Here is a 57,671-nt window from a genome sequence, read left to right on the forward strand (position 1 = left end):
CATGTGGCTAATCAACTTTCTTTAGCTTCAGAAAATTTTAAACGAGTAAGCTCATTATAAGTAGTCAGTCTTCTGGGAAACCCTCAGAAGACTGATTTTTTGTATGTATTTGAAGTTAAGGATATTACTTTTCCTCTTTTTTCGTAAAGATTTTTTAAATACATTATTGCAAAAAAAAAACAAACAAAGTATACTAGTCATCGTGAACTTCTTGAAATTTGGAATCTATATCTACTTAAAGGGTTAGGACCTCTTTGGACTAACTTTCCCCCGTGGTAGTTATAATCCAAAAAATTAGGGAAATTCAGTTACTGTAGTAAAAATGGTTAAAGGGGGAAATTTGAATATGGAAACTATGGGTCGTCACGTTATTTCTGAGTTATGGGGTTGTAATTTTGAAAAGTTAAATGATATGGAGCAAATTGAGCAAATTTTTGCAGATGCGGCATTAAAATCTGGTGCTGAAATTCGCGAGGTTGCTTTTCACAAATTTGCACCACAAGGTGTGAGTGGAGTGGTTATTATCTCTGAATCACATTTAACTATTCACAGCTTTCCTGAACATGGCTATGCTAGTATTGATGTGTATACTTGTGGAGACATGGATCCTAATATTGCTGCAGACTATATCGCTGAAGCATTAGGTGCTCAAACTCGTGAGAACATCGAAATTCCTCGTGGAATGGGTCCTGTTCAAGTTAAACAAGCAAAAGCGAAAGTACTATAATCGTAGCTTACTAAACTTATGAAATTCGAGAGGTGTATATTATACACCTCTTTTTAATTTCTCTTTTATCGAAACATTAACATTACCAGTCCTTTTAGGTTAAAATATATGTACATACATCTTTCGATTTGGAGGAATAATTATGTCATTTGTAAAACAGGTGTTTAGACAATTTAATAGGCAATGTGAAACAAAAGAAAACCATGTTGAGGAAGAGCTTAGAACGAGATATTATCGAGTTAATCTCCAATCTTTGTTCCAATCTGTTAAAGAGATCCTTGATAATGATCAGCATGCAAAAGTGGTAAGTGATTCGATTGAACACGGGGAAATTGCAGTTGAAATCAATCGTGGAAAGAAAATGTTTGCCATTATTACGATTATAACGGTTAAGCCTTATGAGACGGCTGTAGATATCAATGTATCCACTGAGCAAACGGTGCTATTGGGAGCATACCCAAGCTTAAAAGCAGAAATCACTCGTATTTATCAAGAGTTAGATAAGAAGCACCCGTATATTGGTGTTGGAAAACACGCAGGAGAGTAGAATTGCTTGTACTACAAATGAAGTTTTAATAAGATAGTGTTAGATTCAGCAGAATCCATTCTGTTTCGGAGTTGATGTTATGAAATGTCCTGCATGTCAAAATAATCATACTCGTGTTCTCGATTCAAGACCTGTCGATGAAAATAGATCGATTCGCAGAAGAAGAGAGTGTGAGAAATGTTCCTTTCGTTTTACAACGTTTGAGAAGGTAGAGGAAATTCCTTTGATTGTGGTAAAGAAGGAAGGAACTAGAGAAGAATTTAGCCGTGATAAGATTCTACGTGGTCTGATTAAAGCTTGTGAAAAAAGACCTGTTGCTTTGCCTGAATTAGAAAAAATAACGTCCGATATAGAAAAAGAACTTCGCAGTCATGGAGTATCGGAAATAAAGAGTGAAGCAGTTGGAGAAATGGTTATGGATCGTTTAGCAAAATTAGATGAGGTTGCTTATGTAAGATTTGCCTCTGTATATAGACAATTTAAAGATATTAACGTCTTTATTGAAGAATTAAAGGAATTAATCAAAAAGGATTAGTAAGGTAGTTTGTTTTTAAGAGAGGAAATGAAGCCTATGGCTCAGCATTGGCAGGAAATGCTACCAGTGGATCGCTATGAGGTGGCCTCCAATGGTTTGTTATTTGACTATGATCGAAAGGTGCTAACACTTTTATATCAGCCATTGATTGGTCCGATGGCATACAGTCTCTATATGACCCTTTGGTCGCAAATAGATGAGAATCGCTTATCATCTGATGGTAGTTCACATCATGCACTGATGAACGTGATGGATAGTAATTTAAAACAAATATACGATGCCCGTCTAAAGTTAGAAGGAATTGGCCTTCTTTCCACGTATGTGCGAACAGAGGAAGGGCTTCGATCATTTGTATATGAAATAAAGCCGCCTTTAACACCTAGTCAGTTTTTTCTAGATGGCATGCTTAACGTGTATTTGTATCGAAAAGTAGGTAAAAATCAATTTTTAAAACTTAAAAGGTTTTTTAGTGATGAACAAGTTTTAGAAAAAGAAAATGGGTACGAGAATGTTACAAGGTCGTTTCAAGAAGTATTTGACTCTGCTGTTCCAGGTAACCCTACCTCACATCTAGTAGATGACCTGAAACTTGAAGAGCAACGTGTTTACTTTGATCGAGTGAATCCTGCGACAATTAAGGTAGATGAAGCACATTTTGATTTTGACCTGCTTTTTGCAGGGCTTTCAGAAGTACTTGTTCCTAAACGAGCGATTAATAAAAAGGTGCGAGAAGCCATTGCGAAACTATCCTTCCTCTATGGGATTGATCCAATCCAAATGAAAAACATTGTAATTGGTGCAGTTGATGAATCAAGTGAGATTCAGATTGATGAACTTAGAAAATCCGCTAGAGATTGGTATCAGCTTAACTTTTCTGACCAACTCCCGTTATTAATAGATAAAATACAACCACTTCCACATGTTACAACAACGGTGGAGCCTAAAACTCAAGAAGAGAAATTGGTTCAATACCTTGAGAAAACGTCTCCTCGACAATTGTTAATTGATATATCTGGTGGGGGCGAACCATCAAAAAGTGATTTGCAAATTGTTGAAGAGGTCATGTTCCAGCAAAAGCTTCTTCCTGGCGTGGTGAACGTGCTCATTCAGTACGTATTATTAAAAACAGATATGAAGTTAACGAAGGCTTATGTGGACAAAATTGCCTCACACTGGGCGCGTAAAAGGGTTCAGACGGTGTCTGAAGCAATGGAACTTGCTAAAAAAGAACATCGACAATACTTAGACTGGGCTGAGGGGAAACAAACAGCAAACCAATCTTCAAAGACTAGCACTAGGAAAAAGGCCATAAGAACAGAAAGCTTGCCAGATTGGTTTGATAAAAATGACAATGAAGACCAAGTTGATAAGAAATCCTCAGATAATGAAGAGATGGAAGAGAAAAAACGTGCTTTACAGGAAAAATTAAAAAGGTTTAAGAGCTAGGAGGTGAGTGTTTGGAACGAATCAATGAAACATTAAAAAAACTTGCAGCTAATCCAAGCTTTCAAGAACGCTACGAACGACAAAAGAGACAAGTGATGCAGCACCCTGACATTAGGGAGTTTATAACAAAGCACAGTGATTTTCTAACGAGCTCAATCATTGAAAGAAATTTGGCCAAGCTTTATGAATATTCGACTCAATGTACGGAATGTACGGAATGTCCGAGTCTTGAGAGTTGTAAAAATATCATGCAGGGCTACCAGCCAGAATTAGTTCTTGTCCGTGGGGCGATTGAGATCCATTATGATCGGTGTCCAAGGAAGGTCATGTCTGACGAGAGAAGAAAAAGTGAGAAGTTAATTCAAAGTATGTATATGCCAAAGGAAATACTGAAGGCTAGTTTTTCAGAAATTGACACGGAGGGTGATTATGCGGGGCGATTAGAAGCCATTGATCTAGCCGCAGATTTCATTCTTAATTATCATCCTGACACGATGCAAAAAGGGCTTTATCTATATGGGAAATTCGGTGTAGGAAAATCTTATTTACTGGGTGCCATTGCAAACGACCTAGCTAAGAAAAAAGTTCCCTCGATGATCGTGTATTTTCCAGAACTGATTAGAGAATTGAAGAGCTCCATCGGTGACTCTACACTGAATGAAAAGATCGAAAAAGTGAAGAGAGTACCGGTGTTAATGATTGATGACATAGGTGCCGAGACGATGTCAAGCTGGGCAAGGGATGAAGTGTTAGGAACGATTCTTCAATTCCGTATGCTTGAAAACCTGCCTACTTTCTTTACCTCTAACTTTGACTTCGATGGGTTAGAAGTGCACTTAACGTATAGTCAACGTGGAGAAGAAGAGAAGATGAAAGCAAGAAGGCTTCTAGAAAGAATTAGATACTTAGCCCATCCTGTCCAAGTGGATGGTCCAAATAGAAGGAAATAGGTAAAATATAAGAGCCAACGGAAAAAGTCCGCTGGCTCTTATTCTATTTTGACCAAGTTCCCCATATACATGAAAGCAGAGACTGTGAAAACGAACATGCAGCCGCATGGGCCTTTCAAGCGTTGATTTCACCAAAAGGGGGGATTTGGTTGTTTGAGATCATTTTCCAAAATAAAGAGGATGCGAAAAGATTTCACCAATTGCTAAAGAAACACGCACAATCCTCACTCCATTTGAATCATGAGACTCTTCTTATCGAAGATAAACATATAGTAAAATGCGATGGAAAACTGGAAGAAGTGGTTGTGAAAAAAGCATTTGGGCAGTTTATTCAAGAAATTAAATTAGTGGATTGGTCTCGAGAAATCTTAATAGATCATTTTTGTTATGATGATGAACATGAGCAGGAACAAATACTAGATATCATTACTGCCATTGTTGACGGAAACAGAAGGGAGCTCTTATCGTTTGTAGATGTGAATGCATTAAATAATTTGGTAGAATCGGCAATTAATGAATTATTCTCACAGCGTTTGTCTTTCTCGTTTGACTCTTTCCTGCGCTTTCGATTGCGTTCCATAACGACTCTCATAGAGAGAGTGGTCGAGGTTGCGATTGACGAGTATAAACTTGAGCAAGAGTACCAAATTTTTGTTCATACCCTAAGAGAATTTTTATCTGGAAGAAGTTCAATCAAGAAAGTGATTCATTTAATGGTGTCTGATTCGATAACCTTTTTTGATGAGAAATTCTTTGAATTAAAAAGAAAAGAAATTCTGCAGCTAATCGATCGGAAACTACTTTCCAATCACCCGGTCTATATTGATAGTCTCACAATTGCACCATTGCTATCGATTGCACCACAAGAGATTTATTTGTATACCGACGAACCAGAGCAGCCCTTGGTTCGAACGATCTGTAATCTTTTTGAGGAAAGGGTAGTCGTAGCAGCGATGAACATATTTCATGATCGTAAAAGAAAATTAGCACTTGCTGCTGATGAGAATTTCTAGATAGATACTTGCTTTTCCCTCATGAACAAACTATAATACGTACATAATAAGGTACAACTTCATGATACAAATGTTAAGATGAGGATATGAGCGTTTATATACGGTTATCAGAGAGGGAAGGCGTTGGCTGGAAACTTCCTAACACGATTGAACAGCTTACCACCTCTAAACATCAGCCTTGAACAATTAATTAAGTATGGGCTGACGGATAAAGTCCGTTATCTATTTATCTAAAGTCATTTTGATGGTTTATCAAGGTGAAAATTAGGGTGGAACCACGTGTTGTTTATAAACTCGTCCCTTTCCGAGGGACGAGTTTTTTTATTTTTATTTTATTTTTAGGAGGAAAATGGTTATGTCAAATGTTGTAAAATTAACGTTCCCAGACGGTGCAGTGAAGGAGTTTCCGTTTGGAACAACAACAGAAGATGTTGCTGCCTCCATTAGCCCAGGGCTTAAAAAGAAGGCATTGGCTGGAAAAGTAGATGGCCAATTGTACGATCTTAGACGTCCGATTGAGCAAGATGGAGCAATCGAAATTGTCACTCAGGATAGTGCAGATGCACTTGAAATCCTTAGACATAGTAGCGCCCACTTAATGGCACAAGCGATCAAGCGCCTTTACAAAAATGTAAAACTTGGTGTGGGTCCAGTTATTGAAGGTGGATTTTACTATGATGTAGATATTGAGGAATCATTAACACCAGAAGATCTTCCGTTAATTGAAAAAGAAATGAAAAAAATTATTAACGAAAACATTGAGATTGTTCGAAAAGAAGTTAGTCGTGACGAGGCTGTTCAACTCTACAAGGAGATTGGTGATGAATACAAGCTTGAGCTGATTGAAGCCATCCCTGCAGGAGAAACAGTGACTATTTATGAGCAAGGGGATTTCTTTGACTTATGTCGTGGAGTGCATGTCCCATCGACAGGGAAATTGAAGGAATTTAAGCTTCTTAGTATCGCTGGTGCCTACTGGAGAGGAGATAGCGATAATAAAATGCTTCAACGTATATACGGAACAGCATTCTTCAAGAAAGAAGACTTGGCTGAACATCTCCGTCTACTGGAAGAAGCAAAAGAGCGTGATCATAGAAAAATAGGTAAAGAATTAAATTTATTCATGAACTCGCAAAAAGTGGGACAAGGCCTTCCAATGTGGCTACCAAAGGGTGCGACGATTCGCCGTATTATAGAGAGATATATCGTCGATAAGGAGTCAAGACTTGGTTACGATCACGTGTACACACCTGTGATGGGAAGCGTTGATTTATATAAAACATCAGGGCACTGGGATCATTATCAAGAAGACATGTTCCCGGTTATGGAAATGGATAATGAGCAACTCGTTTTACGTCCTATGAACTGTCCGCATCATATGATGATCTATAAGCATGGTATTCATAGTTATCGAGAGCTTCCAATTCGTATTGCCGAGCTAGGAACAATGCACCGCTATGAAATGTCTGGAGCACTTTCTGGTCTTCAACGTGTCCGTGGAATGACATTAAACGATGCGCATATTTTTGTACGTCCTGATCAAATCAAGGATGAATTTAAGCGAGTAGTAGGATTGGTATTAGAAGTTTACAAAGACTTTAATATCAATGATTACTCCTTCCGCCTATCGTACCGTGATCCTGAAGATAAAGAAAAGTATTTTGATGATGATCAAATGTGGGAAAAGGCTCAAAGCATGTTAAAAGAAGCAATGGATGACTTAGGGCTAAATTATTTTGAGGCAGAGGGTGAAGCGGCTTTTTATGGTCCAAAGCTTGATGTTCAAGTAAAGACAGCTCTTGGGAAGGAAGAAACGCTTTCTACTGTCCAGTTAGACTTCTTATTACCAGAACGCTTTGATTTAAGCTATGTGGGTGAGGATGGGAAACAACATCGCCCTGTAGTTATCCACCGTGGTGTCGTTTCAACAATGGAGCGTTTTGTTGCGTTCTTGATTGAAGAATACAAAGGAGCTTTCCCTACTTGGTTAGCACCTGTTCAGGTTCAAGTGATTCCAGTATCGCCTGATGTTCATTTTGACTACGCAAAGCAAGTGCAAGAACTTCTTCAGGCAGAAGGGATTCGTGTCGAAATCGATGATCGTAATGAGAAAATTGGTTACAAGATACGTGAAGCGCAAATGCAAAAAACTCCTTATATGCTAGTCGTTGGTGACAATGAAGTAGCAGAAAAGGCAGTGAATGTACGTAAATATGGAGAGCAAAAATCAGAGGTTGTTTCCTTCGAAAAGTTTGTTGAAGAATTAAAGATAGAGGTAAAACGTTAAGTTTTTCTCAGAAGAGGATGTCTGATCATCCTCTTTATGTTTATTTTTTTGAAAAAGTATTGCCACAAACGTATATTTTTGATACAATTCATTTCGTTGTGATAAGAAAAGTGTTTCGTTGACATGAATTATTTATTGTGATATAGTTGCTAAGGTAAATTGAATACGAGTTTGAGATAAAGAAGAAGCACCCGCTTCTCACCTGATTGACGCCAAAGCGCAGTTGGCAGGTTTTACGAAAAGGCTTATTACCGTATGGGTATCGTAAAGTGTGGGTGTGTTCATCCGCACTTTTTTTATTTTTCTTATGAAAATGAAATCTTCTTGACCCAAACGTTGTATTCGCATTAAACCTTGGAGGTGTCCAGCTATTAGCAAAGACATGTTGTTGAACGAGGGTATTCGTGCCCGCGAATTACGTCTAATTGATCAAAATGGCGAACAACTAGGCATTAAATCAAAAATCGAAGCACTTGAGATTGCTACGCGTGTAAATCTTGACGTTGTTCTTGTTGCACCAAACGCGAAACCACCAGTAGCACGTATTATGGACTACGGTAAGTTTAAGTTTGAACAGCAGAAGAAAGAAAAAGAAGCACGTAAAAATCAAAAAATTATCAACATCAAAGAAGTTCGACTTAGCCCAACCATTGATGAGCATGACTTTAATACAAAGTTACGTAATGCGATTAAATTCTTGGAAAAAGGCGATAAAGTAAAAGCATCGATTCGATTTAAAGGTCGTGCAATTACACATAAAGAGATCGGACAACGTGTTTTAGTCCGCTTTGCAGAAGCTTGTAAAGAAGTTGCAACAGTGGAATCTCATCCAAAAATGGATGGCAGAAGCATGTTTATGACATTAGCACCTAAAAACGACAAGTAATGAGGAGGAATCCCTAATGCCAAAAATGAAAACTCACCGCGGCGCAGCAAAGCGTTTCAAGAGAACAGGATCTGGTAAACTGAAGCGTTCACACGCATACAGAAGCCATTTATTCGCTAACAAATCTACAAAGGCAAAGCGTAAGCTTCGCAAAGGAACTCTAGTTTCTTCAGGCGATTACAAGCGCATCCGTAACTTACTAGTAAATCTTAAGTAATTGCAAATTAGGAGGGAAAACATATGCCACGTGTTAAAGGCGGTACAGTAACTCGCAGACGTCGTAAAAAAGTTATTAAATTAGCAAAAGGTTATTATGGTTCAAAACATACATTATATAAAGTAGCTAACCAACAGGTTATGAAATCTCTAATGTATGCATTCCGTGATCGTCGCCAAAAGAAGCGTGACTTCCGTAAGCTTTGGATCACTCGTATCAATGCAGCAGCTCGTATGAACGGTCTTTCTTATAGCCGTTTAATGCACGGATTAAGCGTTGCAGGTATCGAAGTAAACCGTAAAATGCTTGCTGAACTTGCAGTAAGCGACGAAAAAGCATTTGCAGAATTAGCTGCAGCTGCTAAGCAAAGCCTAGCAAAATAATTGACTTATTAGTCTATAGAAGCCATTCTCTTACTAGAGGGTGGCTTTTTTAATTTCTTAAAGGAGGTATAATATGCTTACATATATTTGGATATATTTATTGGTGATAAATATTATCAGTTGTTCGTTGATGTATGCAGATAAACAAAAAGCTAAGAAAAATGAATATCGAATTAGAGAAGCAACACTTTGGCAAATCGCCTTTTTGGGAGGAGCGTTAGGAGCCTTTATCGGTATGAGGTCCTTTCGTCATAAAACGAAGCATCCTAGTTTTAAATGGGGATTGCCGTTTTTGACTGTTCTTCAAATCGGTCTATTGCTTTACTATGTATGAAAATAAGGGAATAGTTGTCATAGAAATGGTCCTTCCTCGATAAGCTTTAATAGACATCAAGAAACTGCTTAAGGGGTGGTCATATGGATGAGGAGTTAGCGTTACTGCTTGTCATGTTTCAGGCTGGTGGAGTTTTCACCCCGATTATATTCATCTTGTTCCATTCGTTACGACAGTTTTTATTCATTCCTGTCGTCATCATTTGTATTGCTGGTGGAATTCTTTTTGGAACAGTCGCAGGTACGATATACTCGCTTATTGGATTAATGATTAGCAGCCTATTGTTTTTTGCTCTCGTTTCAAAATTTCCACGAACACAAGAAAAACTGTCTTCCATTCGAAAAAAATGGTTTGGAGAATATCGAAATCTAACAGTCAGTCAGATTTCGATTTTACGTCTTGTCCCTTTTGTCCACTACCAATTATTAAATTTTTGTTTAATGGAAAGACACCGTGGCTTTAAAGAGTATTCAAAGGCAGCTTTTATTACGAATCTTCCATTGGCTTTCTTTTACACTGTTTTTGGTCAATTTATTAGCCAATTCACTCCAACGATGATTGTTATTATTTTGTTTTCTTTATCGATTCTTGTTTATGTACTAAGAGAGAAGATGACAATTATTAAGTGGAGAGATTTTTTTAAGGAGACAAAGCTCGAAAAGCATGGTTAAAAATAAACGTTCAAGGGATGTTCCCTTGAACGTTTATTTTTTCATAAATTCATGAATGGGACTTTTCCAGTCAATTTTTGCATTCGGATAAAAGACAGCTACTTCCATTTCAATATAACGGAAATCTTCCTTTGACAAACCATTTAGCGCAGAGGTACTATGTGGCCAAATGAATATAGAAACAACCTCAAAGGTGTTCTCGGTTGTGCCTAAGTATTTTTCACCTTCAAATAGAACCCCTTTATAGGTTAAGAGAAAATTCTTACGAACGTTTTTTATATCATCAAGTAAAAAGAATTGCTTTTGCTCGTGAGCTAACTCCAATTTTCGCTTTGGGTTTAAAACAAATTTGAAGGCGCTGTATATTAAAAATAAGATAAATGCTATTAGGAGCATGCGTAGTAGCCAAATCATACTTAAGCCCTCCACTCTTCATTTTTCCTTATATACGTCTATATTTGAAAAAGGTTTCATAAAGTGTTGCTTTTAAGTGAATTTTTTTCTTAATTTCATTATGATTAAAGTAATATACATAGAAAAGAGTGAAATGATGGATTTACGACAGTTATTTGAGATGCAAAAAGGGTTGGATAAACATATCGCAGAAAAACACCAATTACAAACAGATAGTCTAATAAGTAGAAAGGTTCTAGCTTTATTGGTTGAGCTAGGAGAACTAGCAAACGAGACACGATGTTTTAAGTTTTGGAGTGTAAAAGGTGCTTCCCCGAAAGAAGTCATTTTAGAGGAATTTGTAGATGGAGTTCATTTTATTTTATCACTGGGACTTGATTGTGGATTTGAGCGTGATGTACAGGTAGAAGAACTAGCATTAGTAGACGAAAATGTGACACATCAGTTTTTATCCATGTATGAAACGGTTCATCGTTTTTCTGCAGAGAGGAGTATGGATGCGTATCGTAGCATGTTAAACAGTTATTTTGTTTTAGGCCAGATGCTAGGGTTCTCGTCTGAAGAAATAAAAGAAGCATATATCTCTAAAAATGAAGTAAATTATAAAAGGCAGAAGGAAGGCTACTAATGTATACTTTGTACATTTAATTTGTAGCTAGTATACTATAAACATAATACATATTAAGGGAGTCGAAATAAATGACTAAGCTTGATGATACTTTAGCGATGCTTAAGGAACTGACAGATGCCAAAGGGATTCCAGGAAATGAGCGTGAGCCAAGGGAAGTGATGAACAAGCATATTACTCCGTATGCAGATGAAGTAACAACGGATGGACTTGGAAGCTTAATTGCAAAGAAAGTGGGAGATGCGAACGGTCCGAAGGTAATGGTTGCTGGTCACTTGGATGAAGTAGGTTTTATGATCACGCAAATTGATGATAAAGGGTTCCTGCGCTTCCAAACGGTTGGTGGCTGGTGGTCTCAGGTAATGTTAGCGCAGCGAGTGACGATTGTTACCAGAAAGGGAGACGTGACAGGGGTTATCGGGTCAAAACCGCCACATATTTTATCTCCTGAAGCAAGAAAGAAACCAGTAGAAATTAAAGATATGTTTATTGATATTGGTGCATCAAGTCGTGAAGAAGCGACAGAGTGGGGAGTCCGTCCTGGTGACATGGTCGTTCCATACTTTGAGTTTACAGTGATGAACAATGAAAAGCTTTTATTAGCAAAAGCTTGGGATAATCGGATTGGGTGTGCGATTGCAATTGATGTGTTAAAGCAATTGAAGAATGAGGAACATCCAAATATTGTATACGGAGTTGGAAGTGTACAAGAAGAGGTTGGTTTACGTGGGGCACGTACTTCTGCTGCAGCAATTGAGCCTGATATTGGGTTTGGAGTAGATGTTGGGATCGCTGGGGACACTCCTGGCGTGTCGGAGAAGGAAGCTCAAAGTAAAATGGGCAAAGGCCCACAAATCATTCTGTATGACGCAAGTATGGTGTCTCACAAAGGATTAAGGGATTTAGTAACGGATACTGCGGATGAACTTGGAATTCCATATCAATTCGATGCAATCGCTGGCGGTGGCACGGATGCGGGGTCCATCCATATTTCTCATAAAGGAGCCCCTTCCTTAGCCATTACAATTGCTACTCGCTACATCCATTCACATGCAGCGATGCTGCACCGTGATGACTACGAGAACGCAGTAAAACTAATCGTTGAAGTCATCAAACGTCTAGATCGTGAAACAGTAGACCGCATCACCCTCGAATAGAGACCAAACAAAGACAGCATGCTCAGGCATGCTGTCTTTGTTTGGTCAATGGGGCTACGAGTGTCCACCACAGACGGACAAAACTACCTAAACTGTCCACGGACGGTGTCTGTCACCTTCCGTGGACAAATTAAAGAATTTGTCCACGAGCGGTGACAGACACCCTATTTTAGGCCGGATTCTAGGGTTTTGAGCATTTCGTTTTTTTCTTGGTCGGATGCATTGTTCCAGATGACTTCAAAAAGTACTCCTAAACCTGGAAGCATTTTTTCTTCGCCGTTTTGAATGGCGTCCACGATTGTGTCGCGTAGTTCATCTTGTGTATTTCCAGATACATTATGAATAACTGCATTTCTTAAGTTAAGATTCATTTTTACCCACTCCTTCTTCATTTTCTTTAATATGTTTTCTATTTTTGTTATTATTATGTACTTAAGTTACGCTATAATAAGAAAACCCGAGAAAAAAGGAAAGAAGGGGTTTTACCTTGAAGCATATTCACTCGAGTAGTAACCCGAAGGTGAAGCAATGGAAGAAACTATTAACAAAAAAGGAAAGAGATAAAACAGGCCTATTTTTAGTTGAAGGGTTTCATTTAGTAGAGGAAGCACTAAAAGCAGGTCGTATTGAAGAAATCATTGTACAAGAAAATATGGATCTTCCTTCAAGTTTTGATTACGGATCAACACCGATTGTCTCTGTGCCTGCTGACATCATTAAGCAATTGGCTGAAACAGATACACCACAAGGCATTTTTGCTGTTTGTTATCAAGAAAAGCCATCACGCATAGAAGGAACATCTTATCTTTTAATTGATGCTGTCCAAGACCCTGGAAATTTAGGAACGATGATTCGTACGGCGGATGCTGCTGGCGTGGACGTTGTGGTAATTGGCAATGGAAGCGTGGATATATATAATTCCAAAGTGCTTAGATCTGCCCAAGGGAGCCATTTTCATCTTCCTGTTATTAAAGGTGAAATCTCCACTTGGACAAGCGATCTTCTTGACCGAGGGATTCCTGTTTATGGAACAGCATTAGAGAATGCTGAACCGTTCCACCACATACAATCAACGGGATCATACGCCTTAATCGTAGGAAATGAAGGGAACGGGGTAAGTAAAGAGCTATTAAGTAAAACGACAGCTAATCTATATATTCCGATTCATGGAAAAAGCGAGTCATTAAATGTTGCAGTAGCAACAGGAATTTTGTTATATTACTTACGTGGATAAAATAGACATACTGCCTCCTGAAAATGGGTTTGAAATAAGTAGGAAAGTATACTATAATAAACAGCAAAAATTACATATTAAAAAACGATGACGGAGAAAAGTAGTTTGCTACCATCTATGTTAGGGAGAAAATGCCTTAGACTGAAAGCATTTTTATAGAAAAAGTAAACGAAGTTCACCTCCCGAGTTGGCATCGGGACCATTTCTTAATGAAGTGTAAAGATGCACCGGTTTAAAGCCGTTATCAGCAATGAAGTGAATGTAGGGAGATAGAATGCCTACATTAATTAAGGGTGGTACCGCGAATAATGAAACCTCGTCCCTTTCAGGGAAGAGGTTTTTTATTTTGTCTAAAAATCATAAGGAGGAAAGAACATGGAGCAACGCTTAGTAGAGCTTCAGCAAGAAGCGCTTGAAGGAATAAAGAAAGCGACTGATTTAAAAGAAATAAATGATATTCGTGTATCTTATCTAGGGAAAAAAGGTCCCATTACTGAGGTACTAAAAGGGATGGGGAAGCTTTCTGCTGAGGAACGTCCTAAAATGGGTGCGTTAGCGAACGAGGTAAGAGACGTTATTGCAAAAGCAATTGAAGAAAAACAAGCGGTTATGGAAGAAGAAGAGGTGGCTAAAAAGCTTGCTTCCGAAACAATTGATGTAACACTTCCAGGAAGACCAGTAAAAACAGGTAACCATCATCCATTAACAAGAATCATTGAAGAAATCGAAGACCTCTTTATTGGTATGGGCTACACAATTGCAGAAGGCCCTGAAGTTGAAAGTGATTACTATAACTTTGAGGCATTAAACTTACCAAAAGGTCATCCAGCTCGTGATATGCAAGATTCCTTTTATATTACGGAAGAAATCCTTCTTCGTACACATACATCACCCATGCAAGCAAGAACGATGGAAAAGAAAGAAGGAAAGGGTCCAATTAGAATTATCTGCCCAGGAAAAGTTTATAGACGTGATAATGACGACGCAACGCATTCTCACCAATTCATGCAGATCGAGGGTCTTGTGGTAGGAGAAAATATTCAAATGAGTGACCTGAAAGGGACACTAGATGTTTTTGCGAAAAAAATGTTTGGGGAAGACCGTGAAATTCGCTTACGTCCTAGCTTCTTCCCATTCACAGAACCTTCTGTTGAAATGGATATTTCTTGTAAAATTTGTAACGGAAAAGGTTGTAGTGTTTGTAAAGGAACGGGTTGGATTGAAATTCTTGGAGCCGGAATGGTGCATCCAAACGTACTTGAAATGGCTGGCTATGATTCGAAAAAATATACAGGCTTTGCATTCGGAATGGGGCCAGAAAGAATTGCCATGCTAAAGTACGGCGTGGATGATATTCGTCATTACTATACAAATGATGTACGTTTCTTAAAGCAATTTTCGATACACGAATAGGAGGATAACAAGAATGTTTGTTTCTTATAAATGGCTTCAAGAGTACGTGGACCTTTCTGGTATCACAGCTCCTGAACTAGCCGATAAAATCACAAAAAGTGGAATTGAAGTGGAAGGCGTTGAGATTCTTAATGAAGGCATGAAAGGACTCGTCGTCGGTCACGTGTTAGAAAGAGAGCAGCATCCAAATGCCGATAAGCTAAATAAATGTTTAGTAGATGTTGGAGAAGGAGAACCAGTTCAAATTATCTGTGGTGCTCCGAATGTAGATAAGGGGCAGCATGTGATTGTGGCGAAGGTGGGAGCAGTTCTCCCAGGAAACTTCAAAATTAAAAAAGCAAAGCTTCGCGGCGAAGAGTCAAACGGCATGATCTGTTCCTTACAGGAACTAGGGGTTGAAAGCAAGCTTGTTGCCAAGGAATTCTCTGAAGGGATCTTCGTTTTCCCGAATGAGGTAACAGTTGGGGACGATGCACTTGAGCTGTTAAGTCGTGATGACCAAATTTTAGAACTAGGCTTAACTCCAAACCGAGCGGATTGCTTAAGCATGTTAGGCGTAGCATATGAAGTTGCCGCCATATTAGGAAAAGAAGTAAAACTGCCGAAGCCTGAAGTTTCAGCAATAAACGAGAGTGCTAGCGATTATATCTCTGTCACTGTAGATGCTCCAGAGGATAATCCACTTTACGTTGCTAAAGTAATTAAAAATGTAAAGGTTGGACCTTCTCCATTATGGATGCAAACTCGTTTGATGGCAGCTGGTGTTCGTCCTCATAATAATGTTGTCGATATAACGAATTACATTCTAATGGAATACGGTCAACCTCTTCACGCCTTTGACTATGATCGTCTTGGTTCAAAAGAGATCGTTGTTCGTCGTGCGCAACAAGGTGAAACGATCACGACGCTTGATGATGCCAAACGTACATTAACAACTGAACACCTTGTAATTACAAACGGAAAAGAGCCGGTTGCATTAGCAGGAGTTATGGGTGGGGCGAATTCTGAAGTAGAAACAGGTACGACAACCGTGTTACTAGAGTCAGCATACTTTGTTGGAGCACCTATTCGTAAAGCTTCAAAGGATCATGGTTTGCGCAGTGAAGCTAGTGCACGCTATGAAAAAGGTGTGGATCCGAATCGTGTTAGAGCTGCAGCAGAAAGAGCGGCTGAGCTATTAGCGCTGTATGCAAATGGAGAAGTATTAGAAGGATCCGTCGAGGCAGATGCGCTTAAGGTGGAGCCTGCGGTTGTGTCCATCACATTAGACAAAATCAATGGTGTGCTTGGTACCGAAATATCCATGGATGAGGTGCAAAATATCTTTGCCCGTCTACAATTTGTTACGAAGGTTGAAGGGAACGAAATTACAGTTACCGTACCTACTCGTCGAGGTGATATTACCATAGAGGAAGATTTAGTAGAAGAGGTTGGAAGAATTTACGGTTACGACTATATCCCTAAAACTCTTCCAAAGGGTGCTTCTACTCCAGGGAAATTAAGTGATTACCAGAAAAAGCGCAGAATCGTTCGTCGCTATTTAGAAAGTGCAGGATTATTTCAAGCAGTTACTTATTCTTTGACGAATGAGACAAAAGCCACTCAATTCGCGCTAGATAAGCGTGAACCTGTTAAACTTGCGATGCCGATGAGTGAAGACCGTAGCGTACTACGTCTAAGCATTTTGCCACAGTTACTAGAGGTTGTAAAATACAATTCTGCCCGTCAAAATGATAGCATCGCATTATATGAAACAGGTGCCGTGTTCCTTTCGACTGAACAAGATAAGCTTCCAGAAGAGAAAGAACATCTGGCAGCAGCGATTACTGGCTTATGGCAGCAGCACCCTTGGCAAGGGGAAAAGAAAGCTGTTGATTACTATGTTCTTAAAGGAGTGCTAGAAGGGTTACTTGCTCGCTTAGGATTAACAGGCAGAGTGGAGTTCCGTCAAGCAACCGTGGATGGAATGCATCCAGGAAGAACAGCTAACCTTCATTTAGATAATGAGAAGATTGGTTTTGTCGGACAAATTCATCCGAACGTTCAAAAAGAACTTGATTTAAAAGAAACGTATGTGTTTGAACTATCTTTAAAGGCTTTATTAGAGGCAGAAATCGCTCCATTACAATACGAATCCATTCCTCGTTACCCATCTATCACACGCGATATCGCACTGGTTGTTAACAAGGAAGTCGTTGCTGGTCAGCTTTCTGACATTATTACAAAAGCTGGTGGCAACTTATTGAGGGAAGTTTCTGTGTTTGATCTTTATGAAGGAGATCGCTTGGAAGAAGGAAAGAAATCCATTGCGTTTTCTTTAAGATATTTTGATCCAGAAAAAACACTAACTGACGAAGAAGTAACAAAGGCCCATGAAAAGGTATTAGATGCTGTGAAGGAGCAGGCTGGAGCAGTACTAAGAGGATAAAATAGAAAGGAGCATCCAACATCGGAATGCTCCTTTTCTTATTTTTTCGTGATCAGTTTCCATGCTTTTTCTGTATTTGCAAAATGCAGCTTAACAAAATGTGGAAGGCTTTCTTTTCCCTTTGCTTGAATTAATTTAGCTGCTGCTACGTCTACTTGGGCGCCTGCTCCTTTTGGAATGACAAAACCCGCTTCCTTTGAAAGGTTTTCAAAGTGCTGTACAAATGCATAACGAGCTAGAATAGAAGCTGCTGCAACAGCTAAGTGCACACTTTCTGCCTTTGTTGAGAAATACACATTTTCACGGTGGATCACTTTTTGTCCCTTAAGATACTGATAATACACTTCTTCTTTTGCGAACTGATCGATTAAAATGGCATCCGGTTTTTTCGGTGTTATTTTATTCAGTACATGTCCAATGGCTTGGTTGTGCAACAGGGCTTTTAGCTTTCCTTGTGACATACCTGACTGCTGAAGCTGATTGTATTTTTCATTGTGTAAAGTTAATAGACTATAAGGAATAACATGCTTGATTTCCTTTGCAATGGCTGAAATTTGCTCATCCTTTAGACCTTTTGAATCCTTTACGCCTAGCTCTCTTAAAAGGGGGATGTGCTCTTTACTAACATAAGCTGCCACAACTGTAATAGGTCCGAAGAAATCGCCAGTTCCTACTTCATCCGAACCAACGACAGAAAGAGACTCAAAATGCTCTGGTAGATGGCTTTTATTTGGTGAAGATTTCTGTGTCTTTTGGTTCGAAGGTTGTTCCACATTCCCCCATTTTTTTGCTTCCATTTCACAGGAGGGACCTTGAAAAAGTACTTTACCTGATTTATAGGCGGTTATGGAGCAACCAGATAGTTTGGCTGCAAACACCCCACCTGGTGGTATTTTAGGTAAAAGGCTTTGTTGGTAGTGCTCCGCCATCTTTTTTATTTGTTCCCCAGATTGTTTTAATACGACTTGACTCATTTTACACTCTCCAATAAAATACATATTTTTCCTTCATTCGTCTGATTTTGACATTCTTAACTTCCCAGCCAAATAATATTCATGTTATGATATAGTGTAGGATTCTTATGAATGGGGGCAATGCTGTGTCTGAAGCAGAAAAAAAGCGCACAACGGTTGAGATATACGGGCAACAGTATGTAATTGTAGGTAACGAAAGTGTTGAACACGTTAGATTGGTTGCCTCTTTGGTAAATAATAAAATGCGCGAAATTGGTCAGAAGAATCCCTCACTCGATAGTACCAAACTTGCAGTTCTTACAGCGGTGAATGCTGTAAATGATTATCTAAAAATAAAGGATCAACTTGAGCGCTTAGAAAATGAACTAAAGAAGTAAAGGATTGAATAAATATGCTAAATCTTGCCATTATCATTATATTATTAATAGGATTACTAGTTGGGCTTCGTAGAGGGTTTATTCTTCAATTTATTCATCTTACTGGCTTCATTATTGCATTTATTGTAGCAAAGGTCTATTATTCCGAACTTGCACCCAAATTAACCCTTTGGATTCCGTATCCAAGCTTTGGTGATGCATCAAATTTACAAATCATTTTCTCAGAAGGAAATATGGAGGATGCCTACTACCGGGGAATTGCTTTCGTTGCGATTTTCTTTGCAACTAAGATTGTGCTACAAATTATTGGAAGTATGCTAGATTTTGTTTCCAATCTACCAATTTTAAAGACTTTTAATCGTTGGGCTGGAGGAATACTTGGATTTTTAGAGGTATATTTACTTTTGTTTATCCTTTTATACATAGCAGCACTTCTACCAATTGAAGCTGTGCAATCTCCTTTATCTAGCTCTTCTTTAGCAAAGGGAATAGTTGAGAATACTCCCTATTTGTCTAATCTTGTGAAAGAGCTTTGGGGATAACTTAAACAGCATGATTAAATAAACTACTTCTCTTTTTAAGAGAAGTTTTATTTTGGTTTATTTTCAAAAACTTTTTTGGATAACAATCCGTACATAATACATAGTAGGGTTTCAAAACATACTAAATTATTGGTGAAATAGAAGTCAATCATTCATAATGGGATATAGCGAAAGTAGGTGGTTAGTGTGGCAATACAAAAAAAAGAAGTGATTCGTTTACTTGAGACGATTGCTACCTATATGGAATTAAAAGGTGAAAATACATTTAAAGTGTCTGCTTTTAGGAAAGCAGCAAATAGCCTTGAAATAAATGAGCAGGATTTATTACAAATCTCTGATTTTACGTCTATTTCAGGTATTGGCAAGGGGACAGCAGCTGTTATTACAGAATTTATCCAAGAAGGTCACTCCTCTGTACTAAAAGAGCTTCAGGAAGAAGTACCGAAGGGATTAATTCCCCTCCTACAGCTGCCTGGCCTTGGTGGGAAAAAGATTGCCAAGCTATACAAAGAACTATCAATAACGAATGTACACGAGTTAAAGCAGGCATGCGTGGACAAAAAGGTAAGAGAACTTACCGGATTTGGGGGGAAGACAGAGGAGAAAATTCTTCAATCCATTAACGATTTTGGTTCCAAGCCAGATCGACTACCGCTTGCCTATATGTTACCCGTTGCACGGAAGATCGAGCTTACTCTTTCCGAAATGGATGGAGTGATTCGCTTTTCTAGAGCAGGTAGTATTAGAAGAATGAAGGAAACGATCAAGGATTTAGACTTCATTATCTCAACGGTTGATCCTCAATTGGTCAAGGAGCAGCTACTCTCCATGGAGAAAATAAAAGAAGTTGTTTCAAAAGGAGATACAAAGGTTTCGATTATCCTTGAATTGGAGTTTGACGTTTCGATTGATTTTCGTTTAGTAAAGGATGAGGAATTTACAACAACTTTACACCATTTTACTGGTTCAAAGGACCATAATGTAAGGATGCGTCAATTAGCAAAGGAACGTGGTGAAAAAATAAGCGAATATGGTGTGGAACATATCGAAACGGGTGAAATTGTCACGTTTCATAGTGAAGAGGAGTTTTTTGCTCACTTTGGTTTGCCTTTTATTCCACCTGAAATGCGTGAGGATGGCACTGAAGTGGAACAATATACAGAAGAGCTTGAGATTATTGCTCTCGACCATATAAAAGGTGATCTACACATGCACTCGACCTGGAGCGATGGTTCGCATTCTATTGAGCAAATGGTAGAAGCATGTCGTGCAAAAGGATATGAATATATGGCCATTACTGACCACTCACAATATTTAAAAGTGGCCAATGGACTAACCGTCGAGCGCTTGCGGAAACAACGTCAAGAAATTGATGAATTGAATCAAAAATATGATGATATTACAATCTTAGCAGGTGTTGAAATGGATATTTTACCTGACGGCTCTCTGGACTATGAAGATGAAGTACTAGAACAAATGGATTTTGTTATTGCTTCTATTCATTCCTCTTTTTCACAGCCAAAGGATAAAATCATGGAACGTCTTAAAACAGCTTTGAAAAATAATCATGTACATATGATTGCACATCCCACGGGTAGAAAGATTGGAAAGCGTGATGGATATTCAGTAGATATCGAGCAATTGATTGAACTAGCAAAAGAAACAAATACTTGGCTAGAATTGAATGCGAATCCCAATCGGCTTGACCTTTCCTCAGAGCATGTACGAATGGCTCAAGAAGCAGGTGTAAAACTTTTAATTAATACGGATGCACATATGGTTGAAACATTAGCTCATATGGACACGGGAATTTCTGCAGCGAAAAAAGGATGGATTCAAAAGCAATCCGTAATTAATTCTTTGACTAAGGAAGAATTTCTTGAATTATTAAAAAGGAAAAAAGAAGACAGAAGATAGATTTTATTTTGAAATAGGAGGTACACTCCATGCAAGAACGAGTTCTAAAGGTATTGGAATTTACAAAAGTGAAAGAGCAGTTATTTGAACATGCTTCTTCAAGTTTAGGAAAAGACAAAGTAAAGGCACTTGTTCCTTCAACTGATTTCGAGGAGGTGGTGCGTAGCCAGGCTGAAACCGATGAAGCCGCAAAGGTTCTTCGATTAAAAGGCAATGTACCACTCACAGGAATTTATGATATTAGAATGCAAATAAGACGTTCCGCCATAGGTGGAGTGCTAAGTCCACTTGAACTTGTGCAAGTAGCTAGTACCATTCACGCGAGCCGGATGATGCGGCGCTTTATAGAAGATATGGTTGAACAAGGAATAGAGATTCCTATTTTAGATGAATACGCAAGTAACATCATTGTTCTCGCTGAACTAGAAGAGCCCATTCGAATGGCAATCGATGAGAGTGGAGAAGTACTTGATACGGCTAGTGAAACATTACGTTCTCTTAGAAGTCAGCTTCGGACAAAAGAAGCAAGGGTACGTGAAAGACTTGAATCAATGATTCGGTCCTCCAATGCAGCTAAAATGCTTTCAGATGCCATTATCACGATTCGAAATGACCGGTTTGTAATACCTGTTAAACAAGAATATCGTGGACATTATGGAGGCATTATTCACGATCAAAGTTCCTCAGGTCAAACCTTGTTCATTGAACCGCAAGCAATCGTGCAGTTAAATAACGATGTGCAAGCGATTCGTATCAAGGAGAAGACAGAAATAGAACGTATTTTGGTTGAATTATCTGGAAAAACAGGATTGTTTGAGAGTGAGTTAAGTACCATTGTAGGAGTATTAACAGACCTAGACTTTATGTTTGCGAAGGCAAGATATAGTAAAAGAATAAAGGGCTCTAAACCGAAAATGAATAACGAAGGAATCATTTCCTTATTTAAAGCAAGACATCCCTTGATTGCAATGGATGAAGTGGTTCCCAATGATATTTTACTCGGCAAGACTTACTCTACAATTGTTATAACTGGACCTAATACAGGGGGAAAGACGGTTACACTAAAGACCGTCGGTTTATGTACTTTAATGGCTCAGGCTGGGTTACAAATACCTGCCCTTGATGGGTCAGAAATGGCTGTCTTTGGTCAAGTGTTCGCAGATATTGGTGATGAACAGTCGATTGAGCAAAGTCTAAGTACTTTTTCTTCTCATATGGTAAATATCGTAGACATATTAAATGATGTAAGCTTTGATAGTCTTGTTCTTTTTGACGAGCTAGGTGCAGGTACTGACCCACAGGAAGGAGCTGCACTTGCTATTTCCATACTAGACTCTGTCTATAAAACAGGGGCAAGAGTGGTTGCTACCACCCATTATCCGGAATTAAAAGCTTATGGTTATAACCGGGAAGGGGTAATAAACGCAAGTGTTGAGTTTGATATTGAAACATTAAGTCCAACGTATAAGCTTCTAATTGGGGTGCCAGGACGAAGCAACGCGTTTGAAATTTCCAAACGCCTTGGGTTAAAGGAAAAAGTCATTGATATGGCACGATCACATGTTAGTTCGGAGAGTAACGAAGTCGATCAAATGATTGCAGCGCTTGAAGCAAGTAAAAAACAAGCTGAAAATGAGTTAGAAGAGGCGCATGACACATTAAGGCAGGCTGAAAAGCTTCATAAGGACCTTCAAGAAGAGATTGTCACCTATTATAAAGAAAAAGACATATTACGTGAAAAAGCTGAGCGTGAGGCACAAGCAATTATAGAAAAGGCCAAACAAGAGGCGGAAGAAGTCATTCGAGAACTCCGTCGAATGCGAATCGAGAAAAAAGCGGATGTCAAAGAACATGAATTAATTGATGCTAAAAAGAGACTAAATGAAGCCGTACCTGTTTCCGAAAAATCATTGAATAATGAAGCACGAAAACAGAAACATAAATTCCAGGTTGGTGATGAAGTAAAGGTATTAACTTTTGACCAAAAGGGACATTTAGTTGAAAGAGTATCTGAAAATGAGTGGCAGGTTCAAATAGGGATTCTAAAAATGAAGGTCCAAGAAAAGGATTTGGAGTTTATCCAATCGGAAAAACCAAAGGTACAAAAGCATGTAACAACAATACAGGGAAGAGATTCGAACGTATCCATAGAGCTAGATCTTAGAGGGGAACGGTATGAGGATGCTCTCTTTAGAGTAGAAAAATACATCGATGATGCTTTATTATCAAATTATCCAAGAGTGTCGATCATTCATGGAAAAGGCACTGGAGCATTAAGGCAGGGTGTACAAGAGTACTTGAAAAATCATCGGTCTGTGAAAAAGATTCGCTTTGGTGAGGCTGGAGAAGGCGGTTCTGGTGTGACAATCGTTGAGTTCAAGTAAGTAGGAGGAAGAGGAAGTTGAACGGTTTTTGGGAGAATGAATTTGTTCATATAGCCGCATATTGCAGTGTTGTTATTTTATGTATGATCGTATTTCTAGCTATTTTTGAACTTGTGACAAAATACCGGAATTGGGAAGAAATTCAAAATGGAAATGTTGCCGTTGCTATGGCGACCGGTGGCAAAATCTTTGGAATCGCCAATATTTTTAGGCATTCAATTGAGCAACATGACTCACTTATAACCATGATTGGTTGGGGAGTATTTGGTTTCTTTTTACTACTGGTAGCCTATTTTATTTTTGAGTTTTTAACACCAAAATTTAAAATTGATGAAGAAATTCAAAATGACAACCGAGCTGTAGGGCTCATTTCAATGGTGATATCAGTTGGATTATCGTATGTAATAGGGGCAGGCATATCTTAAAGGAGTACGTAAATGGAAAAGCTAGCAAAAATACTTCTAATCCTTTGTGGAATCTTTGTGTTTATAGGAATTTTTTATTTAGTCTTTTAAAATCGCCTTTTACAGGCGATTTTTTTTGTCGTAGGACAACTAATTACATCCATAAACATATACTAGGAGAATTTAAATTGTCACAGATAATTCACTATATTATAATTAAGGTGAGTAATCAGAAATTTTTATACAATTTCTTTATAGGAGGGATGGAGAATGAGTGAACATAGGCCGTGGCTGGCTAATTACCCAGAGGAAATACCTGCTACCTTAACGTATAAGTCGGAACCTGTTCAAACCTATTTGACGAACGCAGCAAAGGAGTTTCCTAATAAAGCGGCTATTCATTTTATGGGCAAGGAAATGAGCTATGAAACCTTACATGAACATGCCAGTAAGTTAGCTTCTTATTTACAAAAGCTCGGATTAGAAAAAGGAGACCGAGTCGCAATCATGCTTCCAAATTGCCCTCAAGCTGTTATTTCGTACTACGGAATTTTATTAGCCGGAGGAGTTGTGGTACCTACAAACCCATTGTACACAGAAAGAGAAATTGAATATCAAATGAAGGATTCTGGTGCAAAAGCCATTGTCACACTAGATATTTTATTTCCGCGTGTCAGCAAAGTATTCACACAAACTAATTTGAAACATATTATTGTAACCGCTATCAAGGATTATCTACCCTTCCCAAAAAATCTCATTTATCCATTTATCCAAAAGAAACAATATGGAATTACCGTGTCTGTTAAGCATGAAGGATGTCATCACTTATTAACAGAAATTATTAAGCAGTCCAATCAAGAGATAAAAAGCTTTTCAGTCGATTTTGACGAAGATCTTGCTATTATTCAATATACAGGTGGAACGACCGGAGCTCCTAAGGGGGTTATGCTGACTCATAAGAACCTTGTTTCAAATGCAGCGATGAGTAATGCCTGGTTATACAAATGCAAACGAGGGGAAGAAATCATTTTAGCCATTATTCCATTTTTCCACGTGTACGGCATGACTGCCATCATGATTCTTTCCGTCATGCAAGGACAAAAGATGGTCTTGCTTCCGAAGTTTGATCCAGAACAAACATTAAAAACGATCGAGAAACAAAAGCCAACTTTATTTCCAGGAGCTCCGACCATTTATATTGGTTTGTTAAATCATCCAGACCTTACTAAATATGACCTTTCTTCCATCGATTCGTGTATCTCAGGCTCCGCTCCTCTTCCAGTAGAGGTACAGGAGAAATTTGAGGAAATAACGGGTGGTAAGTTGGTGGAAGGCTATGGGCTGACAGAATCTTCACCAGTGACTCATTCCAATTTTTTATGGGATCGTCCAAGAATAAAAGGAAGTATTGGGGTGCCATGGCCAGATACAGATGCGGTCATTTTATCTTTTGAAACTGGAGAACCATTACCACCTGGTGAAATTGGTGAGATTGCTGTAAAGGGACCACAGGTCATGAAGGGATACTGGAACAAGCCTGAAGAGACCGATCAGGTGTTAAGAGATGGCTGGCTTCTTACGGGAGATTTAGGGTATATGAATGAAGAAGGCTATTTCTTTGTGGTTGACCGTAAAAAGGATATGATTATCGCGGGTGGATTTAATATTTATCCAAGAGAAATTGAAGAAGTCATGTATGAGCATCCTAGTGTACAAGAGGTTGTTGTTGCTGGAGTTCCCGACCCATATCGGGGGGAGACGGTAAAGGCATATATTGTGTTGAAGGAAAGTGCTACAACTACTGAGGAAGAGCTGAATGCTTTTGCGAGAAAACATCTTGCCTCCTATAAGGTTCCTAGAATGTATGAATTTCGATCAGAACTTCCAAAAACAGCAGTGGGGAAAATTTTGAGGAGAGCATTAGTTGAAGAAGAAAAAAAGAAAAGAGATGACGATCAACAGAAACAGGCTTAAATCTTTATAGCCGATTCGTCGGCTGTTTATTTTTGCGAAAGCAGGCTTGTACAGTCCATTTAGTTATGGCATGATAAAAGTGCAAATAATAAGTGAAATCCTTGACAGAATATCGATTACGATCTATTATAAATTTATGAATGATGGTTCATTCATAAATGCAATAACCTTCTTGAAAGGAGGGGAATGATTTGAAGAAAGACAAACCAAAGTATCGGCAGATTATTGATGCCGCTGTCATTGTAATAGCGGAAAATGGGTATCACCAAGCTCAAGTTTCAAAAATTGCCAAACAAGCTGGCGTTGCTGATGGCACCATCTATTTGTATTTTAAAAACAAAGAAGATATCCTCATTTCTCTTTTTCAAGAAAAAATGGGGGCTTTTATAGAAAAGATTGAGGAGAAGTTAGAGGGAAAGAAAAGCGCAGCAGAGAAATTATTACTTATGATCGAAATGCATTTTCGAATGCTATCAAAGGATCGTCATTTAGCTATCGTCACACAGCTAGAATTGCGACAATCAAATAAAGATCTTCGCTTAAAAATTAATGAGGTATTAAAAGGTTATTTACATGTTGTTGACAATATACTTATTGAGGGAAGAGATTCTGGTGAATTTTCACAAGATCTCGATATTCGCCTGGCGAGACAAATGATTTTTGGAACAATGGATGAAACTGTTACAACCTGGGTCATGAATGAACAAAAATATGATTTAACAGCACTTGCAGAACCGATCCAGAAACTTTTAATTAATGGGTGTGGAAAGAGATAATCATTATATACGAATAAGGGGGAGAACTTATGGGTTTTCTGCATTGGTCTCATGAAGAGTTCATTGCAACAATTAAAATTGAACGTCCTCCAGCTAATGCGTTATCATCTCAGGTGTTAAAAGAACTTTCGGATATTCTTGATGAAATTGAATTTCATCAAGAGATCCGAGTCATCGTATTGCGTGGTGAGGGAAGATTTTTCTCAGCAGGGGCAGATATTAAAGAATTTACAACCATTTCAACAGGAGAGGATTTTGGCAGTCTTTCCACTCTTGGTCAAGATTTGTTTGAACGAATGGAACGTTATCCAAAACCAATTATTGCTGTAATCCATGGGGCCGCTTTGGGCGGGGGACTTGAGCTAGCGATGGCCTGTCACTTTCGAATAGTAACTCAAAATTCAAAGCTTGGCTTACCGGAGCTTCAACTTGGATTAGTACCTGGTTTTGCGGGTTCGCAACGATTACCAAAATACGTTGGAACCGCTAAAGCAGCAGAAATGTTATTTACAAGTGATCCAATCACGGGAGTAGAAGCGGTTCAATGCGGACTAGCAAATCATGCTTTTACGGAAGAAGAGCTGTTAGGGAAATCCTATAAAATCGCAAAAAAGATTGCTAAGAAAAGTCCAATAGCACTTAGAGCAGCAATTGAACTTCTTAATTATGGAAAAACAAATGAGTTTTATTCAGGCGTTAAAAAAGAAGTTCAGCTATTTGAAAAAGTATTTCTATCTAAAGACGGACAAGAAGGAATATCAGCGTTCCTCGAAAAAAGAGAGCCAAAGTTTACAGGGGAATGACAATAAGCTCACAGCTATTGCTAAGTGGGTTTCTATTTTCGCTTAAATTTTCTTAATCTTTAGAACCAATTAAATGTTTAGATATATAGGAGGGGAACTTATGAATATCTATGTGTTGTTAAAAAGAACGTTTGATACGGAAGAGAAAATAACGATTGCTGGCGGAAAAATTAGTGAGGACGGTGCTGAATTTATCATCAATCCGTATGATGAATATGCAGTTGAAGAAGCAATCCAAGTTCGTGATGCACATGGTGGTGAAGTAACAGTTATATCTGTTGGTAGTGAAGAATCGGAGAAACAGCTTCGGACTGCTTTAGCAATGGGAGCAGATAAAGCGGTACTCGTGAATATTGAAGATGATGTTGAAGCTTCTGACCAGTATACAACTGCCAAAATCATTGCCCAATACTTAAAAGATCAAGAAGTTGATTTAATTATCGCTGGAAATGTAGCTATTGATGGTGGATCAGGTCAGGTCGGCCCACGTGTGGCAGAATTACTTGAAATCCCTTATGTAACCACTATTACCAAGCTAGAGATACAGGGGACAAAAGCGACAGTTGTTCGCGATGTTGAAGGTGATTCAGAAGTCATTGAGACCTCTCTTCCACTATTAGTAACGGCACAACAAGGATTAAACGAACCAAGATATCCTTCTTTACCTGGAATTATGAAGGCCAAGAAAAAACCGTTAGAACAGTTAGAATTAGATGATCTCGATCTTGAAGAAGACGATGTTGAGGCTAAGACGAAGACCATTGAAATTTACTTACCACCTAAAAAAGAAGCAGGTAAGGTGTTAGCAGGTGACTTGAACGATCAAGTTAAAGAGCTTGTAACTCTTCTTCATACAGAAGCAAAGGTAGTGTAATCATTCTTTTCATACGGGCGGAATTAAATTTTGCAGGAGGGGAACTTGATGGCTAGAAAAGTGTTAGTTTTAGGGGAAGTTAGAGAGGGAGCATTACGTAATGTATCTTTTGAAGCATTGTCTGCGGGAAAGACAATTGCTGAGGGTGGAGAAGTAGTTGGTGTTTTAGTAGGTGAAAGTGTAAGCGCTTTAGGACAAGAATTCATTCAACATGGAGCTAGCCGTGTGGTGGTCGTTGAACATGCAGAGCTTGCTCAATATACATCTGATGGTTTTTCGCAGGCATTAATGGCCGTAATTGAAGAAGAAAAGCCAGAGGGTCTTGTGTTTGGACATACAGCATTAGGGAAGGATCTTTCTCCAAGAATTGCTGGGAAACTGAATTCGGGGTTAATCTCCGATGCAACAGCGATTGATGTAGCAGGTGGAAATGTTGTATTTACTAGACCCATTTACTCGGGTAAAGCTTTTGAAAAGAAGATAGTGACGGATGGAGTTATTTTTGCGACCATTCGACCGAATAACATTCCTGCCCTTCAAAAGGATGAATCACTTTCAGGAGAAGTCAATTCTTTATCGGTCGACATAAAAGATCTACGTACAATTATTAAAGAGGTTGTACGAAAAGCTAGTGAGGGTGTAGACCTTTCTGAAGCAAAGGTTGTTATTGCCGGTGGACGTGGTGTGAAGAGTGAAGAAGGCTTTGAGCCTTTAAAAGAACTTGCTACCGTACTTGGAGGAGCAGTAGGAGCTTCTAGGGGTGCATGTGATGCGGAGTACTGTGATTATTCCTTACAAATTGGTCAAACAGGAAAAGTTGTGACACCAGACCTTTATATCGCTTGTGGAATTTCAGGAGCTATTCAGCATTTAGCTGGAATGTCTAACTCAAAGGTCATTGTCGCTATAAATAAAGACCCAGAAGCAAATATTTTTAAAGTGGCTGACTACGGAATTGTCGGTGATTTGTTTGAAGTGGTTCCACTATTAACAGAGGAATTTAAAAAATTAAAAATCAATGCGTAACGGGCAAAGAGCGGTTTAATAGAGCCGCTCTTTCCGTTTGCCTGCTTCTCAAAGAAAGAATATCGTTTCATAAAATGGGCAAATTACATAAGAAAACAACAGCGAGACATATTATTAGCATCGACTGAAAAACGGTGATATACTGACCTTAGTATTTTACTACTAAAAGCAATCGAGACTTATTTCTCGAAGCAATACTTAAGGAGGCATGAAAATGGCTATTTCAAATGCTACAGATCAAAACTTTTCAACAGAAACGGGTACAGGCCTAGTGCTTGCAGATTTTTGGGCTCCATGGTGCGGTCCATGTAAGATGATTGCTCCAGTTCTTCAAGAGCTTGATTCAGAAATGGGAGACAAAGTCAAAATCGTTAAAATCGATGTTGACGAAAACCAAGAAACTGCAGCAAAGTTTGGAGTAATGAGCATTCCAACACTTCTTATCATGAAAGATGGAGAAGTAATTGATAAAGTTGTCGGCTTCCAACCGAAAGAAGCTTTAGAAGAGCGCTTAAATTCTCATCTGTAAAATGCGTAAACCACTCATCTTGAGTGGTTTTTTCTTTTCCAGTGGGCTCCTACTATATATCCCCTCAAAAAAACTTTATAATACAATCAGAGTGTTTTGTAGTTGGAGGTGTACCTTTTGAATGAGATGATAAGAAATAAACTTGCCTTATTGCCTGATCAACCTGGATGTTATTTGATGAAGGATCGGCAAGGGACAATTATATATGTTGGAAAAGCGAAAGTATTGAAAAATCGTGTTCGATCGTACTTTACTGGGTCTCACGATGGAAAAACGCAAAGGCTTGTTTCTGAAATAGAGGATTTTGAATATATTGTTACATCGTCCAATATTGAAGCACTAATTCTCGAGTTAAATTTAATAAAGAAACATGATCCTAAATACAATGTGATGTTAAAGGACGATAAAACGTATCCTTTTATTAAATTAACGGCAGAAAGGCATCCACGTCTGATTACAACTCGTAAGGTGAAAAAGGACAAAGGGAAGTACTTTGGTCCGTACCCGAATGTGTCTGCTGCGAACGAAACTAAAAAGCTATTGGATCGTATTTATCCCTTAAGAAAATGCTCCACATTGCCAGATAGAGTTTGCTTATATTATCATCTTGGCCAATGTCTAGCTCCTTGTGTGAAGGAAGTAAAAGAATCGACTTACAAAGAACTTGTAGAAGAAATTACAAAGTTTTTAAACGGTGGATACCAGGACATAAAAAAAGACCTTACACTTAAGATGCAAGCTGCTGCAGAAGAGCTTGATTTCGAAAGAGCAAAGGATTTTCGCGATAAAATAGCCCATATAGAAGCAACCATGGAAAAACAGAAAATGACAACCACTGATTTTACGGATCGAGATGTTTTCGGCTATTCGGTTGATAAAGGGTGGATGTGTGTTCAAGTATTTTTTGTTCGCCAAGGTAAGCTTATTGAGAGAGACTTTTCCATGTTCCCTATTTACGGAGAGGCAGAAGAAGAATTTTTGACGTTTTTAGGTCAATTTTACGATCAATCCAGCCATTTTAAACCAAAAGAGATACTGTTACGTGATGAAGTAGACCTAGAATTGGCGGAACAACTCCTACAAACAAAGGTTTTGCAGCCTAAACGTGGACAGAAAAAGGACCTAGTTGAGTTAGCGACTAAAAATGCAAGCATTGCTCTAAAAGAAAAATTTTCACTCGTGGAGCGAGATGAAGAGAGAACGATTAAAGCAGTCGAGCAACTAGGAGAGCAGTTGGGAATTTATACTCCACATCGAATTGAAGCATTTGATAACTCAAATATCCAAGGAACTGACCCGGTTTCGGCGATGGTTGTATTTATTGACGGAAAGCCAGCTAAAAGGGAGTATCGAAAATACAAAATAAAGTCTGTTGAGGGTCCTGATGATTATGAATCGATGAGAGAAGTCACAAGACGGCGATATTCTCGTGTGCTTAAAGAAAATCTTCCACTTCCAGATTTGATTATGATAGACGGTGGAAAGGGCCATGTCGAAGCGGTAAGAGATATTTTGGAAAATGAACTTGGTTTAGATATTCCGATAACTGGACTTGTGAAAGATGATAAACATAGAACTTCACAGCTATTGTACGGAAAGCCATTAGCAGTTGTTCCGCTTGAGCGGAATAGCCAGGAATTTTATTTGCTCCAAAGAATTCAAGACGAAGTACATCGATTTGCCATCACGTTTCACAGGCAACTTCGAGGAAAAAACGTATTTCAGTCAATTTTGGATGATGTTCCGGGAATCGGCGAGAAAAGGAAGAAGCAATTATTAAAAGCCTTTGGATCAGTAAAAAAAATGAAGGAAGCTAACAAAGAGGACTTTTTATCTATTGGACTTCCACAAAATACAGTCGATTTGTTAATGAAAAAATTGCAAGAATAGCATTGTCGTCGCCAATAGGCTGTGCTATAATTAGGAAAATTTTATATTAATCACTTAATTGTTAAGTGAAGGTAGAGGTGCGAGCACCAATAGTAACAGCTTTGAGAATACTGAGATTCAATGAGAAGCTGTGAAAGGGGATGTTCGCCGAAGTGGATAGGTCTCTGAATTGCCATATCTGCTGGTCCTGTGTTGAATAAATACTGGATTGTCAAGACTATATGTCTTGGAGAGCTATCTCACTGTGTATAAGTCCGTATATATGTACGTTCATTCACGCAGCCATGAGATATCTCTCATGGCTTTTTTGTATTTTTAAAAAAGCCCATGAAAGAGATGAAATGAAAGTAGGGGTAAATATGGGATTGGTTGTCCAAAAGTTTGGTGGTACATCGGTAGGAAATGTTGATCGTATTAAGCATGTAGCCGACCGAGTAATTGAAGAAAAGATGCGTGGGAATGACGTAGTGGTCGTTGTGTCTGCTATGGGGAAAACAACAGACGAATTAGTAGGTCTAGCAAATCAAATCTCAAGTCGTCCAAATAAACGTGAAATGGATATGCTACTCACGACAGGTGAGCAAGTGACCATCTCTTTATTGTCGATGGTGTTAATAGAAAAAGGTTATGAAGCAATATCCTTTACGGGTTGGCAAGCAGGAATTGAAACAGAAGCCGTTCATGGTAATGCTAGGATTTTACACATTAATACAACTAAAATCCAAACTGAGCTACATAAAGGGAAAATAGTAGTTGTAGCCGGCTTTCAAGGAATTGCGATTGATGGAGCAGTGTCAACTCTAGGTAGAGGTGGGTCTGATACAACAGCAGTGGCATTAGCAGCCGCACTGAAAGCTGATAAGTGTGATATTTATACCGATGTTACTGGTGTATTTACAACAGATCCGCGTTATGTGAAAAAGGCAAGAAAGCTTAAGTCTGTTTCTTACGATGAAATGTTAGAGTTAGCTAACTTAGGTGCGGGAGTGTTGCATCCAAGGGCCGTTGAATATGCAAAAAATTATGCAGTCCCACTTGAAGTGCGATCAAGTATGGAGCAAGAAAATGGAACGATAATTGAGGAGGAAGTATCAATGGAACAAAGTTTAGTTGTACGAGGTGTTGCCTTTGAAGATGAAATTACGAGAGTGAGTGTTTTAGGCCTTCCAAATGGATTAACAAATCTATCAACAATTTTCACCATTTTAGCAAAAAATCATTTGAACGTTGATATTATTATTCAGAGTATGACAAATGAATCAACCACAAATTTATCTTTTTCTATTAAGAGCACAGATTTGGAAGAAACCATGGCTGTTCTACAGGCTAATAAAGATTCCTTAAAGTATGAAAGCATAGAAGCAGAGCCAAACCTTGCAAAAGTGTCGATCGTAGGTTCAGGGATGATTTCGAATCCCGGGGTTGCAGCAGAAATGTTCGAAGTGCTAGCCGCAGGAGGAATTCAGGTAAAAATGGTGAGTACCTCTGAAATTAAGGTTTCTACCGTGATAGAGGAAGCACAGATGCTGAAAGCAGTTGAAGCACTTCATGAAGCATTTGAACTGTCTGGAACGTCTGTTAAAGCATAGAATCAAGTAAGTTGAAAAAATGAGACAAACTAAAAAGCTTTCATAAAAAATATGAAAGCTTTTTACGTACTATTCAATAGAATCTTTTCTATCCCAACGTACAGTGAAGGAAACCGTAGCGAGCTTTTTCTTCGGGTGTTCATACGTTTCAGTAATTACTTGTTTTTGTTCTTCAATTTGTTGAGCCAAGAATCCTGCTTCCAATTGGAAATGACAGTTTGGATGCTCTTTAAAGCGAGTTTTAATCAAGTCACTCGATAATTCAAACTCAAGTTCATTCTTCTTTTCAGATTTAATTTGTAGTGTGCCCCAACCTGCTTGTTGGAAAAAAGTAATAATATCTTCGACCGACTGCAAAGGGTACTTTCTGGCTAAAGCCTTACCTGCCCAGTATAGTATAGAAGCTGTTTCTCTTCCAAGTATGTCTGGAAGAAGCACTTCTCTAAGTAATTCATACCCAAAGGCTGGAACAAGTGCAGGATCTGTGGCCGAAATAGGTTGTTCTAATTTCAATTCACTCAAAACATGTCCCCCCACTTTCTATTATTCTATTATATACGTTTTCCGGGGAAATACGCATGAAAACAAAAAAAACTAATTCAAAAAATTTTTACATTAATTGTTATATCAATATAAAGGAAATGGTTATAAAATGTTAATGCATAAGTGTTTGGGGTAATATCAATATATTAAAAATATTTTGTATATATAGAGCATTTTATGTATCCGTTTTCTTGACGCTCTTACATGTTGGGAGTAAAATGAACATGTCACATAATTGTAAAAATTATTGTAAAAAAAGCGGATATTATTTTAGTCAGTCCGTTTAATTTTTAAGGGGGGTAAAGTTCATGGCAGGAAACCGAGAGTTTTTTTATCGAAGATTACACTCGCTGCTTGGAGTCATTCCAGTTGGTCTATTTCTTGTGCAGCACCTTGTAGTCAATCATTTTGCAACTGGGGGGGAAGAATCATTTAACAAAGCGTCTCATTTTATGGAGAGTTTGCCGTTTCGATATGTATTAGAAACGTTTGTGATTTTCTTACCTTTGTTATTCCATGCAATTTACGGTCTTTATATTGCGTTTACAGCAAAAAACAATACGAGTAATTATGGTTTTTTCCGAAATTGGATGTTCATGCTTCAGCGTATATCCGGAGTAGTAACGCTAGTATTCGTAACATGGCATGTGTGGGAAACAAGAATTGCAGCAGCATTTGGTGCAGAGGTTAACTTTAATATGATGGAAAGCATCTTATCGAATCCATTTATGCTTTGGTTCTATATCATTGGTGTGATATCCACCACCTTCCACTTTGCAAATGGACTATGGTCTTTCTTTGTAAGTTGGGGAATTACTGTTACACCTCGTTCTCAACTTATTTCTACTTATGTTACATTAGGGGTTTTTATCGCCCTATCCATAGTTGGCGTTCGCGCTATTATCGCATTCATTTAATTTAATAGGTTCTAATTCTTATAGAAACGAACGGGATATACTTTGATATTAGTTAGGGAGTGACTCACGATGGGTAAAGGAAAGGTGATCGTAGTCGGCGGCGGTCTAGCTGGCTTAATGGCAACAATTAAAGTTGCGGAAGCAGGAAGTCCGGTCGAATTATTTTCATTAGTTCCAGTTAAACGTTCTCACTCTGTTTGTGCCCAAGGTGGTATTAACGGAGCGGTAAATACAAAAGGTGAAGGTGACTCTCCATGGGAGCACTTTGATGATACAGTATACGGCGGTGACTTCTTAGCGAACCAACCACCAGTTAAAGCAATGACAGAAGCTGCACCAGGAATTATCCATTTGCTTGATCGTATGGGCGTTATGTTCAACCGTACACCAGAAGGGCTTTTGGACTTCCGCCGTTTTGGTGGAACACAGCATCACCGTACCGCTTTTGCGGGTGCAACAACAGGCCAACAGCTTCTATACGCACTAGATGAGCAAGTACGTCGCCACGAAGTAGCTGGTTTAGTTACTAAATATGAAGGATGGGAATTTCTCGGGTCTGTTATTGACGATGAAGGGGTTTGCCGAGGAGTTGTTGCTCAGAATCTCACATCAATGGAAATTAAGTCATTTGCAGCAGACGCTGTCATTTTGGCTACAGGTGGTCCTGGGATTATCTTTGGAAAGTCAACTAACTCAGTAATTAACACGGGCTCAGCAGCGTCCATTGCATACCAACAAGGTGTCTATTATGCAAATGGAGAGTTCATTCAAATTCACCCAACTGCGATTCCTGGGGACGATAAATTGAGACTTATGAGTGAATCCGCTCGTGGAGAAGGTGGACGAGTTTGGACGTACAAGGATGGAAAGCCATGGTATTTCTTAGAAGAGAAGTATCCAGCTTACGGAAATCTTGTCCCACGTGATATCGCCACTCGTGAAATCTTTCACGTCTGTGTTGACTTGAAGCTTGGTATTAATGGGGAAAACATGGTTTATCTTGACCTTTCTCATAAGGATCCAAAGGAACTGGACATTAAGCTCGGTGGTATTATTGAAATCTATGAGAAATTTATGGGTGACGACCCACGAAAAGTTCCTATGAAGATCTTCCCAGCTGTTCACTATTCAATGGGTGGTCTTTGGGTAGATTATGATCAAATGACAAATATTCCTGGGTTATTTGCTGCTGGAGAGTGTGATTATTCTCAGCATGGAGCAAATCGCCTTGGTGCGAACTCCTTATTATCTGCTATTTATGGGGGCATGGTAGCTGGTCCGAAGGCGTTAGATTATATTAGCGGGTTAAGCAAGAACGTAGATTCTATTTCTTCCTCCGTCTTTGATCGTTATGTAAAAGAGGAAGAACAAAAGTGGAATAAGATCATGACTTTAGATGGTAATGAAAATGCTTATGTTCTTCATAAAGAGCTTGGTGAGTGGATGACAGACAATGTAACAGTTGTTCGCCACAACGATAAACTATTAAAAACAGACGAAAAAATTGTAGAGCTATTAGAGCGCTATGAAAAAATTAATATTAACGATACTGCTAAGTGGAGCAATCAAGGAGCAATCTTTACACGTCAGCTTCAAAATATGCTTCAGCTAGCAAGAGTTATTACAATTGGTGCATACAACCGTAACGAAAGCCGTGGTGCTCACTATAAACCTGAATTCCCAGAGCGTAACGATGAGGAGTTCTTAAAGACAACTATGGCTCGTTTTGTGGATGCGAAATCAGCACCACACTTCCATTATGAAGAGGTTGACACTGGTTTGATTGCTCCACGAAAGAGAGACTACTCTAAGAAGAAAGGGGATAACTAAACATGTCTGAAAAAAGAACAGTCGTTTTTAAAATTACAAGACAGGATAGTCCTGACACTGCCCCTTATGAAGAAGAATTCGAGTTAGACTATCGCCCAAATATGAATGTAATTTCCGCTTTAATGGAAATTCGTAGAAACCCTGTAAATATGCAAGGGAAACATACCACTCCAATCACTTGGGATATGAACTGTTTAGAGGAAGTTTGTGGTGCCTGTTCAATGGTGATTAATGGAAAGCCTAGACAATCATGTACGGCACTAATCGATCAATTAGAACAACCGATTCGTTTAGAGCCAATGAGAACTTTCCCTGTTGTTCGAGATCTTCAGGTTGACCGCAGTCGCATGTTTGACTCTTTAAAGAAAGTGAAAGCTTGGATTCCGATTGATGGAACTTATGATCTTGGACCTGGTCCGCGTATGCCAGAAAGAAAACGTCAATGGGCATATGAATTATCCAAATGTATGACATGTGGTGTTTGCTTAGAGGCTTGTCCGAATGTTAACAGTAAGTCAAACTTCATTGGTCCTGCTCCTCTTTCGCAAGTTCGATTATTTAATGCTCATCCTACGGGTGAGATGAATAAAGCAGAGCGTTTGGATGCAATCATGGGTGATGGTGGACTTGCGAATTGTGGAAATTCACAAAACTGTGTCCAATCTTGTCCAAAAGGTATTCCTTTAACGACTTCTATTGCAGCACTAAATAGAGATACTACGTTCCAAGCATTTAAAAATTTCTTTGGAAGCGATCAAGTATAAGAAGATTGATCTTTAACCCCTCTGTATGTCAGAGGGGTTTTCATTTGTCAAAAGAAAAGGTCACTTGTATAATTAAAGAATGAACATTCATTCATTTTTAGTGAAGCAAGGGGGATTTTATGAAAAAAGTGAGCTATATCCAAGACTTTGCTACTTGGGAACAAGGTTTCTTCTATTCTAACAAAATAAAAGTTCGCTTTTCAGAGACTGATATGTTTGGACATATGAACAATACGGTACCGTTTGCATATTTTGAAGAATCACGAATTGAATTTTTTAAACATATTGGTCTTATGCAGCATTGGGTGCAAAAAGAAAGTAGGACCATTCCAATTGTTGCTGATCTACAGTGTGATTTTCTTCATCAGGTTTTTTTTGACGATATTCTTGATATTTTTGTGAAAATCGAATCAGTTGGAAACACATCTATTGACCTTCATTACTTAGGGAAAAAACAAAACGGAGATGTATGTTTTGTAGGTAGAGGAACGATGGTGCAAATGTGTAAGCGTACCGGAAAGGGAGTTCCTTGGACTGAAGAAACGAGGGATCGATTTAGACAATCAAACAAAATTCTATCATAGTATTTTCTTAAAAATAAAAATGCTTTCTTTCAAGAATTATAGTCACTCCAATCACCTGATGCACATAAGATATGGTGACTAAATATATACCCATCCCGCTGTTCATAGCTGGCGAAGGCAAGGAGGGTTACAATACTTGAAGGAGAATGAATATACTCACAAGCCGTTACTCACCAAACGTGAAAGAGAAGTGTTCGAACTGTTGGTGCAAGACAAAACAACAAAAGAGATCGCGGGAGAACTTTTCATAAGTGAAAAAACGGTTCGTAACCACATTTCGAATGCCATGCAAAAGCTTGGTGTTAAGGGGCGATCACAAGCTGTTGTAGAGCTCCTTCGAATGGGAGAGCTAGAACTATAATTCTAGACCGGCTTTCGTAATGGAAGCCGGTTTACAATTGTACCCAAATACATTCATAAAATACATTTCTATACTTCCTTCTTGAATTTTAGTGAGAAAAAGGTGAAAATAGTTTAAAAGGCTAGATGTGATTATAATATAGTCACGATCTGAACTCTCAAATAGGGGTTGTGTATTTATGAAAGTAGAAGAAACAAAAGAGATAGAGATTTTTGCTGATATCGAAAAAGACTTGCGTTATATTGCTGGAATTATCAAGCAAAAGGGTAGAGAAATTTTAAGTAACTATACGATTACTCCCCCTCAGTTTGTTGCTCTTCAATGGTTATTCGAAGAAGGCGATATGACAATTGGTGAACTTTCAAATAAAATGTTTCTTGCATGTAGCACGACAACAGACCTTGTTGACAGAATGGAAAAAAACAAACTAGTCATGCGTGTGAAGGATCCGAATGATCGCCGTGTGGTTCGTATTCACCTTTTAGAAGAAGGGGAACGAATTATTGACGAAGTGATTAAGAAAAGACAGGTATACTTGCAGGAGGTTTTAGTAAACTTTTCTAGCGAAGAAGTGATTCTCCTGAAAAACAACTTAATGAAATTACATCAAGAAATGAAAGAAGAATGAGGCGAGATGTTTGAATCAACCGATCGGAGTTATTGACTCTGGAGTTGGCGGATTAACTGTTGCGAAGGAAATTATGCGCCAACTGCCAAATGAGCAGATCCTCTATGTAGGAGACACTGCAAGATGCCCGTACGGCCCGAGGAGCGGTGAAGAGGTAAAGAAATTCACATGGCAAATGACGAATTTCTTAGTAAATAAGGGAATTAAAATGTTAGTAATTGCATGTAACACAGCGACTGCTGTTGCCTTAGAGGAAATTCAAAATGAACTATCCATCCCAGTTATAGGTGTCATTTATCCAGGTGCAAGAACGGCTATTAAGGTAACAAAAAACCACCAAATTGGGGTCATAGGGACTATTGGAACGATTAAGAGTAATGCTTATGAGATGGCATTAAAATCCATAAATAAGAAATCTAAGGTTACTAGCCTTGCTTGTCCTAAGTTTGTTCCTCTCGTTGAAAGTGGAGAAGTGGATGGACCAATTGTCAAAAAAGTGGTAGCTGAAACGCTATCGCCGATTAAAAATAAGGGTCTTGATACATTGATTTTAGGCTGTACACACTATCCATTGCTTGAAATGATTATAAAGAAAACGATGGGCCCAACTGTGTCTGTAATCAGCTCTGGTGAAGAAACAGCCCGTGAGGTTAGTACCATTCTTTTTTACAATGGGTGGCTAACGCCAAACAGGGACGAGCCGCAGCATCAGTTTTATACGACCGGATCAAAACCTATTTTTCAACGAATTGCAACCAACTGGCTACACGCAGGTGAATTGTCTGTAGAAACCATTAAACTATCTTAAAGGAAGTCTCCATTTTTTTTGGAGGCTTTTTTTTATTTTTTTCTAGTAGTCGGTCTATTTTTTAAAAAGGCTCGTATACATGTAGTACAAACTGTCTTGGAGGGATTATGGATGTCAAAGCATAAAAGTACGACCATTGTATCAGCAGTCATTGTTTCGTCCGTTTTATTATCTGGATGTGGTTTATTAGGAGGAGAAAAAAAGGAACAAATCGATCCTCCAAAAACAGTCACATACACAGAAGATAATGGAACAGCGAAAGTAGTAGAAACGGCAGCTTCAGAAAAGAATAGCGAAGAAGTTGCAGAAAAAGGCGTTATGACCGAATTATATTTAGTAGATAAAAATGGCTATGTTGTACCGCAAACCATCGATCTACCGAAAACAGAATCCGTGGCCAAGCAGGCTGTAGAGTATCTTGTACAGAATGGCCCAGTCACAGAAATGTTACCTAATGGGTTTGCAGCCGTTATCCCGGCAGACACTGCAGTATCTGTGGATATAAAGGATAAGGTGGCAACGGTTAACTTCTCAAAAGAATTTAAGAATTATAAGCCAGAAGACGAAATGAAAATTGTCCAATCTATCACCTGGACGTTAACTCAATTCGATTCTATTAATAAAGTTAAACTAAAAATGAATGGTCATGAATTAACTGAGATGCCTGTGAATGGTCTGGCTTTATCTAAGAGTGGTTTGACAAGAGCTAGTGGGATCAACATGGATACTTCAGAAGTTGTCGATATCACCAACACGAAAGCATTAACTGTGTATTATTTAGGTGGAGAAGAGGGTTCTTACTACTATGTGCCAGTTACAAAGCGGATTAGTAATGACAAGAGCGATAATATTTCAGCAGTAGTAGAAGAACTTGCCAAAGGACCTACTTATTCTTCTAACTTGTTAAGCGAATTTGTTTCTGATGTTTCGCTAGTAGATAAGCCGGTTGTAGAGGACGGCAAGGTAACATTAAACTTTAATGAATCTATATTAAATGGTTCAGAGGAGAAAATCGTTTCTAATCATATTTTAAATACACTCGTTCTTTCGTTAACAGAACAAAAGGGAATTGAGAGTGTTGCTGTAACAGTGAATGGAAAGGCTGAACTTGTAAATGATAAAGGGGAAAAGCTTTCCGAGCCTGTGACACGCCCAGAAAATGTGAATACAGGTAGTTTTTAATAAATTGTTTTTTGATATACTATATAGTGACCAAGTTGAGGAGGCCGGTTATCCGCCTCTTCTTTATTTGGATTTCATCATTTTAAAAGTAGTCTTTCAAAGGAGGAAATATTGTGAGGACTGATGGTCGTAAGGCATCTGAGATACGCCCTATACATATTGATACTGAATATCTTATCCATCCAGAAGGGTCCGTGCTAATTACTGTTGGTGATACGAAGGTAATATGTACGGCTAGTATAGAGGAGCGCGTCCCTCCATTTATGAGAGGAGAGGGGAAAGGATGGATTACGGCTGAGTATTCCATGCTGCCAAGGGCTACACAAACAAGAAATATACGTGAGTCATCAAAAGGCAAGGTTTCGGGAAGAACCATGGAAATTCAAAGGCTGATTGGTAGAGCACTAAGAGCAGTAGTTGATCTTGAAGCAATTGGTGAAAGAACCGTATGGATTGACTGTGATGTCATTCAAGCAGACGGTGGTACTAGGACTGCTTCGATAACAGGAGCGTTTGTTGCAATGGCTCACGCACTGAATAAATTGCATAAAGATAGAAAGCTTTCAAAGTATCCAGTGGTTGATTTCCTGGCGGCTACGAGTGTTGGAATACTTGAAAACAAGGAAATTGTACTTGATCTCAACTATATCGAAGACTCTGCAGCACAAGTAGATATGAATGTTGTTATGACAGGGAATGGTGAATTTGTTGAGCTCCAAGGAACGGGTGAAGAATCAACATTCTCTTATAATGAACTACAGGATTTATTGGAAATTGCACAAAGTGGTATTACGGAGCTTTTCGAAGCACAAAAGAGCGTGTTAGGTGAAGCGGTTGTTGAGAAAATTGAGGAAGCAAGGGTTAAAAAAGGTGCAAAGAAATGAAAGAAGTAATTATTGCAACAAAGAATAGTGGAAAGGCCAAGGAATTCGTAAGGATGTTTGAGCCTCTCGGGTTTCAAGTGAAAACTCTCCTTGATTATGAGGAGATTGAGGATATAGAAGAGACCGGAACGACCTTTGAAGAGAATGCTATTATTAAGGCTGAAACAGTTTCAAAGCAATTGAATCGAGCGGTTATTGCTGATGATTCAGGACTAGTCATTGATGCACTAGACGGGAAACCGGGTGTTTACTCCGCTCGTTATGCGGGTGAACAAAAGAGTGATGAAGATAATATGGCAAAAGTGTTAAGGGAATTAAATGAAGTAGAGCCCTCAAAGCGCACGGCGCGTTTCTATTGTGCATTAGCACTTGCTGTTCCAGGTCAAGAAACAATCACAGTTCATGGTACTTGTGAGGGTTTGATTTTGGATGAGAAACGAGGGACTCATGGCTTTGGTTATGACCCTATATTTTTTGTGAAGGAAAGAAATAGAGCAATGGCAGAACTTTTACCAGAGGAAAAAAGTAAGATAAGCCATCGTGCTGTAGCATTGAGTAGTTTATCAAAGCTACTACCAGAAGTGTTTAAGGGAGAGTAGTTTAATGTCAAAGGTACTTATTGTAAGTGATAGTCATGGGTTAACGGCAGAATTAAATGAATTAAAGAATCGGCATAAAGATGTCGAAAAATTTATTCATTGTGGTGATTCAGAGCTTTCAAAAAATGATGAGGCCATTGACCAATTCGTTATAGTAAGGGGAAATTGTGATTATGAGTCGTTGTTTCATCATGATGAGGTTATTGATTTTAAGGGAACAAAAATTCTAGTGACACATGGCCATTTATATAATGTGAAATCTACATTAATGAACCTAAAATTTAAAGCAGAAGAAGTGAATGCTAAGATCGTTTGCTTTGGCCATTCTCATCTTTTAGGGATTGAAAAGATCGGTAATCGCTTGTTTATAAATCCTGGCAGCTTGCGGCTTCCAAGAGGGCGTAACGAGAGGACATATGTAGTTCTAAACTTTACAGAACAAGAAGTCGATTTTCACGTCTATGATTTTGACCAAGGAGAAATAGTACAACTTCGACAAAGCTTTCAACTTCACAAATAATCACTTTCATCATATACTATTCAAAGGAGAGGAATCTCCTTTGAATAGTGAAATAATATTTTTTATTTAAAGTGTTGACTTTTTATAATAGGCCTAATATAATAAAAAATGTCCTAAAGAAAACATGTCCCAGTAGCTCAGCCGGATAGAGCATACGCCTTCTAAGCGTACGGTCGGGAGTTCGAATCTCTCCTGGGACGCCATTTACACACCAATCAATACATATTACGCTATAGAAAGTGACCCTGTCATTTCTATAGCGTTTTTTCTATTTCTATATAATTTTAGTTACCAATATTATTTGTTAATTAGACAGTTCCTTTGTAAGGAAATGTCTTTTTTTATGTAAAGCTTTGATGTATTGAAGTGAATCTTTTGTCAGAAAATATCACAATATTTCTAACAATTGTAACTAATTTTAACATTCTATATATTGAAAAAATTTATACATAATAGTATACTTTCTTTCAAGAAGGACGGATACTCAGTCTATTTTTTCTAAGGCAATCAGGAGGTGTGTTGATGTCAGAAGTGAAATTGTTGGAGGTTAGTGGTTTAAAAACTTATTTTCACTTAGAAAATAAAGCAGTCGCAAAAGCCGTTGATGGAGTAGATTTTTATATCAGGCCTGGGGAAACCGTTGCTCTCGTTGGGGAATCAGGGAGTGGAAAGAGTATTACTTCCCTCTCCATTATGAAGTTAATTAATAAACCAGGTAAAATTGAAGATGGTCGAATTTCTTTCGGCGGTAAGGATTTAGTTGGGCTTAACGATAAACAAATGACCAATGTTCGTGGAAAAGAAATCGGTATGATCTTTCAGGAACCTATGACCGCCTTAAATCCAGTTTTTACTATTGGAAATCAAATTATTGAGACGTTGATTCGCCATAAAAAAATGACAAAAAATGAAGCGAGATTAAGAGCAATTGAACTTCTAAAGGTCGTTGGTTTTCCGCGTGCAGAGGAAACGATGAAGGAATATCCACACCAACTATCGGGTGGAATGCGTCATCGTGCTATGATTGCCATTGCTATATCTTGTGATCCGAAGCTATTAATAGCCGATGAGCCAACAACTGCTCTTGATGTTACCATTCAAGCTCAAATTTTGGACTTGATGGATGAAATGAAAAAGAAATTTAACATGGCTGTATTATTAATTACGCATGATTTAGGTGTAGTAGCTGAATATGCGGACCGAATCATGGTGATGTATGGCGGCCAAATTGTTGAAGAAACAACCATTGAAAAACTGTTTCTGACACCAAAACATCCGTATACAATGGGGTTACTTGACAGCTTGCCAAGTTTAGAGAAGGAAGTTGATCGACTTGGTGCGATTAAAGGCACAGTTCCTCCTGCACATCGCTTTCCTATTGGCTGCAGGTTCTCAGATCGCTGTCCAAAGGTGATGAGCAAATGCCGGGATATGAACCCGTCTATATATGAAACGGATGCAGAGGAAAGCCATCGCGTCCGATGTTACCTGTATGAATAAGGGGGAGTGTGAAATTGTCAGTCATCGAAACAGAAACAAGGATACATACAGATCAAGATTACATACTTCAGGCAAAAAATATTAAGAAGTACTTTCCCATCAAGGGTGGAATCCTAAAGCATACAATTGGACATGTCAAAGCGGTTGATGACGTTAGCCTTAGTGTCTTAAGGGGAGAAACACTAGGCATCGTTGGTGAATCAGGCTCTGGAAAATCAACACTAGGTAGAGTTTTACTTCGTTTGATGGATCCGACTGATGGACAAATCGTTTTTGAGGATCAAGATATTACAAAAATGAGATACCGAAAGCTTCGACCCATTCGGAGAGATATGCAAATTGTTTTTCAAGATCCGTTTGCCTCATTAAATCCAAAAATGAGCGTTTCCGAATTAATTGAAGAACCATTAATTGTTCAAACAAATTTAACAAAGTTAGAACGAAAAGAGAAGACAATTAGTCTTTTAGAAAAGGTTGGTCTTCGTTCGGAGGATCGATATAAGTATCCACACGAGTTTTCTGGTGGACAAAGACAGCGTATAAGTATTGCAAGAGCACTAACCTTGAATCCGAAATTTGTTATTTGTGACGAGCCAGTCTCTGCACTGGACGTTTCGATACAAGCCCAGGTACTAAACTTGATGGCCGACTTACAGGATGAATTTAATTTAACTTATTTATTTATCGCCCATGACTTAAGCGTTGTAAAACACATTAGCGACAGAGTGGCAGTAATGTACTTAGGTCGCATTGCAGAAATAGCGCCAAAGAAGAACCTCTACGAAACTCCATTACATCCATATACACAAGCACTTCTATCAGCAGTTCCATCCACAGACATACTACACAAAAAAGAAAAAATCATATTAAAAGGAGATTTACCAAGTCCATCAAATCCACCGTCAGGCTGTACGTTTCGTACTCGTTGTCCGATGGTTCATGAGAAATGCTCAGAGGTGCGTCCCGAGCTTACTGAGGTGGGGAATGGCCATCTAGTAGCCTGCCACCTTTATACAGGCAAATAAGTGTATTTTGTTATGCACTTAAGGAGGTGGTGTGCGCAGTTCTACTGGTTGATTTATACAGAAATGTTAAAAATTATAAGAGGGGTGAATAACATGAAGGCAAAGAAAAGTTGGTTGATCATGCTATGCTTTGCACTAGTTTTTGGAGTGCTAGCAGCATGCTCTGGAAACAAAGAACCTGCTTCATCAGAAAATGAAGGATCGAGTGAAAAGGACCCGGTAAGTGGAGGAACAGTAGTTGGTGCAATGGATACGGCACCAACAGGTTTATTTAACCCTATTTTTTACACAGAGGCATATGAATCTAATATTTTATCATTTACACATGAAGGGCTACTTACGCAAGATAAGAACCTTGATTTTATTCCGAACTTAGCGAAAGAGTGGACATTCAATGATGATCAAACGGAAGTAACGTTTAAATTAGATGAAAAAGCAAAATGGCATGATGGGGAACCATTTACTGCTAAAGACGTTGTATTTACTTATAAAACCATTGCGAGCCCAGGATATGTAGAAGCGGGCGGAGTTCGTACGCAATATGTTGAAAGATTGCTAGGTTATGAGGACTTTTCAACAGGAAAAACAACTGATTTCCAAGGGGTTGTTGCTGTTGATGATCATACGGTTTCGTTCAAGTTTGCTCAACCAAACGTGTTGGCGCTATCTGATGCTAGCTTTAGTATTATTCCAGAACATATTTTCAAAGATATTCCTGTTGCAGAAATTCCGGAAGCTGGTGCTTCACGTAATCCTGGTGAAGTAATCGGTACGGGGCCATTCCAGTTTAGTGAAATGGTGCAAGGGGAGCAATACGTACTTAAGAAATTTGCTGATTATTGGCAAGGAGAGCCTAAGCTTGATAGCGTCATCTGGAAGGTAGTTGACCAAGCTGTTATCTTAGGTTTACTTGAAAACGGTGAAATTGATTTTGTTGCTGATCCAAACGGTTTCCAAGCTGCTGACTATGAAACGGTTGATGCGCTTGAAAATGTTGAAATTATTGAGCAACCTGACTTTGGATACCAGACGATGGGGATGATGCATAATCATCGTTCTAAGGAAGACTCAGAAGCCGGAACAATAAATCCAGCTAACTGGACAGTGAACGAAAAGCTTAAAGACCAAAAAGTCCGTCAAGCGATTGCCTATGCAATTAACCGTCAAGGTTTAGTTGATGGTTTATTGTATGGTAGAGGAATTGTTCAAAACTCACCAATTGCTACACAATTCTGGGCTTATGACGATACAACGCCAAATCAATATGAATTTGACCCTGAAAAGGCAAAAGCTCTCCTTGATGAAGCTGGTTACAAGGATGTAAACGGAGATGGTTTCCGCGAGGATCCGAACGGCAAGGAATGGGTGCTTAACTTGAATTATCCACTAGGAAACCAAATTCGTGAGCGTTCGGCTCCAATTATTGAAGAGTTCCTAGAAGAGGTAGGCATCAGCATCGACCTTCGCCAGCCGAAAGAAGCGGCAGCTTACTTTGAAGATTTAGAAAAGAACAGCCAAGACTGGGATTTATACTTAATTGGTTGGAGCTTAGATAGTACAGATCCAGATCCAAGTGGATTATGGTCATCTATGGCAGGTTACAACTATTCTCGCTGGAATAATCCTGAAGCAGATCAATTGCTTAAGGATGCCTTCACTCCTCCAGATGCATTTGAACAAGATTATCGTAAACAAAAATATAGTGAGTGGCAAGTTGAGTTCGGTGAAGATCTACCAAGCTTGATCCTATATGCAGCAAATAGCTTATGGGCTCATAACAAACGTCTTCAAGGAATCGATGTACTTCCATACTCGTTCTTAAACGATACTCATCTCTGGTACGTAACGGAATAACAATTGTTGAATAGAGAAAAGAGTGATCGGTAATTATGCCGCGCTCTTTTCTTATTCTGTAAGAATGGAGGGGGATACCGGTGTATAAGTATATAATTCGAAGATTACTAATTTTTATCCCTATGCTCTTTGTACTAACTATCTTCGTGTTTGGTCTAATACAAGCTGCTCCAGGTGATCCGATTACCGGGAAAAATTTTGATCCCAATATTGATCCTGAGGTTTTCGAAAGACAAAAAGAAGCTCTTGGACTTAATGACCCCATTCATGTCCAATATTGGAATTGGGTAACAAAAGTTATGCAGGGGGACTTCGGGGAATCGTATATTTTTAAAGGCCGAGACGTTTCTGAATTAATCGGTGAAAGAATTGGAAATACATTTTATTTAGGTATTTTCACGCTTTTTATAACGATTATTGTATCCATTCCAATCGGGATATACTCAGCAAAAAAACCGTACTCTATCCTTGATTATGGTGCAACAACCTTTGGATTTTTTGGCTTAGCTGTACCCAATTTCTTTTTTGGTTTAGTGGCCATTTACGTTTTTTCTATTAAGCTTGGTTGGTTACCTTCACAAGGTTCTGTTTCAAGCCCAGGATTAACAGGCATAGAATTATTTCTTGATAAGCTGCAACATTTAATCTTACCAGGATTAACACTAGGGTTAGCAGGGACCGCCTCTTACATGAGATTTATGCGTTCGGAAGTGCTTGATGTGTTAGCAAGTGACTACATTCGTACTGCTCGTGCAAAAGGGATGACTAATCGAAACGTATTGTACAAACATACTTTACGAAATGCAATGATTCCGATTATTACTTTACTAGGTTTCGAAGTTGGGATACTACTTAGCGGTGCAGTTATCACTGAAGGAGTATTTCAGTATCCGGGAATTGGAACATTGTTCTTAAGTTCTATTGGAAATCGTGACTATCCTGTCATTATGGCCATTAATCTAATGTTAGGATTTTTCATTCTCCTCGGGAATTTATTAGCTGATATTTTCTACAGTATTGTTGACCCACGAATCCGCTACGATTGAGGTGAGAAATATGGAACTAAAACAGCAGGAAGCGATGGATACAAACATAGAGGTACCTGTTAAACCAGATAAAGGAAATAGTCCTTTTCGAATCGCATTAAAACGATTCTTGAAAAATAAGCTCGCTGTCATGGGAGTCTTTGTGTTATTAGCAATCATTTTAGCTGTCACCTTTGCACCGTTATTAACAGAGCACAGTCCTACTAAGTCAAATCTCTTATTAATTGAACGCCCCCCAAGTGAAGAGCATCCATTAGGAAACGATAGTTCAGGACGTGATAATCTATCGAGACTCCTGTATGGAGGAAGAATTTCACTTATTGTTGGATTTAGTGCGATGATATTTACTCTCATCATTGGAGTAACACTTGGTTCTATAGCTGGGTATTATGGTGGTAAGATTGATGCAATTATCATGCGTGCAGCTGACATGATGCTGGTATTACCTTTCCTCGTTCTTTGTTTAACCATTGTCGCCATATTGGAAAGAGTGAACGTTGGGATATTTGTAGCTATTATTGCCATCACTTCATGGCCAAACTTAACAAGAATTATTAGAGGTACATATTTATCGCTTCGAGAACAGGAATTTGTTCTGGGTGCTAAAGCGATTGGGGCAAGTGATTTTAGAATAATATTTAAGCATTTTATTCCAAATGCTATTGGTCCAATCGTGGTAAATGCGACATTAATGATGGCTACGTATATCATTATTGAATCGGGTCTTAGCTTTATTGGTTTTGGAATTCCTCAGCCTACGCCAACTTGGGGAAATATGATTTCTGAGGCCCAAAGTTTACGTATTTTACGAAATAGTCCTGAAGCATGGATACCGCCAGGACTAGCAATCTTAACGACTGTTTTATGTATTAACTTTATAGGAGATGGTTTGAGAGACGCGTTTGATCCTAAAAGTAATAGAAGATAAATAAAGAGTCTACTGAATCATTCAGTAGGCTTCTTTCATTTTTTACTAGAGATGGAAAAAGAAATATGAAGTATTTTTTAAAATTTTTTTAAAATTTGAATTTGTTATTATATCAACATTGTAAGCGGATACAACTAAATTGACTAATCTAAATTATCAAACAATTCGAAAAAATGGGGTTGACGAGTAAATGAAATGGGCGTAAGATAGTCCTCAAATATACAAATCATTTGAAATATTCAAAAGAAAAACAAAGGGTAAAAACGAGGGATTTTTCAAAAAAATTTTTGTAATTATTTTATCCATTTAAAGCGGTTTAACTTAAATGCAAAGAGGTGTATTTCGTGTCTGAACAATGGATTTTTTTAAATGGCGAATATGTTACAAAAGAGAACGCCAAAATTTCAGTATACGATCATGGGTTTTTATACGGAGACGGTATCTTTGAAGGAATTCGAGTATACAGCGGTAACGTCTTCCGAATGAAGGAACATATGGACCGACTATACCGTTCAGCCAAGTCAATTATGTTGAATGTACCATACTCACAAGATGAGTTCACAGATATTATCGTCGCTACAGTTGAGAAAAATAAAATTGAAGATGCTTATATTCGCGTGGTAGTTTCTAGAGGTGTTGGTGACCTCGGGCTTGACCCAAATAAATGTGCTAAAGCGAATGTGGTTGTAATTGTAGAACCACTTTCGATCTTCCCAAAAGAATTATACGAAACAGGATTAGAAATTGTGACTGTTGCAACAAGAAGAAACAGACCTGATGTACTTAGTCCAAAAGTAAAATCACTAAATTATTTAAATAACGTGCTAGTTAGAATTGAAGCACATCTTGCTGGTGTTAGTGAAGCATTAATGCTTAATGACCAAGGGTATGTTGCTGAAGGATCTGCTGATAATGTGTTTATTATCCGCGAGGGTTGTTTCTATACACCTCCAGGGTATATTGGAGCACTTGAAGGGATTACAAGAAACGCCGTTATCGATATTGTAAAAGAGTTAGGCTATGAACTTAAAGAAGAACCATTTACAAGACATGATGTTTATACTGCTGATGAAGTGTTCCTTACAGGAACAGCTGCAGAAGTTATTGCGGTAATTAAGGTAGATGGCAGAGTCATTGGTGATGGTACTCCAGGTGCACTTACGAAGGAGTTATTAGTGAAGTTTAGAGAACGTGTCGTTTCTGAAGGTGTGAAAGTGTACTCCAAGGAAGCAACACCACATGTAAGCTAAGTAAATAAGGAAAAGCGTTGATAAGGAAAAGTAGTTTCATGAAACATTCCTACAGAGAGCCGGGGTAGCTGGAAGCCGGTGGAAATGACATGAAATGAACTCACCTTTGAGCACTGTCTTGAAAATCTACAGTAAAGGCAGTCGAGTGTCAGACACTCGTTATCAAAACGATCCAATTGTGATCATGAGCGCACGCATACGCGTGAACAAGGGTGGTACCGTGGATAGGTTTCTCAAGCCTTTCCATCCCTTTAGCCTAGGGTGTAGTAGGCAAAGTAGGGGATGGGGAGGCTTTTTATAATGTTAATTTGTTAGATTATCTAACAAGATTTGAAATAGGGAGGGTCAACAAATGTTGCAAGAAACTGCCTTTACGAAAATGAAGGCTGAAAACGAACCGATTAGTGGTGCAGAATTAATGCTTGAAGCACTAAAGAAGGAGCAAGTAGAGGTAATATTTGGATATCCCGGAGGGGCAGTTCTCCCAATTTACGATAAGCTCTATGATTCTAAGATTCTACACATACTCCCTCGCCATGAACAAGGTGGGATTCATGCAGCAGAAGGTTATTCTCGAGTAACAGGAAAACCGGGTGTTGTAATCGCAACATCAGGACCAGGTGCAACAAATATTATTACTGGGTTAGCTGATGCGATGATGGACTCCTTACCGTTAGTTGTCTTTACAGGGCAGGTGGCAACCGGAGTGATCGGAACAGATGCTTTCCAAGAGGCGGATATACTGGGGATTACGACTCCCATAACTAAATATAATTATCAGGTTCGTAGCATCGAAGATATTCCTAGAATTGTGAAAGAGGCATTCTACGTGGCCACAAGCGGACGCCCAGGACCAGTATTAATCGATATTCCTAAAGATATTGCTGCTGGTACGGCAAATGTTCCTGAAGAGCAAGAAATTGTTCTACCAGGTTATCAGCCAACTGTTCAACCGAATTATCTTCAGATTAGAAAGCTAACCGAAGCTGTCAGTAGAGCGAAGAAGCCAGTTATTCTAGCAGGTGCAGGAATTCTCTTTTCAGAAGGTTATGAAGAGTTGAAGCAATACGCTGAGCAACAAAGTCTTCCAGTCGTGCACACGCTGTTAGGACTTGGAGGCTTTCCTGCTGAACATCCTTTATTCGCTGGACTTGCAGGGATGCATGGGTGCTATACCGCAAATATGGCACTATATGAATGTGATTTACTCATCAATATTGGAGCTAGGTTTGATGACCGCCTAACAGGAAACCTGCAACATTTTGCTCCAAACGCTACCGTTGCTCATATTGATATTGATCCTGCAGAAATCGGTAAAAATGTTCAAACACATATCCCGGTTGTAGCGGATGCAAAAGAAGCATTAAAGCAGCTAATCTCTCAAGAAGGTAAGCCTCCGGTTCACCAAGAATGGTTGGACACGCTAAATGCTTGGAAGAAAGAGTACCCTTATTTTTATAAAGAAGATGATCGCTTAAAGCCACAAAAAGTGATGGAAATGCTTTATGAGAAAACAAAAGGTGAAGCGATTGTCGTAACAGACGTTGGTCAACACCAGATGTGGGCTGCACAATACTATAAGTTTTCTAAGGCAAACCGTTGGGTAACTTCAGGTGGACTTGGAACAATGGGCTTTGGTTTACCTGCTAGCATCGGTGCACAATTGGCGTCACCAGAATCGATTGTGTTATCGATCTCAGGAGATGGTGGATTCCAAATGTGTACGCAAGAATTGGCTGTTATAAGAGAACAAAATCTTCCTATTAAAATTATCATCCTTAACAACTCTTCGTTAGGAATGGTAAGACAGTGGCAAGAGATATTCTATGAATCTCGTTTCTCTCACAGTAAATTCTCTAGCCAACCTGATTTCGTAAAGTTGGCTGATGCCTTTGGAATCAAAGGGTATCTCATTGAAGATGAAGCACAAGCTGAAACAATTTTTAATGAAGTACTAACAAATAATGAGCCAGTATTACTAGATATTCGCATTGATCCAGACGAAAATGTCTATCCAATGATCGCTCCTGGTAAAGGACATCATGAAATGGTAGGTGTCAAACCATGAAAAGAATTATAACTTTAACAGTAATGAATCGCCCAGGTGTGTTAAATCGTATTACGAATCTCTTTTCAAAAAGAAATTATAATATCGAAAGCATTTCTGTAGGATATTCAGAGCAGGAAGGAATGTCTCGCATCACTTGTGTTGTTCATGTTGATAATGATGGTGTGCTTGAACAAATAACGAAACAGTTAAATAAGCAAATCGACGTAATCAAGGTGATGGATATTACAGAGCAATCTATTGTCGCAAGAGAACTAGCATTGATTAAAGTAGTATCAAACTCTTCGACGAGAAATGAGATTTATTCCTTAATACAGCCGTTTCGAGCATCGGTTATTGACGTAAGCAAGGACAGCTTGGTTATTCAGCTTACTGGTGAATCAGATAAAGTCGAAGCGTTTATCGAATTAATTAAGCCATATGGAATTAAAGAATTGGCAAGAACAGGGACAACCGCTTTCCTAAGAGGGACACAAAAACCTTCTCAAGCGATAAAACCATATTCAATTGTTTAAACTAAAAAACTTACTAATGAGAGGAAGAAATAAAAATGGCAAAAATGTACTATAACGGAGACGCAAATCAATCATATCTAAATGGGAAAAAGGTAGCAGTTATCGGATACGGTTCACAAGGTCATGCTCATGCACAAAACATGAGAGAGAGCGGTGTTGATGTTGTTATTGGATTAAGACAAGGAAAGTCTTGGGAAAAGGCTGAAAAAGATGGTTTCAATGTATATCCAGTAGGCGAAGCAACAGCTCAAGCAGATGTAGTTATGATTTTATTACCAGATGAAATGCAACCAAAAGTATATAAGGAAGAGATTGAACCAAATTTATCAAATCAAGCATTAATGTTTGCTCACGGTTTCAATGTTCACTTTAGCCAAATCGTACCACCAGCTACAAGCGATGTATTATTAGTAGCTCCTAAAGGCCCAGGTCACCTAGTAAGAAGAACATACGAGCAAGAAGCTGGAGTACCTGCATTATTTGCAATCTATCAAGATGTAACAGGTACAGCGAAAGAGCTTGCTTTAGCATATGCTTGGGCAATTGGATCTCTAAGAGCTGGTGCTTTAGAAACAACATTTAAAGAAGAAACTGAAACAGATTTATTCGGAGAGCAAGCAGTTCTTTGTGGAGGATTAACTTCATTAGTTAAGGCTGGTTTCGAAACATTGGTTGAAGCAGGTTACCAACCTGAACTTGCTTACTTCGAGTGCTTACACGAATTGAAGCTAATCGTTGACTTAATGTACGAAGGTGGAATGGAAAATATGCGTTACTCCATCTCTGATACTGCACAATGGGGAGACTTCGTAAGTGGACCAAGAGTAGTTGACGCTCGCGTAAAAGAATCAATGAAAGAGGTTCTAAAAGACATTCAGGAAGGTAAATTCGCTAAAGGCTGGATCCTTGAAAACCAAGCGAATCGTCCAGAATTCAACGCAATCGTTCAAAGAGAAAATAGTCATTTAATCGAAAAAGTTGGTCGCGAGTTACGTGCTATGATGCCTTTTGTCAATAAGGACAAAAAGAAAGAAGTGGTCGTTAGTGCGACGAATTAAAATATTTGATACAACATTGAGGGATGGGGAGCAATCTGCGGGAGTAAATTTAAACCAAACAGAAAAGCTCGAAATTGCTAGACAGCTGGAAAAACTTCATGTCGATATTATCGAAGCAGGTTTTCCAGCTGCTTCTAAAGGTGATTTTACTTCAGTACAGCAAATTGCTAATACAATTAAAGACTGCTCTGTGACGGGGTTAGCAAGAGCAGTTACTTCTGATATTGACGCAGCGTGGGAGGCATTGAAGAACGGGGTAGAACCAAGATTACACGTCTTCATTGCTACATCTCCCATTCACAGACAATATAAATTGAAGTTAAGTCAAGATGAGGTTGTTGAGAGAGCTGTTCAAATGGTGAAATACGCTGCACAGAAGTTTCCTGTTATTCAGTGGTCAGCTGAGGATGCATGTCGTACGGAGTTGCCTTTCTTAGCTCGAATTATTGAAGAAGTGATCCAAGCAGGTGCGAATGTCATTAACATTCCTGATACGGTTGGTTACATTACTCCAAAAGAGTACGGTGAAATTTTTCAATATTTGCACAACAATGTTCCTTCTATTCATAAAGTCTCGTTATCGGCTCACTGTCATGATGATTTAGGAATGGCTATTGCTAATTCACTAGCTGCAGTTGAAAATGGGGCGACACAGGTCGAGGGAACGATCAATGGAATTGGTGAAAGAGCTGGGAATGCAGCACTAGAAGAATTAGCAGTAGCTCTTCATATACGCAAAGATTATTATGATGCGGACACAAGACTACAATTGAAAGAAATTAGCCGAACAAGTAGTTTAATTAGCAAGTTAACTGGTATGGTTGTACCAGCTAATAAAGCAGTTGTTGGTAGAAATGCCTATGCTCATGAATCTGGAATTCATCAGGATGGTGTTTTAAAGGAAAAGTCAACGTATGAGATTATTTCTCCAGAACTAGTTGGCTTCCAATCTAACACATTAGTTCTTGGAAAGCACTCAGGAAGACACGCTTTTAGAAATCGATTAGATGAACTTGGGTTAACAGTTGCAGATGAGGATGTCACTCAATTATTTACTGTCTTTAAAGAACTAGCTGATAGGAAAAAAGAGATGACAGATGAAGACCTTGCAGCAATTGTACTTGAGCAAAAGTTATCTAAGGATGAGCGTTTTTACGAGCTACTGGCGATCCAAGTACAATATGGAACGAATCAAATACCTACAGCTACCGTGACTTTGTCAGGAAATCAAAATGAGATCATTCAAGAGGCTTGTACGGGAAGTGGCAGCATTGAAGCATTATATAATACGTTGGAAAAATGCGTGAATGGCAGTGTCCATTTACTTGACTACCGAATCCAGTCTGTTGGAGCGGGTAGAGATGCATTAGCCCAAGTGTTTGTAAAGCTTAAATTTAATGGAGAAGAAACAAGCGGTCGAGGATTGGCTCAAGATGTTCTTGAAGCATCAGCCAAAGCATACTTAAATGCGGTGAATCGTGTAATATACATGGCTGCAGTGACCGTTTAATACATGTACATTTTAATGGAGGGGAAACAAGATGAAGAAGCAGATTGCAGTGCTACCCGGAGACGGAATTGGCAAAGAAGTAACTAAAGGTGCGGTGGATGTACTGCAGGCTATTGGTGATAGATTTGGTCATCAATTTGAATTTACGTATGGACATATTGGTGGAGTAGCTTATGAAGTAACAGGGAGTCCACTTCCAGATGAGACAGTTGAACTATGTAAGCAAAGTGATGCTGTACTTTTAGGTGCGGTCGGGGGACCAAAGTACGATGCTTTGCCTGTACATCTTCGTCCAGAGAGAGGATTACTTAAGATTCGTAAAGAACTTGACCTTTATGCGAACTTGCGCCCAACTACTTTTTACGCGAGTCTAGCTGATTCATCACCCCTTCGCAAAGAAATTATTCAAGATGTTGATATGCTAATGGTTCGTGAATTAACAGGTGGATTATATTTTGGTAAGCCGAGTGAGCGTCGAACTGTGGATGAGAAAGAGGCAGTGGTTGATACTCTTTTTTATAAACGTGACGAAATGGTTAGAGTTATTGAATTAGCCTTCCAACTAGCGGACAAACGAGGCAAGAAGGTTACATCTGTTGATAAAGCGAATGTTTTAGAATCAAGCAGAATGTGGAGAGAAGTAGCTGAGGAAGTGGCAAAACGCTATCCAGCGGTAAAACTTGAGCATATGCTTGTAGATAATGCAGCGATGCAATTAATTAAAAATCCAAAGAGTTTTGATGTTGTTGTTACTGAGAATTTATTTGGGGACATTTTAAGCGATGAAGCTTCTGTATTAACGGGATCTCTAGGAATGCTTCCATCAGCTAGTTTATCTGAAAATGGACCGTACTTATATGAACCAATTCATGGGTCTGCTCCTGATATTGAAGGGAAAAATATTGCGAATCCTTTAGCGGCTATTCTTTCAGCTGCAATGATGCTTAGAGTAACGTTTGGTCTTGAAGAAGAAGCAGCTGCTGTTGAAAAAGCGGTTGATGAAGTATTACATGCTGGATTGCGTACAAAAGATATTTTATCAGAAGGAAAAAGAGCGGTGTCTACGTCAGAAATGGTAGCAGAAGTAAAAGCATGTATTTTAGGCCATGAAACGATTTCAAGTATTATGGGTGCATACGCATAAATTCTGGCTAACAATGAATATCTAAACGACACGGCCTATCGCGCCGTGTCTCTTTTAAAAAGGAGGTATAATGATGGGGAAATCAATAATTGAAAAGATTTGGGATTACCATGTTGTACAGAAAGAAGAAGGGAAACCAGACTTACTCTACATTGATTTACATTTAGTTCATGAAGTTACTTCTCCACAAGCATTTTCAGGACTAAGAATGAAAGGTAGAAAGGTTCGTCGTCCGGATCGAACTTTTGCTACGATGGATCACAATGTGCCAACTGTAAATAGAAAGCAAATCAACGATGCGGTGGCAAAGAATCAAATGACGACACTTGAAAAAAATTGTCATGAATTTGGTGTTCCTTTAGCTGATTTAGATAGCCCTGACCAAGGGATCGTCCATGTTATCGGCCCAGAGCTAGGGTTAACTCAGCCTGGAATGACTATTGTTTGTGGAGATAGTCATACTTCTACACATGGTGCGTTTGGTGCACTAGCATTCGGAATTGGTACAAGCGAAGTGGAGCATGTTCTTGCCACACAAACTCTTTGGCAATCAAAGCCGAAAACTTTAAGGCTTGAAATTAACGGAAAACTTTCAAGCGGGGTTACAGCGAAGGATGTTATTCTTTATGTCCTTTCGAAATATGGCGTTCAGTTTGGAACAGGTTATGTTATAGAGTATTGCGGAGATGTAATTGAAAGCCTCTCAATGGAAGAAAGAATGACCATTTGTAATATGTCCATTGAAGGTGGAGCTAGAGCAGGGTTAGTAGCTCCAGATGAAACGACATTCTCGTATCTAAAAGGAAGAAAATTTGCACCGTCAA

58 protein-coding genes, 1 tRNA gene, 1 riboswitch and 4 other annotated features (2 of these 64 running past the window's edge) are annotated in these 57,671 nt (G+C 38.8%); of the genes, 55 read left to right on the forward strand and 4 right to left on the reverse strand.

Translation table 11 applies throughout. From position 1 onward, the window contains the following. From M3175_RS00910 to M3175_RS00970, 13 genes are all read left to right on the forward strand, one after another. Positions 1-60 carry the end of a glyceraldehyde-3-phosphate dehydrogenase gene (locus M3175_RS00910; protein WP_251513637.1) on the forward strand. Its footprint begins 984 nt before the window's first position, so 60 of the gene's 1,044 nt are visible here — the last part of the coding sequence; its start codon lies beyond the left edge, outside the window; it ends in the stop codon at positions 58-60. 286 nt (positions 61-346) lie between these two features. Beyond that, complete coding sequence (gene speD, locus M3175_RS00915; RefSeq protein WP_251513640.1) at positions 347-727, forward strand: adenosylmethionine decarboxylase; 381 nt, start codon at positions 347-349, stop codon at positions 725-727. Between the two features lie 142 nt (positions 728-869). Continuing rightward, positions 870-1,274, forward strand: a complete 405-nt coding sequence (locus tag M3175_RS00920) for a hypothetical protein (RefSeq protein WP_251513641.1) — start codon at positions 870-872, stop codon at positions 1,272-1,274. 79 nt (positions 1,275-1,353) lie between these two features. Then, entirely contained in the window at positions 1,354-1,809 is a 456-nt protein-coding gene (gene nrdR, locus M3175_RS00925) for a transcriptional regulator NrdR (protein ID WP_119709350.1), read from the forward strand. A gap of 36 nt (positions 1,810-1,845) precedes the next feature. Beyond that, positions 1,846-3,255, forward strand: coding sequence for a replication initiation and membrane attachment family protein (locus tag M3175_RS00930; protein ID WP_251513644.1), 1,410 nt, complete (start codon positions 1,846-1,848; stop codon positions 3,253-3,255). An 11-nt stretch (positions 3,256-3,266) separates the two neighbouring features. Next, a complete protein-coding gene (gene dnaI, locus M3175_RS00935; protein WP_251513646.1) occupies positions 3,267-4,205 on the forward strand; it encodes a primosomal protein DnaI in 939 nt (312 codons plus the stop codon). 149 nt (positions 4,206-4,354) lie between these two features. Further along, the gene (ytxC, locus tag M3175_RS00940; RefSeq protein ID WP_251513649.1) at positions 4,355-5,218 is read left to right on the forward strand and encodes a sporulation protein YtxC; all 864 of its coding nucleotides are present in this window, start codon (positions 4,355-4,357) and stop codon (positions 5,216-5,218) included. Between the two features lie 66 nt (positions 5,219-5,284). Next, positions 5,285-5,523, forward strand: a binding site (T-box leader). A 50-nt stretch (positions 5,524-5,573) separates the two neighbouring features. Beyond that, a complete protein-coding gene (gene thrS / locus M3175_RS00945; RefSeq protein ID WP_251513652.1) occupies positions 5,574-7,505 on the forward strand; it encodes a threonine--tRNA ligase in 1,932 nt (643 codons plus the stop codon). Between the two features lie 173 nt (positions 7,506-7,678). Next, positions 7,679-7,808, forward strand: a sequence feature (ribosomal protein L20 leader region). A 79-nt stretch (positions 7,809-7,887) separates the two neighbouring features. After that, positions 7,888-8,391 carry a translation initiation factor IF-3 gene (gene infC, locus M3175_RS00950; protein WP_251513655.1) on the forward strand — a complete coding sequence of 168 codons (504 nt, stop codon included), beginning with the start codon at positions 7,888-7,890 and terminating at the stop codon, positions 8,389-8,391. Positions 8,392-8,407: 16 nt separating this feature from the next. After that, complete coding sequence (rpmI, locus tag M3175_RS00955; RefSeq protein ID WP_119709345.1) at positions 8,408-8,608, forward strand: 50S ribosomal protein L35; 201 nt, start codon at positions 8,408-8,410, stop codon at positions 8,606-8,608. 23 nt (positions 8,609-8,631) lie between these two features. Continuing rightward, positions 8,632-8,991 (forward strand): 50S ribosomal protein L20, encoded by a 360-nt coding sequence (gene rplT, locus M3175_RS00960; protein ID WP_119709344.1) that lies wholly within the window; start codon positions 8,632-8,634, stop codon positions 8,989-8,991. 73 nt (positions 8,992-9,064) lie between these two features. Next, on the forward strand, positions 9,065-9,325 hold the full coding sequence (locus M3175_RS00965; RefSeq protein ID WP_251513658.1) for a DUF1294 domain-containing protein: 261 nt from the start codon (positions 9,065-9,067) through the stop codon (positions 9,323-9,325). Between the two features lie 83 nt (positions 9,326-9,408). Continuing rightward, positions 9,409-9,996, forward strand: coding sequence for a TVP38/TMEM64 family protein (locus M3175_RS00970; protein ID WP_251513660.1), 588 nt, complete (start codon positions 9,409-9,411; stop codon positions 9,994-9,996). A 33-nt stretch (positions 9,997-10,029) separates the two neighbouring features. On the opposite strand, the gene M3175_RS00975 is transcribed toward M3175_RS00970, so the two are convergent. Then, positions 10,030-10,410 (reverse strand): sigma-w pathway protein ysdB, encoded by a 381-nt coding sequence (locus tag M3175_RS00975; protein ID WP_251513663.1) that lies wholly within the window; start codon positions 10,408-10,410, stop codon positions 10,030-10,032. 136 nt (positions 10,411-10,546) lie between these two features. On the opposite strand from M3175_RS00975, the gene M3175_RS00980 reads away from it, so the two are divergent. Together M3175_RS00980 and M3175_RS00985 are read left to right on the forward strand one after the other, a co-directional pair. Continuing rightward, positions 10,547-11,038, forward strand: coding sequence for a dUTP diphosphatase (locus M3175_RS00980; RefSeq protein WP_251515213.1), 492 nt, complete (start codon positions 10,547-10,549; stop codon positions 11,036-11,038). A 71-nt stretch (positions 11,039-11,109) separates the two neighbouring features. Continuing rightward, on the forward strand, positions 11,110-12,195 hold the full coding sequence (locus M3175_RS00985; RefSeq protein ID WP_251513666.1) for a M42 family metallopeptidase: 1,086 nt from the start codon (positions 11,110-11,112) through the stop codon (positions 12,193-12,195). A 164-nt stretch (positions 12,196-12,359) separates the two neighbouring features. On the opposite strand, the gene sspI is transcribed toward M3175_RS00985, so the two are convergent. Then, positions 12,360-12,566 carry a small acid-soluble spore protein SspI gene (gene sspI, locus M3175_RS00990; RefSeq protein ID WP_251513669.1) on the reverse strand — a complete coding sequence of 69 codons (207 nt, stop codon included), beginning with the start codon at positions 12,564-12,566 and terminating at the stop codon, positions 12,360-12,362. Between the two features lie 116 nt (positions 12,567-12,682). Between sspI and M3175_RS00995 the strand changes: the two genes are divergently transcribed. The 3 genes from M3175_RS00995 (at position 12,683) to pheT (ending at position 17,270) form a co-directional block, all read left to right on the forward strand. Then, positions 12,683-13,429, forward strand: a complete 747-nt coding sequence (locus tag M3175_RS00995) for a TrmH family RNA methyltransferase (RefSeq protein WP_251513670.1) — start codon at positions 12,683-12,685, stop codon at positions 13,427-13,429. 78 nt (positions 13,430-13,507) lie between these two features. Beyond that, positions 13,508-13,756, forward strand: a binding site (T-box leader). A gap of 48 nt (positions 13,757-13,804) precedes the next feature. Continuing rightward, positions 13,805-14,842, forward strand: coding sequence for a phenylalanine--tRNA ligase subunit alpha (pheS, locus tag M3175_RS01000; protein WP_251513673.1), 1,038 nt, complete (start codon positions 13,805-13,807; stop codon positions 14,840-14,842). 13 nt (positions 14,843-14,855) lie between these two features. After that, the gene (gene pheT / locus M3175_RS01005) at positions 14,856-17,270 is read left to right on the forward strand and encodes a phenylalanine--tRNA ligase subunit beta (protein WP_251513675.1); all 2,415 of its coding nucleotides are present in this window, start codon (positions 14,856-14,858) and stop codon (positions 17,268-17,270) included. Positions 17,271-17,308: 38 nt separating this feature from the next. Here the strand turns inward: pheT and rnhC are convergent, their stop codons facing one another. After that, positions 17,309-18,244 carry a ribonuclease HIII gene (rnhC, locus tag M3175_RS01010; RefSeq protein WP_251513677.1) on the reverse strand — a complete coding sequence of 312 codons (936 nt, stop codon included), beginning with the start codon at positions 18,242-18,244 and terminating at the stop codon, positions 17,309-17,311. Positions 18,245-18,351: 107 nt separating this feature from the next. Between rnhC and zapA the strand changes: the two genes are divergently transcribed. The 13 genes from zapA to M3175_RS01075 all read left to right on the forward strand — a co-directional run bounded on the left by zapA (position 18,352) and on the right by M3175_RS01075 (position 33,329). Further along, positions 18,352-18,621: a cell division protein ZapA gene (gene zapA / locus M3175_RS01015; RefSeq protein ID WP_251513680.1), complete on the forward strand. Its 270-nt coding sequence runs from the start codon at positions 18,352-18,354 to the stop codon at positions 18,619-18,621. A gap of 14 nt (positions 18,622-18,635) precedes the next feature. Beyond that, positions 18,636-19,163 carry a CvpA family protein gene (locus M3175_RS01020; RefSeq protein ID WP_251513683.1) on the forward strand — a complete coding sequence of 176 codons (528 nt, stop codon included), beginning with the start codon at positions 18,636-18,638 and terminating at the stop codon, positions 19,161-19,163. A gap of 186 nt (positions 19,164-19,349) precedes the next feature. Further along, positions 19,350-21,080, forward strand: a complete 1,731-nt coding sequence (gene polX, locus M3175_RS01025) for a DNA polymerase/3'-5' exonuclease PolX (RefSeq protein WP_251513685.1) — start codon at positions 19,350-19,352, stop codon at positions 21,078-21,080. A 29-nt stretch (positions 21,081-21,109) separates the two neighbouring features. Next, entirely contained in the window at positions 21,110-23,464 is a 2,355-nt protein-coding gene (locus M3175_RS01030) for an endonuclease MutS2 (protein ID WP_251513688.1), read from the forward strand. Positions 23,465-23,481: 17 nt separating this feature from the next. Beyond that, entirely contained in the window at positions 23,482-23,889 is a 408-nt protein-coding gene (locus M3175_RS01035) for a DUF350 domain-containing protein (protein ID WP_251513689.1), read from the forward strand. A gap of 249 nt (positions 23,890-24,138) precedes the next feature. Beyond that, on the forward strand, positions 24,139-25,842 hold the full coding sequence (locus M3175_RS01040) for a long-chain-fatty-acid--CoA ligase (protein ID WP_251513691.1): 1,704 nt from the start codon (positions 24,139-24,141) through the stop codon (positions 25,840-25,842). Positions 25,843-26,033: 191 nt separating this feature from the next. Beyond that, positions 26,034-26,618, forward strand: a complete 585-nt coding sequence (gene fadR, locus M3175_RS01045) for a fatty acid metabolism transcriptional regulator FadR (RefSeq protein ID WP_251513693.1) — start codon at positions 26,034-26,036, stop codon at positions 26,616-26,618. Between the two features lie 29 nt (positions 26,619-26,647). After that, the gene (locus M3175_RS01050) at positions 26,648-27,421 is read left to right on the forward strand and encodes an enoyl-CoA hydratase (RefSeq protein ID WP_251513695.1); all 774 of its coding nucleotides are present in this window, start codon (positions 26,648-26,650) and stop codon (positions 27,419-27,421) included. A gap of 100 nt (positions 27,422-27,521) precedes the next feature. Further along, the gene (locus M3175_RS01055) at positions 27,522-28,295 is read left to right on the forward strand and encodes an electron transfer flavoprotein subunit beta/FixA family protein (protein ID WP_251513696.1); all 774 of its coding nucleotides are present in this window, start codon (positions 27,522-27,524) and stop codon (positions 28,293-28,295) included. Between the two features lie 48 nt (positions 28,296-28,343). Then, positions 28,344-29,321: an electron transfer flavoprotein subunit alpha/FixB family protein gene (locus M3175_RS01060; protein WP_251513697.1), complete on the forward strand. Its 978-nt coding sequence runs from the start codon at positions 28,344-28,346 to the stop codon at positions 29,319-29,321. 214 nt (positions 29,322-29,535) lie between these two features. Then, positions 29,536-29,850 carry a thioredoxin gene (gene trxA / locus M3175_RS01065; protein ID WP_066050262.1) on the forward strand — a complete coding sequence of 105 codons (315 nt, stop codon included), beginning with the start codon at positions 29,536-29,538 and terminating at the stop codon, positions 29,848-29,850. A gap of 117 nt (positions 29,851-29,967) precedes the next feature. After that, positions 29,968-31,740 (forward strand): excinuclease ABC subunit UvrC, encoded by a 1,773-nt coding sequence (uvrC, locus tag M3175_RS01070; RefSeq protein ID WP_251513699.1) that lies wholly within the window; start codon positions 29,968-29,970, stop codon positions 31,738-31,740. Between the two features lie 64 nt (positions 31,741-31,804). Then, positions 31,805-31,985: riboswitch (Lysine riboswitch) on the forward strand. A gap of 114 nt (positions 31,986-32,099) precedes the next feature. Then, on the forward strand, positions 32,100-33,329 hold the full coding sequence (locus M3175_RS01075) for an aspartate kinase (protein WP_251515216.1): 1,230 nt from the start codon (positions 32,100-32,102) through the stop codon (positions 33,327-33,329). A gap of 69 nt (positions 33,330-33,398) precedes the next feature. On the opposite strand, the gene M3175_RS01080 is transcribed toward M3175_RS01075, so the two are convergent. Further along, positions 33,399-33,851, reverse strand: a complete 453-nt coding sequence (locus tag M3175_RS01080) for a YslB family protein (protein ID WP_251513700.1) — start codon at positions 33,849-33,851, stop codon at positions 33,399-33,401. A 329-nt stretch (positions 33,852-34,180) separates the two neighbouring features. Here M3175_RS01080 and M3175_RS01085 point away from each other — a divergent pair, with 329 nt between their 5' ends. From M3175_RS01085 to leuC, 24 genes are all read left to right on the forward strand, one after another. Then, a complete protein-coding gene (locus tag M3175_RS01085) occupies positions 34,181-34,789 on the forward strand; it encodes a succinate dehydrogenase cytochrome b558 subunit (RefSeq protein ID WP_119709320.1) in 609 nt (202 codons plus the stop codon). 69 nt (positions 34,790-34,858) lie between these two features. Continuing rightward, positions 34,859-36,619: a succinate dehydrogenase flavoprotein subunit gene (gene sdhA, locus M3175_RS01090; RefSeq protein WP_251513701.1), complete on the forward strand. Its 1,761-nt coding sequence runs from the start codon at positions 34,859-34,861 to the stop codon at positions 36,617-36,619. Positions 36,620-36,621: 2 nt separating this feature from the next. Then, the gene (gene sdhB, locus M3175_RS01095) at positions 36,622-37,383 is read left to right on the forward strand and encodes a succinate dehydrogenase iron-sulfur subunit (protein WP_251513703.1); all 762 of its coding nucleotides are present in this window, start codon (positions 36,622-36,624) and stop codon (positions 37,381-37,383) included. A 119-nt stretch (positions 37,384-37,502) separates the two neighbouring features. Beyond that, entirely contained in the window at positions 37,503-37,967 is a 465-nt protein-coding gene (locus tag M3175_RS01100) for an acyl-CoA thioesterase (protein ID WP_251513705.1), read from the forward strand. A gap of 136 nt (positions 37,968-38,103) precedes the next feature. Further along, on the forward strand, positions 38,104-38,328 hold the full coding sequence (gene gerE / locus M3175_RS01105) for a spore germination transcription factor GerE (RefSeq protein ID WP_009796032.1): 225 nt from the start codon (positions 38,104-38,106) through the stop codon (positions 38,326-38,328). A gap of 178 nt (positions 38,329-38,506) precedes the next feature. Further along, on the forward strand, positions 38,507-38,956 hold the full coding sequence (locus tag M3175_RS01110; RefSeq protein ID WP_119709316.1) for a MarR family winged helix-turn-helix transcriptional regulator: 450 nt from the start codon (positions 38,507-38,509) through the stop codon (positions 38,954-38,956). Between the two features lie 10 nt (positions 38,957-38,966). Continuing rightward, entirely contained in the window at positions 38,967-39,764 is a 798-nt protein-coding gene (racE, locus tag M3175_RS01115; protein WP_251513707.1) for a glutamate racemase, read from the forward strand. Positions 39,765-39,875: 111 nt separating this feature from the next. Continuing rightward, a complete protein-coding gene (locus tag M3175_RS01120) occupies positions 39,876-40,946 on the forward strand; it encodes a GerMN domain-containing protein (protein WP_251513708.1) in 1,071 nt (356 codons plus the stop codon). A 113-nt stretch (positions 40,947-41,059) separates the two neighbouring features. Next, positions 41,060-41,830 (forward strand): ribonuclease PH, encoded by a 771-nt coding sequence (rph, locus tag M3175_RS01125; RefSeq protein ID WP_251513710.1) that lies wholly within the window; start codon positions 41,060-41,062, stop codon positions 41,828-41,830. Further along, entirely contained in the window at positions 41,827-42,429 is a 603-nt protein-coding gene (locus M3175_RS01130) for an XTP/dITP diphosphatase (protein WP_251513712.1), read from the forward strand. Before rph ends, M3175_RS01130 begins: the two co-directional genes overlap by 4 nt. A gap of 4 nt (positions 42,430-42,433) precedes the next feature. Continuing rightward, positions 42,434-42,949 (forward strand): metallophosphoesterase, encoded by a 516-nt coding sequence (locus M3175_RS01135; RefSeq protein ID WP_251513714.1) that lies wholly within the window; start codon positions 42,434-42,436, stop codon positions 42,947-42,949. Between the two features lie 126 nt (positions 42,950-43,075). Next, positions 43,076-43,152: transfer RNA gene (locus tag M3175_RS01140), tRNA-Arg, on the forward strand. 319 nt (positions 43,153-43,471) lie between these two features. Then, complete coding sequence (locus M3175_RS01145; RefSeq protein ID WP_251513716.1) at positions 43,472-44,449, forward strand: ABC transporter ATP-binding protein; 978 nt, start codon at positions 43,472-43,474, stop codon at positions 44,447-44,449. 14 nt (positions 44,450-44,463) lie between these two features. Continuing rightward, positions 44,464-45,474, forward strand: coding sequence for an ABC transporter ATP-binding protein (locus M3175_RS01150; RefSeq protein WP_285852092.1), 1,011 nt, complete (start codon positions 44,464-44,466; stop codon positions 45,472-45,474). A 93-nt stretch (positions 45,475-45,567) separates the two neighbouring features. Next, positions 45,568-47,328, forward strand: a complete 1,761-nt coding sequence (locus M3175_RS01155) for a peptide-binding protein (RefSeq protein WP_251513717.1) — start codon at positions 45,568-45,570, stop codon at positions 47,326-47,328. A gap of 80 nt (positions 47,329-47,408) precedes the next feature. Beyond that, the gene (locus M3175_RS01160; protein WP_251513719.1) at positions 47,409-48,374 is read left to right on the forward strand and encodes an ABC transporter permease; all 966 of its coding nucleotides are present in this window, start codon (positions 47,409-47,411) and stop codon (positions 48,372-48,374) included. 10 nt (positions 48,375-48,384) lie between these two features. Then, on the forward strand, positions 48,385-49,302 hold the full coding sequence (gene opp4C, locus M3175_RS01165) for an oligopeptide ABC transporter permease (RefSeq protein ID WP_251513720.1): 918 nt from the start codon (positions 48,385-48,387) through the stop codon (positions 49,300-49,302). Positions 49,303-49,646: 344 nt separating this feature from the next. Continuing rightward, positions 49,647-50,552 carry a branched-chain-amino-acid transaminase gene (gene ilvE, locus M3175_RS01170; protein WP_251513722.1) on the forward strand — a complete coding sequence of 302 codons (906 nt, stop codon included), beginning with the start codon at positions 49,647-49,649 and terminating at the stop codon, positions 50,550-50,552. Positions 50,553-50,560: 8 nt separating this feature from the next. Beyond that, positions 50,561-50,806 (forward strand) — a binding site (T-box leader). Between the two features lie 98 nt (positions 50,807-50,904). Beyond that, positions 50,905-52,620, forward strand: a complete 1,716-nt coding sequence (gene ilvB / locus M3175_RS01175) for an acetolactate synthase large subunit (RefSeq protein WP_251513724.1) — start codon at positions 50,905-50,907, stop codon at positions 52,618-52,620. Then, positions 52,617-53,135: an acetolactate synthase small subunit gene (ilvN, locus tag M3175_RS01180; RefSeq protein ID WP_251513726.1), complete on the forward strand. Its 519-nt coding sequence runs from the start codon at positions 52,617-52,619 to the stop codon at positions 53,133-53,135. The genes ilvB and ilvN overlap by 4 nt, the downstream gene beginning before the upstream one ends. A gap of 35 nt (positions 53,136-53,170) precedes the next feature. Next, the gene (ilvC, locus tag M3175_RS01185; protein WP_251513728.1) at positions 53,171-54,193 is read left to right on the forward strand and encodes a ketol-acid reductoisomerase; all 1,023 of its coding nucleotides are present in this window, start codon (positions 53,171-53,173) and stop codon (positions 54,191-54,193) included. Then, complete coding sequence (locus M3175_RS01190) at positions 54,180-55,703, forward strand: 2-isopropylmalate synthase (protein ID WP_251513730.1); 1,524 nt, start codon at positions 54,180-54,182, stop codon at positions 55,701-55,703. The genes ilvC and M3175_RS01190 overlap by 14 nt, the downstream gene beginning before the upstream one ends. 31 nt (positions 55,704-55,734) lie before the next feature. Next, positions 55,735-56,847 (forward strand): 3-isopropylmalate dehydrogenase, encoded by a 1,113-nt coding sequence (leuB, locus tag M3175_RS01195; protein WP_251513732.1) that lies wholly within the window; start codon positions 55,735-55,737, stop codon positions 56,845-56,847. A gap of 73 nt (positions 56,848-56,920) precedes the next feature. Next, positions 56,921-57,671: the 5' portion of a 3-isopropylmalate dehydratase large subunit gene (gene leuC, locus M3175_RS01200; RefSeq protein WP_251513734.1), read on the forward strand. 662 nt of this gene lie beyond the right edge of the window; 751 of the gene's 1,413 nt are visible here — the first part of the coding sequence; it begins with the start codon at positions 56,921-56,923; its stop codon lies beyond the right edge, outside the window.

The organism is Robertmurraya korlensis (assembly GCF_023715225.1).
In the GTDB taxonomy this organism is placed as follows: domain Bacteria; phylum Bacillota; class Bacilli; order Bacillales; family Cytobacillaceae; genus Robertmurraya_A.

Excerpts from the sequence above, each read along its gene's own strand:
- speD (WP_251513640.1), top strand. The coding sequence starts at position 347 with ATGGAAACTATGGGTCGTCACGTTATTTCTGAGTTATGGGGTTGTAAT.
- M3175_RS00920 (WP_251513641.1), top strand. The coding sequence starts at position 870 with ATGTCATTTGTAAAACAGGTGTTTAGACAATTTAATAGGCAATGTGAA.
- nrdR (WP_119709350.1), top strand. The coding sequence starts at position 1,354 with ATGAAATGTCCTGCATGTCAAAATAATCATACTCGTGTTCTCGATTCA.
- M3175_RS00930 (WP_251513644.1), top strand. The coding sequence starts at position 1,846 with ATGGCTCAGCATTGGCAGGAAATGCTACCAGTGGATCGCTATGAGGTG.
- thrS (WP_251513652.1), top strand. The coding sequence starts at position 5,574 with ATGTCAAATGTTGTAAAATTAACGTTCCCAGACGGTGCAGTGAAGGAG.
- infC (WP_251513655.1), top strand. The coding sequence starts at position 7,888 with ATGTTGTTGAACGAGGGTATTCGTGCCCGCGAATTACGTCTAATTGAT.
- rpmI (WP_119709345.1), top strand. The coding sequence starts at position 8,408 with ATGCCAAAAATGAAAACTCACCGCGGCGCAGCAAAGCGTTTCAAGAGA.
- rplT (WP_119709344.1), top strand. The coding sequence starts at position 8,632 with ATGCCACGTGTTAAAGGCGGTACAGTAACTCGCAGACGTCGTAAAAAA.
- M3175_RS00965 (WP_251513658.1), top strand. The coding sequence starts at position 9,065 with ATGCTTACATATATTTGGATATATTTATTGGTGATAAATATTATCAGT.
- M3175_RS00970 (WP_251513660.1), top strand. The coding sequence starts at position 9,409 with ATGGATGAGGAGTTAGCGTTACTGCTTGTCATGTTTCAGGCTGGTGGA.
- M3175_RS00975 (WP_251513663.1), bottom strand. The coding sequence starts at position 10,410 with ATGATTTGGCTACTACGCATGCTCCTAATAGCATTTATCTTATTTTTA.
- M3175_RS00980 (WP_251515213.1), top strand. The coding sequence starts at position 10,547 with ATGGATTTACGACAGTTATTTGAGATGCAAAAAGGGTTGGATAAACAT.
- M3175_RS00985 (WP_251513666.1), top strand. The coding sequence starts at position 11,110 with ATGACTAAGCTTGATGATACTTTAGCGATGCTTAAGGAACTGACAGAT.
- sspI (WP_251513669.1), bottom strand. The coding sequence starts at position 12,566 with ATGAATCTTAACTTAAGAAATGCAGTTATTCATAATGTATCTGGAAAT.
- pheS (WP_251513673.1), top strand. The coding sequence starts at position 13,805 with ATGGAGCAACGCTTAGTAGAGCTTCAGCAAGAAGCGCTTGAAGGAATA.
- pheT (WP_251513675.1), top strand. The coding sequence starts at position 14,856 with ATGTTTGTTTCTTATAAATGGCTTCAAGAGTACGTGGACCTTTCTGGT.
- rnhC (WP_251513677.1), bottom strand. The coding sequence starts at position 18,244 with ATGAGTCAAGTCGTATTAAAACAATCTGGGGAACAAATAAAAAAGATG.
- zapA (WP_251513680.1), top strand. The coding sequence starts at position 18,352 with ATGAATGGGGGCAATGCTGTGTCTGAAGCAGAAAAAAAGCGCACAACG.
- M3175_RS01020 (WP_251513683.1), top strand. The coding sequence starts at position 18,636 with ATGCTAAATCTTGCCATTATCATTATATTATTAATAGGATTACTAGTT.
- M3175_RS01030 (WP_251513688.1), top strand. The coding sequence starts at position 21,110 with ATGCAAGAACGAGTTCTAAAGGTATTGGAATTTACAAAAGTGAAAGAG.
- M3175_RS01040 (WP_251513691.1), top strand. The coding sequence starts at position 24,139 with ATGAGTGAACATAGGCCGTGGCTGGCTAATTACCCAGAGGAAATACCT.
- M3175_RS01050 (WP_251513695.1), top strand. The coding sequence starts at position 26,648 with ATGGGTTTTCTGCATTGGTCTCATGAAGAGTTCATTGCAACAATTAAA.
- M3175_RS01055 (WP_251513696.1), top strand. The coding sequence starts at position 27,522 with ATGAATATCTATGTGTTGTTAAAAAGAACGTTTGATACGGAAGAGAAA.
- M3175_RS01060 (WP_251513697.1), top strand. The coding sequence starts at position 28,344 with ATGGCTAGAAAAGTGTTAGTTTTAGGGGAAGTTAGAGAGGGAGCATTA.
- trxA (WP_066050262.1), top strand. The coding sequence starts at position 29,536 with ATGGCTATTTCAAATGCTACAGATCAAAACTTTTCAACAGAAACGGGT.
- M3175_RS01075 (WP_251515216.1), top strand. The coding sequence starts at position 32,100 with ATGGGATTGGTTGTCCAAAAGTTTGGTGGTACATCGGTAGGAAATGTT.
- M3175_RS01085 (WP_119709320.1), top strand. The coding sequence starts at position 34,181 with ATGGCAGGAAACCGAGAGTTTTTTTATCGAAGATTACACTCGCTGCTT.
- sdhA (WP_251513701.1), top strand. The coding sequence starts at position 34,859 with ATGGGTAAAGGAAAGGTGATCGTAGTCGGCGGCGGTCTAGCTGGCTTA.
- sdhB (WP_251513703.1), top strand. The coding sequence starts at position 36,622 with ATGTCTGAAAAAAGAACAGTCGTTTTTAAAATTACAAGACAGGATAGT.
- M3175_RS01100 (WP_251513705.1), top strand. The coding sequence starts at position 37,503 with ATGAAAAAAGTGAGCTATATCCAAGACTTTGCTACTTGGGAACAAGGT.
- M3175_RS01110 (WP_119709316.1), top strand. The coding sequence starts at position 38,507 with ATGAAAGTAGAAGAAACAAAAGAGATAGAGATTTTTGCTGATATCGAA.
- M3175_RS01120 (WP_251513708.1), top strand. The coding sequence starts at position 39,876 with ATGTCAAAGCATAAAAGTACGACCATTGTATCAGCAGTCATTGTTTCG.
- M3175_RS01130 (WP_251513712.1), top strand. The coding sequence starts at position 41,827 with ATGAAAGAAGTAATTATTGCAACAAAGAATAGTGGAAAGGCCAAGGAA.
- M3175_RS01135 (WP_251513714.1), top strand. The coding sequence starts at position 42,434 with ATGTCAAAGGTACTTATTGTAAGTGATAGTCATGGGTTAACGGCAGAA.
- M3175_RS01145 (WP_251513716.1), top strand. The coding sequence starts at position 43,472 with ATGTCAGAAGTGAAATTGTTGGAGGTTAGTGGTTTAAAAACTTATTTT.
- M3175_RS01155 (WP_251513717.1), top strand. The coding sequence starts at position 45,568 with ATGAAGGCAAAGAAAAGTTGGTTGATCATGCTATGCTTTGCACTAGTT.
- opp4C (WP_251513720.1), top strand. The coding sequence starts at position 48,385 with ATGGAACTAAAACAGCAGGAAGCGATGGATACAAACATAGAGGTACCT.
- ilvB (WP_251513724.1), top strand. The coding sequence starts at position 50,905 with ATGTTGCAAGAAACTGCCTTTACGAAAATGAAGGCTGAAAACGAACCG.
- ilvN (WP_251513726.1), top strand. The coding sequence starts at position 52,617 with ATGAAAAGAATTATAACTTTAACAGTAATGAATCGCCCAGGTGTGTTA.
- ilvC (WP_251513728.1), top strand. The coding sequence starts at position 53,171 with ATGGCAAAAATGTACTATAACGGAGACGCAAATCAATCATATCTAAAT.
- leuB (WP_251513732.1), top strand. The coding sequence starts at position 55,735 with ATGAAGAAGCAGATTGCAGTGCTACCCGGAGACGGAATTGGCAAAGAA.